Source organism: Thermoplasmata archaeon, from assembly GCA_036395115.1.
Classification (GTDB): Archaea; Thermoplasmatota; Thermoplasmata; order RBG-16-68-12; family RBG-16-68-12; genus RBG-16-68-12.
Genome location: DASWDU010000049.1, coordinates 57,672 through 115,342 on the forward strand (window position 1 = coordinate 57,672; position 57,671 = coordinate 115,342).

The window sequence follows — 57,671 nt, forward strand, 5'->3', positions numbered from 1 at the left end:
GGAGAAAGCCCCCCGTCGAGCGAGGTCTCGGCCACTCCGGTCACAATCCCATCCGCGCCGCAGAACTTGGGGGCGAATCCCGGCGACGTCCGGGTTGTGCTCGCATGGCAGGCACCGTCCTCCGACGGCGGCTCGCCGATCACGAACTACTCTGTGTACCGAGGGACATCGTCAGGCGGGGAGACGCAGTTCAAGATCCTCGACGAGGTCCTTTCCTACACGGACACCGCAGTCACGAATGGCGCGACGTACTACTACCAGGTGAGCGCCTCGACCGCGATTGCAGAGGGGCCGAAGTCGGACGAAGTCGCCGCCACGCCGGCGGCGACGCCCTCGGCCCCCGCGGTCTTCCCGCCGACGGCGGGCGATGCGCAAGTCGCGCTCTCGTGGCTGGCTCCGTCCTCCGACGGCGGATCGCCGATTACCGGCTACAACCTCTACCGCGGCACCATCGCCGCCGCGGAGTCGCTTGTCGCGGACCTCGGCAACGTCCTCTCCTACACCGACGCCGGCCTCACGAACGGCGTCACGTATTATTATCAGGTGAGCGCGGTGAACGGGGCCGGGGAAGGCCAGCGGAGCTCAGAAGTTTCCACGATGCCGGCGCCGCCCCCGGATACCACAAAGCCCACGGTCGTGATCGTTTCGCCGACATCCGGAGCGACGGTGACGTCCGCCACCCTGACCGTCAACGGAACGGCTTCGGACAACGTCGCCGTCCAGAAGGTAGATCTCAGCATGGACGGAACGAACTGGGTCACCGCGACGGGCACGACCTCATGGTCCGCGACGGTGACGCTCCAAGAAGGCTCGAACACGATCTACGTTCGGGTGACGGACACCTCGGGCAACACGCAGACCAAGACGATTACCGTGATTTTGCAGACCCCGGTCTCGGTCGCCGGCCTGCCGCCGGTCGTCCTCATCGGCGTGGCCGTCGCGATCGTGATCGGTGTGGTCGCGGCGGCCGAGGTTGCGCTCACACTCTCGAGGCGGAGAGCGGGCCGGAAGGGACGACCGTAGCACATCGGAATCCGGATCGCGCCTCGGGTCGCTCGATGGTCCGGCGCGACCTCTCGGGTGAAGGGGAACGAACGCGGAGTCTGCGCCTCCGATTCGCAACGCAGTCGAGCGAGAGAACGTTTAAGTCGCGTCACCATCTTCCGCGGCCCCGCGGGCCCGTAGCTTAGCCCGGTTGGAGCGCCCGGCTGATAACCGGGAGGTCGCCAGTCCAAATCTGGCCGGGCCCACTTCTGGCGCGGTTCGCTCCGCCGCGTCGGCGCCTGACGGTGTCACGGCCGGAGGACCCGGGCGACGATCCGGAGGACTTCCTCGGCCGCGAACGGCTTCAACAGGAGCGTCACCCCGCGACGCCGTGTGGGGTCGATTTGCTCGTAGACGTACGGAAAGGCCGTGATCAAGATTGCGGGGAGCGCCGGTCGCGTTCGTCGGGCGGCTTCGATTAGCTCCACGCCGCTGGCACCGGGCATCTGGAAGTCCGTCAGGAGCAGGTCGACCTCGTCGGCCTCGATGCGCTCCAACGCCTCCTCCGCGCTCGCCGCCGTGAAGGTTCGGTAGTCGTCCATCGAAAGCAGCTCCGCCAGGTTCTCGCGGATGCCTTCGTCGTCGTCGACGACGAGGACGGACGGCCTTCGGCCTTGTGGCTCGGACCCCCTCACACAATCACCCGACGCCTCGAGACCCGCTCGGGTATTATGCGGTCGGTCAATTCCGCTCGACAAGCTTCGGGGCCCGCCGGCCTAAGGGGGGTCCGGCGACACATCGACCCGCGCGGGCTCGCGCGGTGGTGGCTCTCGTCCCTCGGCATCTTCGGGGCGGGGCGCCTCTGCGGACGACACGGCCTCGAGATTCCGCGGGAGCAGGACCGTGAACGCCGAGCCTCTTCCTTCCTCCGACGTGACGACGATATCTCCGCCGTGAGCGACGACGAAGTTCTTGCTCAGCGCGAGGCCGAGGCCCGTGCCTTCCCCCTTCTTCTTCGTCGTAAAGAACGGTTCGAAGATGCGCTTCTGTACGTCCGGGGGCATGCCCGTCCCGGTGTCGGAGACGACGACGGCGAGGAAGTCCCTCTGCTCCTCCGTTCGCACCCGCACGGCGCCTTTCGACGTCGCCTCGTACGCGTTCTTCAGGAGGTTGACCAGGACCTCCTGCATGCGGATCGGATCGGCCCGGCAGGGGATCGGTCGATCCCCGAGTTCGACGCGCGTGGCGACATCGGCCTTGCAGTAGACCTCGGCTTGCTCCACGGACGCGCGGACAATCTCGGCCAAGTCGACGTCCGCGACGTTCAGCGTGCCCGGCTTCCCGAATTTTAGGAGTTCCGCGGTGATGCTTGCGGCAATTTTCCCTTGCGCCGTGATCTTTCCAAGGCGTGTCTGAATCTCGGGGTCGTCCGTCCGGCGCTTGATGCTCGCCGTGAGGAGCGAAATGTTCGTGAGCGGCGTGTTGATTTCGTGGGCGACGAACGAGGCGATTCGTCCCATCGAACCCCAGCGCTCGCTCTCGAGGAGTCGCCGTCGCAGTGCGGCCTCCTCCGTCACATCCCTCGCGATCGTCGCGGCTCCGACGAGTCGGCCGGCCGAATCTCGGATTGGAGAGATGGTGAGGGCGACCGAGATCCTCCGCCCGTCCTTTCGGATCCGGGTCGTTTCGAAACGAGGAATCGCCTCTCCCCTCTGGATTTTCTCCATGATTCGCCGGAGTTCGTCCCGAGCTTCGTCCGCCGCGAGGAGCGCAATTGGCTGGCCGAGTGCCTCGTCGGCCGTGTAGCCGTAGATGCGCTCGGCCCCACGGTTCCAGCTTGTGATTCGTCCCTCGAGCGTCTTCCCGATGATCGCGTCTTGCGAACTCTCGACGATGGCTGCGAGCCGCCCCATCGCTTCCTGTTCTCCCCTCCTTTCCGTGACGTCGCGCAAGACGCCGGTGAACAAGCGCCGGTCGGCCGTCCTGTATTCCCCCAACGACACTTCGATCGGGATCTCTCGTCCGTTCTTGTGGAGGCCGAAGAACTCGATGCTCTGCCACGGGACATGCTTCTCGCCCGTCTCGTTGTACCGACGGAACGACCGGAGATGGAGGGGCCGGAACCGTTCGGGCATGAGCATCGTGAGCTCCTGGCCAAGGAGCTCGTCCTGGGAATAGCCGAAAATCCTCGCGGCCGACTCGTTCACGAACTGGATTCGACTTTTCTCGTCGATCGTCACGATGCCGTCCGCCATCGTTGCCGCGACCGTCCGGAAGCCGCTCTCGCTCGCGCGGGCGGCCTCGACGGCCTCCGCTCGCCCGAGCGTCGCTCGGCTCAGGCTCCGGGCGTATAAGGCGATCGCGACGACCGCGCCGGCGATCGGAGCGAGAAACAGCAAGCCGAGCCCGAGCGGCGCGGGCGAGAAGCCTCGAACCTGCGCGATGGCGATTGCGACCGCGATGATCACGGCGAGGGCGGACAAGCCCCCGACGAGGATCCACAGCCCGATTGTTCGCGCTGAAACCTTCGCGAGCCATCTTGGGCGGCGCCCTGGTTGCTTCCTGCCCAGCGGAGTCGATCCCGTCGGATCCGCTTCGCCGGTGGCCGTCATGGCTCCCTGTCCCTCTTGGCGGGAGCGGTCGACACTGGCCGGTGGCAGTGGGGATCGAGAACCCGGCACGCGAGCATGGAGGGCCGGGCCGCCAACGGAGTTCTCGCGGCATAAAGCTTTAGAACCTTCGTCCGGATTTTCACTTTCGGCGACCTCCCCCCGTCGCAACCATGGCTACGACAGCCGCGGGGTTGGTCACACACCTCCGGTGGAAGACCACCTTGCGGACGAGAGGCTTATCAGCGATGCTCGGCTCCATGGCCAAGTTATGCCACCCGCCGAGGATCCGGTCGGGAGCGACACCGAAAGCCGCGACCTCCCGGGCGCGACCGAGGCCAGGGGCGATTCGATTCGCGAGCGCCGAACCCTTCGGTTCGTGCTCTTGAGCTTCGTCGCGGTCGGGCTCGTCGTCGCCGCGGCATTTTACGTCGACTCGCTCTTGCCGTCTCGGCCCCTTCCGACGGACAAGCTCGTCTTTTCCGACGTGTCCCTCGTCGACGGCAACGCGTCCTTCCTCGTGCAGGGCGAATCGGGCGGACCGTATTCGTACGGCGGATTCGAGACGACGCTTGTCGTCAACGACTTTCCGGGTCCGTCCATCGGGCTCGGGCCGCCCCAGTCGATAGCACGCTTCTCGATCGGACCGAACTTCTATCGGATCACATGGCTGGATCCCGACGCCGACGGCGCCCCGGGCGTCGGCGATTCGTTCCTCGTTTCCGGCGACGGAGCCCCGCTGCCCTCGCTCAGCGCATACGAATTCGACTTGCGGTGGCAGGGAACGTGGACTGCGAAGGCGTTCTGGACGACGGACTAGATCGCCGAGGACTTCCGATACGAATATCGGTATTCCCGTCCGACTATTTTCCGTCACAACACTTATCTAGATTTCATCGGTCCCCGACGCGGCGCTCGGAGAGTCGATCAAATGGGCTACGTGCGCGGACTTCGTTGTCGAGAGTGCGGCGCGGAGTATCCTCCGGCGCAGCTCACGGTCTGCGACGCCTGCTTCGGCCCGCTCGAAGTCGCGTACGAGTTCGACGCGGTGCGCGAGGCGTTCCGTCGCGAGGCGCTGGCCGCCCGGTCCCGCGACCTCTGGCGGTATCGGGAGCTCCTGCCCGTCTTCGACGAAACCGCGAAGGTCGACCTCCAGGTTGGCTTCACGCCGCTCCGGCGCGCCGAGAACCTCGGGAAGGCCCTCGACCTCCGAGACGTGTGGGTCAAGGACGACACGGTCAATCCGACGTATTCGTTCAAAGACCGGCCGGTCGCCGTGGCGGTCGCGAAGGCTCGGGAATGGAACCTCCCCGCCGTCGGCTGCGCATCGACCGGCAACCTCGCCGCGGCCACGGCCGCCGCCGCGGCGAAGGCGCGCCTCCCTTGCTACGTCTTCGCCCCCGCCTCCCTCGAGCCGGGGAAGCTGCTCGTGCCGCGAATCTATGGGGCCACGGTCGTCGCGGTCGACGGGACGTACGACGAGGCGAACCGCGTCGCGTTGCTCGCCGCGGATCGTCGCGGTTGGGGGTTCGTGAACATCAACCTGCGACCGTACTACGCGGAAGGTTCCAAGACGCTCTTGCTCGAGACGTGGGAGCAGCTCGGGTTCGACTTGCCCGGCGTGATCATCGTGCCCCTCGGATCCGGCCTGCTCCTCACCTCGGTCGACAAGGGAATACGAGAACTCCGCGAGCTCGACGAGGTCTCCGGGGATGCGACGCGGCTCGTGGGGACGCAGGCCTCGGGCTGCGCCCCGATCGTCCGGGGCTTCGAGGCGCCCGACGGACGACCGCGTCCCGTCAAGAGGCCCGAGACGATCGCAGAGTCCCTGGCCATCGGCGATCCCGCGTCCGGCTACGAAGCGATTCAGGCTATGCGCACGACGCGCGGCTTCGCGGACGCTCCGAACGACGCGGAGATCCTCGGGGGACAGGGGCTCCTCGCCCGGACGGAGGGCGTGTTCACGGAACCGGCGGGCGGCACCACCGTCGCGACCCTGAAACGGGCGCGCGAGGACGGCCGGATCGATCGCGACGAGCGCGTCGTGCTGCTCGTGACGGGAAACGGGCTGAAGGCGCCCGGTGTCTGGCGGGAGACGTTCCCGCCGCTGACGCCCGTCCCGCCGACGCCCGCGGCGGTCGATGCGTTCCTCGGAGGGATCGGCCATGGTTAGGCTCGTCCTCGCCTCTCCCATCGCCGTCGCGACGCAAGGCGAGCGGGAGATCGACCTGGAATTCGAGGGGACGCTCGCCCAGCTCTTCGAGATCGTCACGGGCAGGTACGGTCGGCAATTCCACCAACGGATATTCGACGGGGACGGTCGGCTCAAGCGGTTCGTGAACGTCTACGTGAACGGCGAGGATGCTCGGTACATCAAGGGTCTCGAGACGCCGATCCCACGCGACGCGACCGTCGACTTGCTCCCCGCCATCGCCGGCGGATGAGGCGGTCCATGGCGTCGGGCTGGGTGCACGCCCGCGCGCCGGCCACGATCGCGAACGTCGGTCCGGGGTTCGACGTGTTCAGCCTGGCGGTGCGGGGGCTGTCCGACGACGTCGCGATCCGGCCCGCGAACGAAGATTCGCTGGCGGTGACGGGTCTCGGCGCCGGATCGATCCCGACGGAATTCGCCCACAACACGGCGGGGATTGTGATCGAGGCCCTCCGCCAGCGCACCCATGTGAGGCAGCCTCTCGCGGTCCGCGTGCAGAAAGGAATCCCGCCCGGGCGGGGGCTCGGGAGCTCTGCGGCCTCGTGCGCCGCGGCGGCGCTGGCTTTCCTGAAGGCGTTCCCTCGTTCGAGGTCCCTCGGGGTCCAGGGCTTCATCCAGGCCGCCGTCGAGGGCGAAGCGTCCGTCGCGGGCCGCCACTACGACAACGTCGCCGGGGCGCTCCTCGGCGGGTTCGTCGCGATCGCCTCGACCGAGCCCCTCGTTCTGGCCCGCGAATCCGTGAGCCCGCGGATCGCCATCGCGATCGCGATCCCCGACGTCGTGCTCAAGACCGCGGACATGCGGCGGCTCCTCCCCGAGACCGTCCCGCTGCGGGATGCCGTCGGAAACATCGGGCGGGCCGCCACGTTGGCGTTAGCGCTCTCGCGGGGCGACGCGGCCCTCGCGGGTCGCTGCCTGGAGGACCGCCTCGTTGAGCCCGCCCGGTCCGCAGCGATCCCGGGCTTCGAAGATGCACGGGCGGCAGCCTTGGCGGCCGGCGCCGCGGGATTCGCGATGAGCGGATCCGGTTCGACGGTGTTCGCGCTGGCCTCCACCCGCGTCGCGGCGTGGACCGCGGCGGAAAGGATGTGCAAGGCGTTCGAATCTGGCGGGCATCGGGCCGACCCGCTCGCGACCACGGTGGACAATTCTACGCCGCTCGCCGCGGTCGCGCCGAAGGCCCTCTCGCGCTTCTCGATCGCTCCTCCCCCGAGGGACACGAGCCTGGGCCGGTAACGTGAGCGGTTCGCGCGGCGAGGATTCCCCCTCCCGCAACTGGCGACGTTCGTCGACGGGACTCGTTCGTCGGCTGACGACGAATTTCGACGATCGCCGTGCACGGTATCGGCAAATGTTAAATAGCCTCCGTCCGGTGCGCGCCGGACTCCGGGCGATGGCGGGGCCGATGAGCGGCCCACGGCCTTCGCCGCCGGGGGAACGCCCATGCGGGGATCGCGCGTCGCGCTGGAAATCCTGAAGGAGCACGGCGTCGAGGTCGTGTTCGGCCATCCGGGCGGGGCGGTCCTCCCGTTGTACGACGACCTGTACGACGCCGGCGTGCGGCACATCCTGACGCGCCATGAACAGAATGCGGCGCACATGGCCGACGGGTACGCTCGCGTCCTCCGGCGGCCGGGCGTCGCGATCGCGACCTCGGGTCCCGGCGCGACGAACCTCATCACGGGCATCGCGACCGCCTACATGGACTCCTCTCCGGTCCTCGCGATCACCGGCCAGGTCGCGACGACGGTCATGGGCAACGATGCGTTCCAGGAGGTCGACGCGTTCGGCATGATGATGCCCATCGTGAAGCACAACTGGCGGGTCGAGTCGGCGGACGACATCCCGCGGGTGTTCCGCGACGCGTTCTACCTCGCGACCCACGGCCGGACGGCCCCGGTGCACATCGACCTGCCGCTCGACGTGCAGCGCGCGGAGGTCGACGACGCGAAGGTCCAGGAGAAGTACACCCCGCGGAAGACCACAAGGCAGGATCTCTCGCGGCTCGTGGACGCGGTCCGGTTCCTCGAGGAGGCGGACGCGCCGGTCATCCTGGTCGGCGGCGGCGCCCGCTGGTCTCAGGCCGGCGCCGACATCCTGCGGCTCGCGGAGATGATACAGGCGCCCGTCGTCACGACGCTCATGGGGAAGGGCGCGGTGCCCGAGGACCACCCGCTCGTCCTCGGCCCCGTCGGGATGCACGGCAAGATGGTCGCCACATATGTGTTGAACAACTGCGACACGATCCTCGCTCTCGGCACCCGCTTCTCCGACCGGTCGACGGGCAAGCTGTCGGAATTCGGTAAGCAGCAGCGGATCGTCCATGTGGACATCGATCCGTCCGAGGTCGGGAAAAACGTGCCGCATGTCGTCGGCTTGGTCGGTGACGTCGGCGTGGCCGTCCACGCCTTGATCGCGGGACTCGAGAACCGCGCGCTCCGGAAGCGGACCGTCTGGATGGACCGGGTGCGCGGCCTCAAGCGGGAGTGCAACTGCGACTTCAACCACAGCGGCTCCCCGATTCTGCCGCAGAAGATTATCTGGGAGCTCAACCGCACGCTCCCGGACGACGCGATCGTCACGACAGAGGTCGGACGACACCAGATGTGGGCGGAGCACTTCTTCGAGGTCCGTCGGAAGCGGATGTTCATCACCTCCGGGGGCCTCGGGACGATGGGCTTCGGCTTCCCCGCCGCGCTCGGCGCCAAGGTCGCGATGCCGGACCGCTTCGTCATGGACATCGCGGGCGACGGTTCGTTCCAGATGACGATGAAAGAGCTCGCGACCGCGCGGGAGAACCGCATCAACGTGGGCGTGATCCTCTTCAACGATCACTACCTCGGGATGGTCCAACAGTGGCAGCGCATGTTCTACGGGGAGCGATACTCGGCGGTGTACCTCGGGGAGTTACCCGACTTCACGAAGATCGCGGACGCCTATGGCTGCGGCTCCGTTCGCGTGGAACGGCAGGGGGAGCTTGCCGAGGCGATCTTGCGTTCGCAAGCCGCAGAGACGCCGTTCCTGATCGACGTAGCGATCGACGCGGACGAGGACATGCTCCCGATCATGCCGCCCGGCACGTCGGCGAAGGAGGTCATCCTCGGGCCTCGATGCATCTGGAAGGGAGGTGCGACGGTTGCAGATCCTGTCCCTGCTCGTCCATGACGACTGGGGCGTCATGCAGCGCATCGCCGGCGTCTTCACGCGGAAGCGGATCTCGCTCGACACGATCTTGGCGGGCAAGTGCGAGCGGCCCGGATGTGCGCGCGTCCTGCTGGCGTCAGAGCACCCGCAGCTCCGTCGGATGGTCGAGCACCTGCGGCGCGTGCACGACGTGATCGAGGTCGAGTACATCGAGGACAATGCGGACGCGTTCGCGCTCGTCCGCTCGACGGTCCGTCGCACCGCGATCGCGGGGAAGGCGGGCGAGGTGGAGGCGGCGCTGGCCCACGTGGACGGCGCTGCGTACGTCAAGGCGTACGGGGCTCTCTGAAGGTGAGGACATGGCGAACCTATACTACGAGAAGGATGCGGACGTCCACACGCTGGACGGCCGCGCGGTGGCGGTGGTCGGCTACGGGATCCAGGGGCGGGCGCAGGCGCTGAACCTGCACGACAGCGGGGCCGATGTCGTGGTCGGCGTCCGGCCCGACGGAGACTCGTGGACCATGGCGAAGAAAGACGGACTCGAAGTCCTCCCGATTGCCGACGCCGTCGCGGCGTCCGACGTCGTCATGATGCTCATCCCCGACGAAGTCCAACCCGAGGTGTACGCGAAGGACATCGCGCCGGCGCTACGGAAGGATGCGGCGCTCGACTTCGCGCACGGGTTCAACATCCGCTACGGCACGATCGTGCCGCCGAAACACGTCGACGTCATCATGGTCGCGCCGAAAGCGCCGGGCGCGGCCGTCCGCGAGAACTTCGTGCGCGGATTCGGCGTGCCCGCGTTGATGGCGATCCACCAGGACGCCACGGGGGACGCGCGAAAGATCGCGCTCGCGATTGCGAAGGGCCTTGGCTCGACGAAGGTCGGCGTGATCGAGACGACCTTCACGGAGGAGACGGAGACCGACTTGTTCGGGGAGCAGGTCGACCTCTGTGGCGGCGTGTCGGAACTCATCAAGACGTCGTTCGATGTCCTCGTGGACGCGGGCTACCAGCCCGAGCTCGCCTACTTCGAGGTCCTGCACGAGCTCAAGATGATCGTCGACTTGATCCAGGCGGGCGGGATCGAGCATATGTGGGCCGGCGTGTCGAACACGGCGGAGTTCGGAGGGCGTACGCGCGGCCCGAGGGTGATCGACCCGCACGTCCGCAAGAACATGCAAGGCCTCCTCAAGGACGTCAAGTCGGGCGCGTTCGCGAGGGATTGGATCGACGAGTACCGGAAGGGAATGCCGACCCTCACGAAGGCGCGCAAGGAGGCGCCGGACTCGACGCTCGAACGGGTCGGCCGCGACGTGCGCCGCATGTTCCGCTGATGTCGGCGTGCCCGTCGATATCCATATCCGCCGATGGACCATCGCGAGGACGGGGGATCGAGCGTGGTCGATCCGAAGCGACTGAAGCATCGCAGCTGGGAGGTCACGGAGGGTCCGGAGCGGGCGCCGGCGCGCGCGATGATGCGGGGCATGGGCCTCACCGATGCGGATCTCGCGCGGCCCCTCGTCGGCGTCTCGAACACGTGGAACGAGGCGACCCCGTGCCAGCTGAATCTCGACCGGGTCGCACGGCGCGTGAAGGCCGGCGTCCGCGAGGCCGGCGGAACGCCGCGCGAGTTCATGACGATCACGGTGTCGGATGGGATCGCGATGGGCCACGAGGGCATGCGAGCGTCCCTCGTGAGTCGCGAGGTCATCGCGGACTCGATCGAGCTGATGATGCACGCGCACCGCTACGACGCCCTCGTCGCGTGCGCCGCATGCGACAAATCGATCCCCGGTTCGATCATGGCGATGGCCCGGCTGAACGTGCCGTCGATCTTCACATACGGCGGCCCGATGCTCCCGGGGAAATTCGAGGGCCGCGACGTCACGATCCAAGACGTCTTTGAGGCGGTCGGCGCCTTTGCCGCCGGGACGATGTCCGCCGCTCAGCTGGCCGAACTCGAACGGACGGCGTGTCCGGGTGCGGGCACGTGCGCGGGGCTCTTCACCGCGAACACGATGGCGTCGTGCGCGGAGGCGCTCGGCGTCGCATTGTCCGGGGATGCGGCGATCCCCCAGGTGGATCCGGAACGGGAGGCGCACTCCGAGGAAGTCGGCCACGCTGTCATGAAGACGTTGGAACTGGGCATCAAGCCGCGGGACTGCCTGACGTATGAGGCGTTCGAAAACGCGATCACGCTCGACGCCGCGATGGGGGGATCGACGAACGCGGTCCTGCATCTACTCGCGATCGCCCACGAGGCCCACGTGTCCCTCGAACTCGATGCGTTCGACCGCATCGCCCGGAAAACGCCGCACCTCGTCAGCATGAAGCCCGGGGGTGCATACGTGATGGCGGACCTCCACCGGGCCGGGGGGGTTCCCGGCGTGTTGCGACGCCTCCTCGAGGGAGGTCGCCTGCATCCCGACGCGCTCACGGTGACCGGGGCGACGATGGCGCAGCGGTTGCGCAGCGCTCCCATGGAGATCCCGGGCGACATCGTGCGACCTATCGTGGATCCGATCAGCTCGACCGGGACGATCGCGATTCTTCGCGGCAATCTCGCAACCGAGGGGGCCGTCGTCAAGACCGCGATGGTCCGGCGCCTGTCGCATCGGGGTCCGGCGAGAGTGTTCGACGGCGAGCAAGCCGCGTTTGAGGCCGCGCAGCAGCGGGCGATTCAGCCCGGGGATGTCGTCGTAATCCGGTACGAAGGGCCGAAGGGCGGGCCCGGGATGCGGGAGATGCTCGCGATCACCGCGGCCCTCGTCGGTCAGGGACTCGGCGACGAGGTGGCCCTCGTCACGGACGGCCGTTTCTCCGGGGCGACGCGCGGCTTGATGGTGGGCCACGTCTCACCCGAAGCCTGGGATGGCGGATTGCTCGCCGGGGTGCGCGACGGAGATTCGATCGAAGTCGACGTCCCGAAGCGAACGTTGCGCCTGGACCTAGTGGACGACGAGGCCCGGCGGAGGCTCACGGGATGGACGCGCCCGGCACCTCGATACGTCTCGGGAGCCCTTGCGAAGTATGCGAGGCTCGTCGGATCGGCATCGCAAGGCGCCCTGTGCGGGTAGCCGCATCAGCCCGGAAACAAACCTGTTGAAGTTTCTTACCTCGCGGACCACCGCTAGCCGTGCGCCCGTGCCGTCTCCTCGGCGAGCTCCGCGGCGCGCCTCGACGCGGCGACGATGCCGTCGCTGATCGCCTGCGGAACCCCTCGACTTTCCATGACGGACCACCCGGCCATCGTCGTCCCGTTCGGGGTCGCGACCATCTCGTAGAGCTTCATCGGCTCGAGGCCGTCGATCAACAGGAGTTCCGCAGTCCCTTTCATCGTCTGCAGCGCGAGCTTCGTCGCGACGTCCCGAGGCAATCCGGACCGGACGCCGCCGTCGATCATGGAATGGGCGAGGGCCGCGATGAAGCCCGGTCCGCTCCCGCTGAGCCCCGTGACCGCATCGAGCATCGGCTCGTCCACGATCGTCACGCGGCCGAGGGACCCGAACATCTCCTCGACGACGAGCGCGTCGCGATCCGTCGCGGTCTTGCCGAGCGCGAAGGCCGAGGCGCCTTCGCCGACGGCGCACGCCAGATTCGGCATGATCCGGACGACGCGGCCCCGGCCCTTCAGGACTCGCTCGACGAACGCCGTGCGGACGCCCGCCGCGAGCGTGACGACGAGGCCGTCCTCCTTCACATGGCCGGCGATCGAGTCGACGAGCGCCGGCATGTCCTTCGGCTTCGCCGCAAGGACGAGGACATCGGATCGACCGGCGAGCGCCGACGTCGTTTCGACGTAGCCAACGCCGTACTTCCCCGCGATCTCCTTCGCGCGAGGCGGGATGGCGTCGCTCACCAGGACCCGCGACGGCGGCACGACGCGGCCCGTGACGAGGCCTCGGACGAGCGCTTCGCCCATCTTGCCCACGCCTGCGATCCCGATCACTCGGTCTCCGTCCGTCGTGTGCTGACCCCCTGGATGATCCCGTCTTCGTACGTCCTCAGGAGATATAATCTCTGCAGCAGGGGCACGACGGGCCCGAGGCACCCGCCAGGCGCGCGTTCAGCGTCCCCACGACGGGAGCACCTTCGATGGTCGTACCATAAACGCCTTATCCGGAAATCGTCCCCGTGTAGGTAGAGGTGACGGATCTGGTATCCATTGGGGTCGCCGCTGCGATCGGAGCCGCCGTCGGGGCCGCGGCCCTCGGGGCCGCGTCCGCGGCGACGCACGGGGACATCCCCGGGCTCGCGATCGCGCTCCAGCACATTCCGCCGATGACACACGGCTACGAGGTCGTGACGGCCGTGAAGAACGCGCTGGCGGGTGGAGCCGCGGGTGGCGGGATCGGTGCGGCCGTAGCCGCCGTCGCCAAGGGCGGGCACGGCGCGGCCGGTGCCTCTCCGTAGCCGCGGACCGCCACTTCTTCTCTTTTTTTCTCCCGCCCATCTGAAACGTTATTAACCGTGAGGTTTCATCCGCGCCGTCCGTGACGAACGTCGAGGTGCCCCACGGCGACCTGATCGACTTGCTCGGGAAGCAACTCAGCCTCGAGGAGTGCGTCGACCGCATCACGTTCATGGGCGCGGGGCCCGAGGGCGTCGAGGGCGACGTGATGACCTTCGACATCTTCCCGAACCGGCCCGACCTGTACTCCGTCGAAGGGATCGCGCGCGCCCTCCGCGGATACCTCGGGATCGAACCGGGCTTGCCGGCGTACTCCCTCGCTTCGTCCGAAATCGATTTCGTCGTGGACCCGAGCGTCGCGGATGTCCGGCCGTATGCGGTCGGCGGCATCGTGCGAGGGCTCGAGATGGACGACGCGCTCCTCCGCTCCCTCGTCGACCTCCAGGAGAAGCTCCATCTGACGGTCGGGCGCCGCCGCAAGAAGGTCGCGATCGGGATCCACGACGTCGACCGGGTGACGCCGCCGTTCGCCTACCGGGCCGTCGCCCCGGAGAGCGTGCGCTTCACCCCGCTCGGGCTCGCCGAGGAGATGGACCTCGCCGACATCCTGACGAGGCATGAGAAGGGCCGCGAATACGCGCATCTCGTCTCCTCGAAGCCGCGGTTCCCGCTCATCACGGACGCGCACGGCGAGGTCCTGAGCTTCCCGCCGGTGATCAACGGCATCCGGACGCAGCTCACGTCGGAGACGCGGAACCTGTTCATCGACGTCACCGGCACGGACCTCGACGCGGCCCAAGGCTGCCTCACGATCGTCGCGACGTCCCTCGCGGAACGAGGCGGTCGGATCGAGACCGTCCGCACGCGGTACGCCGACCGAACGATCGAGACGCCGAACCTGTCGCCGACCGACCATGCGGTCCACCTCGATCGGGCGAACGCCCTCCTCGGTCTGCCCCTCCGGCCGGAGCAGGCGGCGGACCTGCTGGCCCGCATGCGCCACGACGCACGGCCGGACGGCGAGACGATCCGGGTGCGGTCGCCGGCGTACCGTCTCGACCTCCTGCACGAAGACGACCTCACGGAGGACCTCGCGATTGCGTGGGGCTACGACCGGTACCCGCGCGGCCTGCCGCGGCGACAGACGATCGGGGTGTCGCTCGTGTCGAACGATCTATCGGAGGCGCTCCGCGAACTGCTGATCGGGTACGGCTACCAGGAAGTGATGTCCCTGACCGTGGCCTCTGCGCGAGACTCGTTCACGACCCCGCTCCGAGCGATCATTGCGAATCCGTTCTCCGAGGATTTCACGACGCTGCGCTCGTCGCTCCTCCCCGCGCTGCTGAACATCTTCCGCTTGAACAAGCACCGGGAACTCCCGCAGCGGATCTTCGAGATCGCGGACGTCGTCCTCGAGGCGCGCAATGTGCGGCGTTTCGCGGCCGCCGCGATGCACCACAAAGCCTCCTTCACGGAAGCGAAGTCGCTCGTGCTCAGCTTGATGCGCGACGTGGGCCGCGAGGCCGACGTGGAGGCGGTGGAGGACGACAACTTCATCCCCGGACGAGCGGCCGTCGTGCGGTCGGAGGGACGCGATCTCGGTCGATTCGGCGAGATCCATCCGCGGATCCTCGACGCGTACGCACTCGTGCAACCGGTCATCGCGATGGAACTCGATGCGGAGCCATTGCTTCCCTCCCGATGATCGGACGGGAGAAGGTATTTCTTGCTTCGGACGATGCGATGCCGCTGAGGTAGCGAAGCCCGGTCGAACGCGCCAGACTTGAGATCTGGTGGGCCGCAAGGCCCTCGGGAGTTCGAATCTCCCCCTCAGCGTCCTTCCCGAGCACCGAATCCAAGCAATGACCAGTTCTGTACGAGATATCTTGAGTCGGAACACCGCTCGCATGAGACGAATCGGGCGTGATTAGGAATGAATCGCCGGGCATTCGATGATGCGGCATGACTCCAAGGATCCTCATGGCCCTCGGATAAGAGTGCCTGGGTCCGCAATTAAGGTCTACGCAACGGATCGCGCGCTCGTTTCCGTCGGGACCTTCGCGCGAGCTACGGACCGCAGCCGGTTTCCCGTGGACAACAGCCAGAGCGAGATGACGGGAATGGCGGCCCGCTGGCTGATTCCCGGCCATCCCGCGTTGGCGAACACGGGGAAGAGTGCCAGGATGATGACGGCCGCGAATCCAAGCGCCAAGGACGCGCGGTAATTCGACCTCCATGCCGGGTTCGTGCGGAAACCCCTGAATTGACAAAGATGGCAGCGAAGAACGCGACGAACGAAATCGAACCGACCACAAGGTGAATCGCGCCCGTGGTCGTTGAAGGACTTCCTTCGAGGTCCGGCGGGAAGATGCCAGTCAGAAACCCACCGACGGCAGCGACCCCCAGTAGAACGGATCCGGCGCTCTTCGCTCGTGACGGGCCCATTCCATCCCGGATTCCGAGGGCCAACGCAAAGGACACCAGCCCGAGGGCGAACCAAGCCGCCGTCATGAGGTATCCGTACGGTCCGACGGCGTAGTCACTCAAGAGGCGCGTTGTAGGATTGTAATCCGGGCGGAGGAAGTGCAAGGCGGTGACGGCGAGGACGAAGAACACCGTCCCGACGATGCTTACCCAAGCAAGGCCTTCGAGTCGCCTCGCCAACCGCTCCCCGATGAGCATATGGCCCCCCGAACTCGACATCGATCCGTCCCCCGTTTGTCAGCGGTTCCTGACGCCGCGACATGAGCGGTACGGCCGACAAACCTTTTGCCAATCCGAGACCGGCTCGGGAGGCTGCCGCACAGGTCTCGGGATGGAAATCTCGCCCTTCAGGCCCGTCAATGCCATTCTGAACCCAAATGGAGCTTGAGTCCCCGCTTGTAGAGGACGAGTGGCCAACCGATTGTCTTAGATGCCCGTCCTTTTCGATTCGGCTCGATAGGACGAATCTCCGAGGCGGCGCTCGACCGGTGCGGGAGCAACAATCTCTGAAGCCACAGATGGGGAAAGACATCACCGGGTTACAGAAGGTTCCGGCAGATGCCACAACGGAGCCTCGAGGGCACGAGCTTGGGTGCGATCGAATGTCACGATCCGCAATTCTAGCACGTGGTCTCACATGCTCTCGCTCGGGCAGACGATGCGACGCCAGCAGCCCTTGTCGGTTTAGCGGTTCGGGATCTGCACGACCTGAATCACGAAGTTGACGCCGGGCGCGCTGAACCCGAAGATTTGCGCGAGGTCGTAGTGGCCCGCGACCGCGGGGAAGCCGGTGTCAAAGGGATCCGCCGGCGTTACCGGGTCTCCCGTATTCGGGTTCGTGAGCGGGATCGTCACGGGAGGCCCTCCCGTGTGCCCCGTGAAGGTCATCGTTCCGCCCGTCACGAAGAAGTCGGGCATCCCGGTGAACCCATCGGCAATGAACCAGCCCTCAATCTCGATCTGGAATGCGTCAGCGCCCCCACCGCCGAACGGACCGACCAAATGGCCGCAACCGGCCAACGTCGCGTCGCCGGTATTGTCGTTGTCGAATTCGACCCAACCCCAGAATCCCCCGAGCTGGTCACACAGACTTGGATTGTTGCAATTCTGTGATACCCCGAGCTGCCACACGGCCGTGTTGCCGTATGCCCGCGCTGGCGTGGCAATCACGATCAGCGCCATCGGAATCAGCAATGACGCTACGGCCCACACAATCAGCCTTCCACGTTTCATCTCCTCGACCAACCTGGACGGAACGCCCGTCCCCGTCCCCGTCCCGCGGGGTATGGCCTTGCCGACCATTATGATTTCGGTTAGCCCAAGAGAAGACGGTGACTGCAATTCGCGAACGCAGATCAGTCTTCTAAAGAACGATAACGTCGTGGACCCGAATCAGCATTCGGTGGTCCGGTAGTCCGCTACATCCCCCTCAGCGTCCTTCCCGAGTGTTGATTGACCTAGTGAAGGGAATTCTTCCACGCCGTTGGGACGCGGGCTGGGTATACGACTTCCTTCGCCCCGAGAAACCCCGCGAACGCCTCGATCGTCTTGCCGATTTTCGAGGAGACATCCTTGTCGCCGGGAGCGCCGCGCTCCGCGTGGACCGACTTGACCAAGAGCTTCTCGTTCTGCTTGTCCAGGAGCAGATCAACTCTGCCGATGAGCCGGTCCCCCCACAGGATCGGGTGCACGAAGGTCCCGAATTTCCTTTTGTTCGGCGGAAGGAAGTTTTCGTGGATGTAGTGGAAGCCAAACAGTCGATCCGTCCGGCCCGTGCTGTTGATGAGAGTGTCGAAAGGAGCCAACAGGGTCATCCTCGGCTGCCACCCGTCCGAACGCATCGATTCGAGGAGTGGGACGTCTTGATCATGGACGTATCTCTCATCTCTGCCACCGAGGTCGGCGACGTGAACCCGGTGGATGACAGATGCTTCTTGCAGCTGCGCGAGGGTCTTCTTCAAGTTCAGGTATCGGCCGCGTGGAAAGTACAGGTGGATCTCGCGGGGTGTCGCGGTCCCGAGGGCACGGATGGCCCTTTGGGCCGCCTCACGCTCGAATTCTTCCTCGGTCAGGGCTTGCCGCTTCACCTGAGGCGGCAGGAATTCTTCGGAGAGGCCCCAGATGTTCTGGTATCCCCGGTGGCCGACGATCATCACATCTCCGCTCATCAGGAGATGGAAGAGCATGGCCGAGACGTCGCTTCCGGAAGACCATCCGTTGGTACTTCTCTTCGTCCGGACGTAGTCCCTGAATTCGCTGAGTTCAAGCGGTCCCCTCTTGAGGTCACTCAATATTCGCCTCCGCAGTTCGACGTGCGCGGCCAAGAAAGCCCGCGCTCTCTTCTTCTGTCCTCCCCAAGAATCGGAGAGGGACTCCGGATACCTTTTCATCATCGAAGCGTAGATTGGATAGTCCTCCGTGAGCACGATGGATGCGATAGGAGTCCAGTGCAAGAAGAGCTCCTTCGTCTCCCACAGCAATCCATCGAGGTCCGACAGCCGGAAATTCCCGATGCGGCTCCAAAAGGAGATGACATGGGACGGTGCGACGGCGTCGATGGGGTCCCACTGAACGTAGCAAAGGTCGCGCACCACGGACAGGATGTGCTCCCTCGTCGGTCTTTGCGGCACGTTGCCCGCGAGGTGCTGCTTCATGACCGCCAGACGCCTCGCCGATTCCAAGGATGTCTCGATGGCCTTTTCGCTCAACGAGGCCTGGCCAGCCTGTGTCGCGGCTATTAAGCTTGCTGCACCGCCAGTGTCAGTCGCCGCGGAACGGCAATCGTGAAGTAGGTCCGGTCAGTAGCCTGTCTCCAACCAACCGACGGCAGCGCTCCGGACCGGCGAGGGCTAAGTCTCGCATCCGATCCCATCCGCGTCGCCGTCGAAGTGATGGGGGTCTGGAGGCAGCACCCGGAAGTTCCGGTAGGGGATGTCCGCACAATCCAGATCGGGCGGCGGGGGAGGGATGCACAGGTCCGGGTACGACGGATCGCACGTCCCAGAAGGAGGAGAGGCGCATCCCGTCCACTCGGCGCCGCCGAACTCACTCGCGGCACAATACAGGTAGTAGGGAAGCGCGTGGCCCGATGCGATCATCGCGGCGTTCGCGTTTGTGCCGCCGCAGGAGACGACCGCGAGAATTCGTCCGTAGCGGTCGCCGCCGATCTGGAAATCGTCTTCATCGACGAGGGCGCGGGTTCCGAGGCATAGGGCGTCGAGGTAGTCTCGAGCTTCGGGGCCGCCTGACTCGTTCAGTTCCGGCGCGTCGACGAGTACGAGCCGGATTCGGAGACCGCCTTCCACGTCGAGGGTGTCTCCATCGATGACTCGCGTCACGTTGCGCTCGACGCAGAGTCCGGCCGTCCTCGGGCACGGCGAGGCCTCGGGCGGTGGAGGAGGCGGAGCGGTTGGTGGCTCGTTGACGGCCGATGAAGGCGAAGTCGGCATGTGAGTCGCCGCGAACGCGGCGGCGATCACGGCGGCCCCGATTGCAATCGAGACGAGGACCGAGTACCGACGGCGGCGAGACACCGGTCGGAGGATGGACCAAAGGCTACTTGAAGCCTCTTTGAATCCGGCGGTCGCCTCATTCGGAACGCGGTTGGCAGACCGGGGGTCATGGCGAAGGCGGTGCGGATGGCGGTGTCGACCCTCGACGTTTCAGCCGAAAGGCAAGGAAGGCGAGAAATGCCGCCGCAGCGAATACGATCACCACGGCCGCAATCCCTCCGGGACCGTACGGCCCCGATGGACTGAAGAACGAGGTGTCAACCCGGAACGAGACCGGAGCGGAAGTTGCGGAGTTCCCCGCCCGGTCGAAGACCGTCAGCGTCACGGTGTGGGTTCCGTCCGCCAGGCCCGTAACCACGTAGGAGGTCGCGGTGCCGCTGAGGCTCCGGGCCGGTCCGCCATCCACGCGGATCTCGACCCGGTCCACGCCGGAGGTCGCATCTTCCGTTGAAAACATCACCGTGACTTGGGAAGACGTGATCACGCTCCCCGAGAGGGGCAGGTCGACCTTGAGGCCCGGCCCTGTCGTGTCCACCGTCACGTTAACGGTCGCAACCCCCGTGTTGCCCGCTTGGTCGACGGCGGTCACGTGGATCGCGTGGCTGCCGTCGGAGACTCCGGTGATATTGTAGCGAGTGGCCGTCCCCGGCAAACTGACGGGAGATCCGCTATCGAGGCCGACCTGAATCTCCGTGAGTCCCGCGCCGGCATCCGAGACAACCCAAGTGACCGCGACCCTGGCGGACGCGATGAAGGCGCCCTCCAGGGGCGCGGTGATTTGGAGCGAGGGCGGGTTTGCTCCCGCGCTGTTTCCAGAGGATGCGAGCAACACTGCAACGCCGACAAGGAGTGAGAACCACAACGCACGAGCATCGAGTCCTCGATCCGTAACGGGCATCGGATTCCGGTCGGCGGCAAGTAGTAAGGAGGCAGATAAATCCGTCGGCCGAGTCCGGGAAGGTTTCACCGCGCTTCGGTGTTCATGAAGAGCGTCGTCGCGGACTCGACCCCTACACAGAGGGCGTGCCGCCCTCGCTATTCTGTGTTCGTCCGAACGGCGCTCCCGCCGGAATCCGAAGGAAAGATCTCGACCGTCTTGATGTTCACCATTTCCAGGAGGCCGTAGCGGCTCAGCTCCCGTCCGATGCCGCTATGCTTCACGCCCCCGAACGGCATCCGCGGGTCCGACTTCACGGTGCCGTTCACGAAGACCATCCCCGACTCGATCCGGCTGGCGAGTTCGTCGGCCCGGGCGAGGTTGCGCGTCCAGACGCTCGCGCCGAGGCCGAACTCGGAGTCGTTCGCCTCGCGGATCGCGGCGTCGAGGTCCGGCACGACCACGACGGGCGCGACGGGACCGAACGTCTCCTCCCGCAAGACGCGCATTTCATCGGTGACGTCCGTCAGGAGCGTCGGCTCGAAATACCATCCGTCTCGCGCTATCCGCTTTCCGCCGACCTCGATCGTTGCGCCCTTCCGGACCGCATCCCGGACCTGGGCTTCGATTTCGTCCCGCTGCGTCCGGCTGGACAGCGGCCCGACATCCGTCGAAGGATCGAGCGGATCCCCTACCCGAAGCTTCCGCATGTTCTCCGCGAACTTCGCGACGAACTCCTCTGCGACGGAATCAACGACGAAGAAGCGCTTCGCGGCGATGCAGGACTGCCCGGTATTGATGAAGCGCCCCGCGACCGCGCCCTTCGCGGCGGCGTCGAGGTCCGCGTCTTCCGCGACGATGAACGGGTCCGAGCCGCCGAGCTCGAGGATCGCCTTCTTGAGGTCGTTCGCGGCCTCGCGGGCGACGGCGACTCCCGTGCCGACGGAACCGGTCAGGCTGACGACGGATACGGGCGAGCGGATCAAGGCGGTCGCGGTCGTCCGGTCTCCCACGACGATTTGGAAGACGCCGTCCGGCAGGCCGGCCTCTCGAAACGCCGCCTCGAGGTTCAGCCCGGACTGCGGGGACGCACTGGCGGGCTTGACGACCGTCGTGTTGCCGGCGATCAGGGCGGGGACCGCGAAGCGGACGATCTGCCACATCGGAAAGTTCCATGGCATGATCGAACCGAGCACGCCCCGCGGGTGGAACGCGATGTACGATCGCGCGGCCTCCGTCTTCACGGTCTCCGGCCGCAGGAACGCGGGACCGTTCTGCGCGAAGTAGTCGGCGGCCCACGCGCACTTGTCGACCTCCGCGATTGCGTCGCGGATGATCTTCCCCATCTCGAGGGTCATCGTCCGCGCGTACTCGTCCTTGTGCTTCCGCAGGATTTCCGCGAGGTGCGACAGGTAGGCGCCGCGTTCTTCCGGGGCGAGTCGGGACCATGATTGGAACGAATCGCGCGCCTTCTTCACCTTCGCGAGGACCTCCGCCGGCGTCGCGATCGCGTGCGTGGCGAGCGGCTTGCCCGTGGCGGGGTTGATCACTTGGAAGGTCCGGCGCTTTGCGGGCGCGCGGCCGCGGGTTCCTCGTTTTGACGCGGGCATTGGCGGATCCTCGGGTCACCCTACGGCTGCGCCGCAAAATAGCCTTTGTGGACGGCGCCACGACGATGGCGGTTGATGCGAGGCCGTCTCCCGAAGGAAGTTTAATAACGAATCTTGCAATGAAAGCGGCGCGTGCGTGGGTGGCCCAGCTTGGTCAAAGGCGCAGCGTTGAGGTCGCTGTCCCGAAGGGGTTCGCAGGTTCAAATCCTGCCCCACGCATCTTTCAGCTGACTCGGAACCGAGATGCTCTCGGAGCTCCCTCCGCCGCGGAGCCGCACCCCGCGCCATCGAGTTTCGTTCACAGGGCCGCGACGTCGAGGCGGTGAACGAGTCCGCCCGCGACCTGGAATCGCCAGACGGTCTGCATGTCCCACTGATCCGAGTGGAATCTGCCGAACACGTCCAAACCATCGCGCCCTTCCCGCTCGGGATCGAGGCGGCCACGGGACCGGAACAGTTCCCGATCCGCCCATGAACGCAGGTGCTGCGACTCGCCGTCGTCGGTCAGCGTCGCCGAGGTCGCGAAGGCCGCGAAGAATGCGTTGCGGTCGCTGTCTCGGATGGCTACGACCACTGCCCGCACCACGGGATTCGTCAGTTCCTCCGCCCTCATCTGCTTCCCCTGGCCCCCGGGGCCCTCACCCGACGAGCCAGCCTCGCGCGTCCGCCATGAGGATCGCGAGCGTCACGACGGTGGACTCGAACTCGCCGGAGCGCGCGCGGGCGAGCGCCTGCGTGACGCTCATCCGCTCGACCGCGACAATCTCGTCGGGATCCGGACGGCGGTCCGTCGGACGGCAGTCTTTCGCGAAGAAGATGTGCAACGTCCCTTCGAGGTAGGCGGTCAGGTTGTTCCCCGCGTACATTTCGAGGAAGCGTTTCGCCTCGAAGCCCGTCTCCTCGAGGAGTTCGCGCCGGGCGCACGCCTCCGGGCTCTCGCCGTCTTTCGCGCTGCCGCCAGGCAGCGAGAACGCGATCCGCCCGAGGCCGTGACGGTACTCGCGCGTGAGGATGATCTGGTGATTCGCGACGGGCAACACGGCGGCGGAGGTGCCGAAGTGAAGCCGCACCCACCGCTTCCGGTTCCCGCTCGGCAACTCGACTTCGTCTTCGGAGATCGGCGGCCATGCGTCCCGCAGACGTTTCGTGCCGACGACCCGCGGCGCGGCCCCCAATCCGGTCCCTCGGGCGGGACTAGGCGCGTCGGATACTTAGTCGCGTCGATGATCCGCCGCCCTCGGGTCCAATGAGCACAACTCTTAATACGAGCGACCCGGGTACGCGCGCAGCAATGCCCCTCAAGTTCTGGAAGAAGGAGAAACCCGAAAAGGGGAAGGACGAAGAGGAAGCGGAGGAGGAGAAACCGACAGAGGCGCCGAAAGCGAAGGTCGCGCCGCCGGAACAGAAAGCCCCGAAACCAGAACCCGAGGCAAAGCCGGCAAAGCCGGCGAAGCCGGCCGAACCGCTAGCGGCGAAGCCGCCCGACCTCGCCGCCGTCACCGGGGAGGTGCACGCCGCGCTCGTCGAATTCGGCCTGACCGTCCCCGCGACGAAGGCGGTCTTCGAAAAACGGATCGGCATGTATCCGGGCGGCGCGGCGGCGTTCCTTGCGGACTACCGTTCCGCGCCGTACCGCGCCGTCACGCGGATCCTGGCGGACTGGCTCGGGTTCCGCGTGCCGGAGGAGTTCGAGCCGGCGGCGCTGCTCGGGGAGGTGAATCCCCGGCTGAGTTCGTTCAAGCTGACGGCCGAGATGAAGGACATCACCTGGCTGGATAGGGAGCTCGGCCTCCGAAAGGGGAAGCTCGTCCTCGGCGACCAAGAGCGCGTCGTGCGGTTCAAGAACCCGAGGGACTTCGTGAAAGGCGTGAATGACCTGATCGCGCCGAAGCGGATCGCGTTCCTCGAACTCGAAACGTGGGCAGACGACTACGCCTTCCTGATCGTCCGCGAGCCGCGCTGGGCGAAACTGGCGGCAACGGAACTCGTCGTCGTCAAGGCGGACCAGACCTCGCGGGGCGGCGAATGCGGGGAGTGCGGCGCGCCGGTCGGGAAGTACTGGAGCGACTGCCTGAAATGCGGGGCCGTTTTCGGCTAGGATTTCTTCTCGGCCTTCTTCGGCTCTTCTTTCGTATCCGTCGTCTCGATCTTCAGGGCGTCCGGACCGCCGGGCTGCGAGCGGAGGATCGGCATCGGGTCGTACATCTTCTCGGGCCACTCCCGCCGCTCGACGCGCATCCCGCAATGCGGGCAGTTCTTCGCGTCGAGGTGTTCCTCGTTCCGGGTGAAAAGGACCTTGCCATCGCAGTATGGACAGTGGAGCGTGCGGGGCTTCCGCATGATCCGCTTCGCGAAGACGGAGATCCGGCCGTCGCGGAGCTCGGGGGGCATCATCCGCGTACCAAGACGCACCTCGATATCAACGTTCCGACGCCCGGCGCCCTCGGGCCGATGTGCCGTGCGCGGCCGGAGCGATGGGGGCGCAACATCCAAGTGGAACCGTCGCATCCTTCGATCCGCATGCAGGACCTGCCTCTCCAGACCCTCCACGACGTCGCGGGGGCGATCCTTCGGCCGGAGGGCGAGTGGAACGTCCCCTCCGGGTACGTGAGCCTGGACGAGGAGGTGCGTGCCGTCCGGACCCGCGCCGGCGTGATCGACGTGAGCGACCGCGCGAAGATCGAGCTCACCGGCTCCGAGCGCGTGCTGTTCCTGGACGGGCTCGTGACCGCGGACATCAAGGTCCTCACGCCCGGTGCCTCCGCGTACGCGCTCCTGCTGAACGAGAAGAGCCGCGTCCTGGGCGACGTCCGCGTGTACGCGTTCCCGGAGTCCCTGGTCCTCGATATCGAGGCGGCGCAGAAGCCTACGATCCTCGGGATCCTCGAGAAGGCCCGCGTGAGCGACGACGTCGAGTTCCGCGACCTCGGGCCGACGGGACACCTCGTCGTCCACGGCCCCCGCGCGGACGACGTGGTCGTACGCGCGCTCGGGGCGGATGTTCGCGCCCTTTCCCTCGATATCTACGCGAGCGTGCGGGTCGACAAGCGACACGTCGGGCACGTCGCGCGGATCCGGCCGACGGGAGAGCGGGGCTTCGCGATCTGGTCGCCCGGCGCGACCCTCGCGGATGCATGGGCGGCGCTCGTCCGTCGCGGCGCGACGCCGATCGGCCGCGAGGCGTACGAGGTCCTGCGGATCGAGGCGGGCGTGCCGCGGTTCGGCGCCGACATGTCGGGGGAGACGCTCGCCCTCGAGGTCGCCCCGGAATCGGCACTGAGCTTCACGAAAGGCTGCTACGTCGGGCAGGAGACCGTCGCCCGCAGCACGTACGTCGGCCAGGTCCGCCGCAAGTTGCTCGGCCTCCGAATCGATGCGGACACGCCGCCGGTCCGCGGTGATCCCGTCTTGAGGGGGGACCAGACGGTCGGCGGGGTGACGAGCGCCGCGTGGTCCCCGACCCTCGGGTGGGGGGTCGCCCTCGCGCTCGTGCGGGTCGATGCGGTGTCGCCGACGGAGACGCTGTTCGTCGACCGCGGCGGCTGGTCGCTCCGCGCGAAACTCCATCCGCTGCCGTTCGTCCGTCCGGGCGCGTGAGCCGGACGTATGGGGCGGCCTCTTCGGATCGTCGACATGCCTTGCCGCAATTGATGCGTTGACGCGCGGAGATGAGGATGCGACTGGAATGTCTGGTCGAAGACGCGTCGTCCGGCCGGACCGACCGCACGTTTCCGTTATCCTTATCTTCTGTCATTGCAATGCCCGGCGCACCTGGGGCCGGCGGATTTTGCGTTCGCGCAATTCGCCGGGAGGGAGTCCGTACCGTTGACGGGGAAGGGGTTTACGTGAGTTCTCAGTCGCCTACAGAAGCGAATTCCGTGTCTCGCCGCATGTGGAGTCGCATCGTCGCAATCTCGTTGGTGCTCGTGATGGTCTTCTCGGCGTTCCTAATCCTGGGGACGCCGGCGACGGCCGCACGGCCGTCGATCATGCCGCGTGCGCTTCCGGACTATATGAAGTACGTCACGATCAATAATTTCCAATTCGATCCGCTCGCACAGACCCCGTCGATTCCCGCATCCCTTCGGTACGACACGGTCCCCCGGGACCAACAGTTCTACTACATCGTTCAATTCAACGGACCCGTCACGCCCGCGATGAAGTCGATGCTCGCGGCGACCGGCGTGACGATCTTGCAGTACCTCGCCTACAACGCGTTCGTCGTCCGCGCCGATGGACCCGCGATCGATCGCGCGGCCGCCCTCCCCGTCGTTCGGTGGAGCGGCGTCTTCCAGCCCGCATACAAGCTGAGTCCCCGCCTCTCCGATGAATACGCCCTGATCACGGAGCGCGCGATGGAGCGCGACCGCAGCGGCGACTCCCTGAACGGCGGCGCCACGACGACCCTCGGAGCCGGCGGCATGCCCGCGAAGAGCGTCAGCTCCTCCGGCGGCGCCGCGACGGCCGCTTCCGGTTTCTCCCCGAAGTTCGACACGTCCGCATCCGGATCGACGATGGGGCCGCAGACCTCGTTCGGCGGCGCCGCCGCGCCGTCGTCGGGCGCCGGATCGCGCATCTCCCTCGAGGTCACCGCCTTCGAGACGTCCCGCGTGCCGGAGATCGCGCGCGCGGCCTCCGTCCTGGGCGGCACGCAGATCACGTACTCCTGGGGCAACTCCGGCGGCGTCCGCGTCGAGGTCGACAAGGGCGCGCTTCCCTTGCTCGCGCGCGTGCCCGGCGTGTTGTACGTCGACCGGTTCGTCCAGCCATACGTCTTCAACGACCTTGCACGCTGGGTCGTGCAGAGCGGCGACACGGACACGTTCGCCACGCCGATCCACGACCACGGAATCCATGGGACCGGTCAGACGGTCACGTTGGGCGACACCGGGATCGACTACAAGCACCCCGATTTCTGGGATCCGGGTAACACGACGCCGGGTCCGAGTGCACGCAAGCTGACCGATTACTATCCCGCGTGCAGCGACAACTGCGACGACACGGACAACGGCATTAACCACGGAACGCACACCTCGGGGAGCGTCGCGGGCGACGACGGCACATGGCACGTCTACAACGGGGACGCGACCGGCTCGAACGGCACGGCGGGACCGCACGACGGCCAAGCCTTCGACGCCTGGATTCAGATGACGGACATGTCCAACGACGGCAATTTCGTGTATTTCGATTCCATCACAAACGTCTGGCAGCGTGCGGTCGATCGCGACTCGTGGATTCACTCCAACAGCTGGGGTTCCGTGGACTTCCAAGCCGAGTATATCCAGGAAGCCGCGGACACGGACAACTTCATCTGGAACAACCAGGACTTCCTCGTCGTCTTCGCGGCGGCTAATGCGGGACAGGGAGGCCTCCGGTCGATGAACCTCTTCGGGACCGCGAAGAACATCATCACCGCAGGCGCGACGGTCAACGGGCTCGGCCTCGAGAACATGGCGGACTTCAGCAGCCGCGGACCGACCCAGGACGGGCGCATCAAGCCCGACATCACCGCGCCCGGTGTCTCGGTGTGGTCCGCCCAGGGATTGGATCCCGGGGGGGACGGCACACAGTACTGGCAGCTGAGCGGCACGAGCATGGCGACGCCGACGATCGCCGGTAGCATGGCGCTCGTCCGCCAATACTACATGGATGGCTGGTACCCGACCGGAGCGCCGGTCCCGGGGGACGGCTTCACGCCTACCGCCGCGCTCATCAAGGCGACGGCGATCAACAGCGCGCGCGAGATGACCGGCACCGGGGCGTACGGGTTTGGCGAATCCTATTATCCGAACGACAACCAGGGCTTCGGCCGGCTCACCCTCGATGATGCCCTCGCGTTCCAGGGGGACGCGCGCGGCCTCGTCCTGGACGACAACCGCAACGGTCTCAACACGGGCGACGTCACGAACTACAGCCTCGCGATCGGGGATGCGTCCCAGTCGGTCGAGATCACCCTCGTGTGGTCGGACTATCCAGGAACCGCGGGCTGCAATCCGTGCCTCGTGAACGACTTGGACCTGACCGTCCACGCCCCCGACGGCACGCTGTACGCGGGCAACCAGTACGTTGGCATGAACCCCGGCGAGTCCAAGCCGAACCCGACCCGTTCCGATCACCGGAACAACGTCGAGTCGGTCCTCGTAATCACGGGCGTCCAGGAGGGCGTCTGGACGGTCACGGTCACGGCGAACGATGTGCCGAACGGGCCGCAGCCCTACGCCATCGTGATGACCGGCGGAATCGCCACGCAGCGCGGGATCATCCAGATGGACCACAACAGCTACCAGTCCTCGGCGACCGTGAACATCAAGGTCGTCGACACGGGCCTGAACACGGACCCGAACAACCCGGACACCGTCGATGTGAACATGAGCTCGAGCACGGAGACGACTCCTGAGCTCGTGACGCTCACGGAGACCGGCAACGCGACCTCCGTGTTCGACGGCTCGATCCCACTGGACAACAGCGTGACTCCGGCACCCGGCGACGGTCTCCTGCAAGTCCAGGACGGCGACACGATCACCGCGTTGTACTACGACAACGACGATGGATCGGGCGGGCGCGGTCCAGTGACGGCCACGGCCCTCGTCGACGACACGCCACCGGTCATCTCGGGCATCGCCGCGATCAATCTACGCTTCAACCGCGCGACCATCGTCTGGACGACGGACGAGCGGTCCGATTCGGTCGTGTGGTGGGGCGACACAAGTCCGCCCGGGAACCAAGCCTCCTCGTCGCGCATGGTGACGGGCCACTCGATCACGCTATCGGGTCTCACCGCGAACAAGACGTACTACTACGCCGTGCAATCGACGGATGAGGCGGGGAACGTCGCGCTCGACAACAACAACTCGCAGTACTACACCTTCGTCACACCCGAGAAACCGCCGACTGCGCCGCCGAGCGTCGAATGGCCGACGTTCCACAACAACGTCCCGAGGCAAGGGCGGTCGCCGAGCAACTTCCAGCCGCCCATCGACCTCATCTGGGCAGACGGCCCGTACCTCCTGCAGCTCTGGAACGGCCCGGTCCTCTCGGACGGCATCCTGTTCTCCGCACCTCTCGATGGCACTCTGCGGGCGCGCGATCCATTCACGGGCGAGATACTGTGGAGCCGCCATCTGGGCGACCAGTACTACTACACGGGCACGATGGTCGGCCACGACGGCGTGCTGTACGCAACGTTCTACGGCTCCTCCGGCGGATACGTGTACGCGCTCAACGAGTACACGGGCGACACGATCTGGGTCGTCGGCTCGGAGAGCGGGCTCGACTTCAACGCGCGGATCATGATGGGCTACTCGGATGGCCTCGTCTTCGGGAGCGCCTGGGGCGGCCAGATCTACGCGCTGAACGCCACGGACGGCTCCGTCGTGTGGGCGTACCAGACCGGCGACCTGCCCTTTGGCGGGCCCTCGGTCAACGCGGGCGTCGTCTACATGGCCTCGATCGGAGGCACCGTCTTCGCCGTCGACGAGTTCAGCGGTTCCCTCGTCTGGTCTGCAACGCTCGATGACACGACCACCTCGTCGCCGCTCTATGCGAACGGCCTGATCTACGAGGGGACGTACTCGGGCACGATGTACGCCCTCGACGCGTTCACCGGCGAGATTGTCTGGTCGACCGGCGGATTCAACCTGATCGACGTGTCGACGCCCGCGTATGATGGCGTTGCAATCTACTTCGGCGACTACAACGATGAGTACGTCTCCCTCGACGCCTCCGACGGGACGCTCCTCTGGAGGACCGGCGTCGGCGGAGCGGTGGGCACGTCACCCGCCCTCGCGAACGGCTTCCTGTACGGGACCTGCTGGTTTTACTGCCCGCTCTACACGTTCGACACGCTCGACGGGTCGATCGTGGACTCGGACCCCCTCACGTCGAGCTTCGGCGCGACGTCGTTCCCCGCCGTCTCGGATGGCTGGGTCTGGGTCGAGGACTACGCAGGGAACATCCATGGGTTCTTCGGGCAGCTGCCGATCGGGCTCACGGTGTCCCCGGCCCGCGCGTCGCAGGACGCGGTGCCGGATTCGAAGGTCGACTACAACCTGACCGTCAAGAACATCGGCATCTCCGGTCCCGACACGTTCGACGCCACCAAGACGCTCGGCGTCCACGGCTGGACGGTCGATCTGCTGAAGGCGGACAGGACGCCGCTCACCGACACGGACAGCGACGGCATCCCGGACACGGGCCCACTGAACCCCGGCAAGAACACGACGGTCATCGTCGAAGTGACGGTCCCCGCCGCGGTCAATCCGGGCGACGCCGACACGGCGGTCGTGCGGTTCACGTCGAGCAACGACCTGACGCGACACAAGGAGTCCCAGCTCACGACGACCGTGCCGCCACCCGGCGTCTCGGTCGGGCCACGCGGCTACTTCACCCCGAATCCGGGCGCGACGGTCAACGCGACGATGAACGTTCGGAACACCGGCGGGTTCGCGGACACGATCGACGTGACCGCGGTCTCGGACCAGAGTTGGACGATCCATCTCTACAAGGCGGACGGCGTCACGCCGCTGGCCGATACGGATGGCGACGGGATCCCGGACGTCGGGCTCGTGCCCGGCCTCCGGAGCGCCTCGATCGTGGTGAGTGTCAACGTCCCCGGGGACGCCCCCGAAGACACGGTCCAGCGGACCGCGGTGAAGGGCACATCCTCCCTGAACACTTCCGCATCCGGCACCGGCCTGGTCGTGATCGAGATCGTCGCGCCGCCGAACGAGGCGTGGCCGACGTTCCACAACAACCAGAAGCGCGCCGGGCTGTCGCCGAGCACCCATGCGCCTCCGATGAAGGAATTGTGGCGAACCGGGGGGCATCAGCTCCAGTTGTGGACAGGACCCGTTGTCGCGGACAACATCGTGTACAGCACGACCCTCGACGGATACCTCAGGGCATACGATCCGTTCACGGGCGATGTCATCTGGGAGCAAGCGTTCGGCGACTCGTTCTACTACACCGGCACGGTGACGGTTGACCAGCGAAGTCCCAGCGACCCGAACGATAATGTCGTCTACGCGACGTTCTACGGCACGAACGGAGGCGTCATCGGGTCGTGCCCCCCCAACCCGCCCTTCTACGGATCGTGTGGCTACGTCTTCGCCATCGATGCCACGGACGGATCCATCCTCTGGAAGGTGGGCCCGGACGAGACCGGCTTGAACTTTAACGCGCGGGTCGTGATGGCCTACGCGCACGGCCGCGTGGTCGGTGCGACGTGGAACGACTTCAACAACGGACAGGTGTACGCCCTTGATTCGTTGAGTGGCCAGTTGCTGTGGCTCTTCAACGCGACCGGGTTGCCCTTCGGAGGTGCCGCCATCAGCGGCGGAAACGTGTACATCGGGACGATTTCGGGCTGGCTCTACGCGCTCGACGAACAGTCGGGAAGCGTCGTGTGGTCCGCTCAGCTCGACAACACGATCACGTCCGTTCCGCTCGTCGCGCAGGGCATCATCTTCGTCGGCACCTATTCTGGGACGATGTACGCCATCGATGGGAACACGGGCAGCGTGATCTGGTCCACGGGCGGCTTCTCGCTGATTGACTCTTCGACGCCGGCGACCGACGGATCGGCAATCTACTTCGGGGACTTTATGTCGGAGTATGTCTCCCTGGACATGGCAACGGGTGCGGTCCTCTGGCGGACGTCCATCGCAGGGCCTGTGGCAAGCTCCCCGGCTCTCGCGAACGGGTACCTCTACGGAACTGCCTGGGACGGCAAGTTCCGGACCTTGAACGCATCCACGGGCGACATCGTCGACACAGATCCCCTGGTCGCCTTCGCGTCGACGTCCTCGCCTGCGGTTCAGCGAGGCTGGGTCTGGCTCGAGGACTACAACGGCGCTGTCTACGCCTTTGGCGGTAAGGGGGCCGGTGAAGTCCGGACAGTCCTCGTGACGCCCGCCGTGGCGGATGTCGAGGTCGGCAAAGCCCTCCTCTTCAAGACGCACGCGCTCGACGCGTTCGACAATCCAATCCGGGTGAAGGACGCGGACTGGCTCGCGCGGGCGGGGCTCGGCTCGGTCGTCAAAGTCAACGGCGACACCGCTCTCTATGTCGCGGACATCATCGCGGGCACCGAGACGTTGGAGGCGTCAACGACGGACGAAGACGGTGTGGTGCATGTGGGCACCGCGACCGTGAACGTGCGGCCCGGGCCGCTCGATCGCATTGAGGTCGCCATGCTCGTCGGCGGAATCCCCTTCGACGGCGATGTCAGCATCCCGGCGGGCTCTCAGCGAACCTTCGTAGCGGACGCGACGGACCGGTTCGGCAACCCGATCGCAGGTGCGACGCTCACTTGGAGTGTGGAGAACGGCGTCGGTCAGATCACCTCCAACGGGGTGTTCACCGCGTCGACGACGGTGGGAGTCGGCTTCGTGACCGCTGCCTCGAGCAGTAAGTCGGGCCACCAGACGGTCACCATCGTCCCGGCGGCCCCGGCTACGGTGGACATCGAGACGTCCAGCAGTGTGTCGGTCGACTCCCAGACGGTGGTCGTCGCAACGGTGCGGGACGTGTACCGCAACGCAAACCTCGAGGGCGTTGTGAAGTGGACGAAGACAGGCACGGGCCCAGCGCCTTTGTTGCTCACGCCGGACGGCCGCACCATCCTGTACCACGCCCCCATCACGACGACCCCAGCGTCCGTGCAGCTCACCGCCGGGATTGACGTGGACGGCGATGGAGTCGTGGATATCTCGCAGGCAATCACCCTGACGATTGTCGCGGGCCCGCCGGTGGGAATCTCCATCGACGCGCCGGCGACGACCGTGGCCGTGGGAGGGACCCTGGACTTCGGCGCAGTCGTGACGGACCAGTTCGGCAACGCGGTGACGGGAGCGACGGTCGCCTGGGAGACCACGGCGGGATCGATCAACCAGCAGGGCGTCTTCACCGCGCCACAGAATCCGGGATTGGTCGTCATCACCGCGAGCACCGCGGGCCGGGAGAGCTTCGTCGTGATCGACGTCACGTCGGGTGGGTTCGAGCAGTTCTCCCGGCAGGCGACCTCGGCGACTTCGTTGGTCTTCCTACTGGCAACGATCGTCGCGGTCACGGCGAGCGTGTTCCTGTTCGTCCGCTACCGCGAGTCGAAGCGCGAGCTCGAGGAATTGCGGCGCGGCCGCGGCGGAACCGACGGCGAACTCTGAGCGCGAACGGAGGGCTTCGGCCCTCCCCCTTCCTTGTTTTCCCGATCGGCCAGCGGACGCCAGGCTCATATACCGGGGGGCCGAATCGCGACCCGCATGTGCCGGATGATGGGGGTCGTCAGCCGGGGGCCCGTGTACTACGACCTGTTCGAGGAGTTCGCGGACCTCGCGACGGAAGGCATGGGCCCCCTCGGTGCGCCGGACGATCGCGGGCACAAGGACGGCTGGGGCCTCGCATGCTTCCGGAACGGCGCGCTCGCGCTCCACGTGCGGGACGCGGGATCCGCCGCGGACGCCTCGAAGTACTACGGGACCGCGTGGAAGATCGCGAAGCTGAACATCGAGCGCGCGCCGGGGCAGTCGTTGATCGTGCTGGGCCACCTGCGCCGGGCGAGCGCCGGAGGCCTCCAAGAGCCGAAGTTCGCCCATCCGTTCGTCGAGGAGCGCGACGGAGTCACGTGGGCGTTCCAGCACAACGGCTCCCTCAAGGAACACCCCTCGAACCCGGAAACGATCGACTCCCAGGTCGTCTTCCAACTGCTCCTACAGAATCTCGAAGGACAGGGGCATGACGCGGTCGCGAAAGCGACCGCGGCGACGCGCGCGGCCGCAATCGAGAGCTATGGAGGGTTTACCGCGCTGAATTTCATGTTATCCGATGGCCACTCGCTTCATCTCTACCGCGACTTCCAGGAGAAGGGCCACTATTACACCCTCTACTTGGACAGCTTCGGTGAGCTGATTGTCGCGGCCTCCGAACCGATCTTCGCGATGAAAGAGGAGCCGGTGCCGCGGGGAATCTTGAGCACGGTGACCCCCGACCTGGAGATTCAGAGGACGGAGATGGCGTGACCGAAGCGCGCGGGATCGCAGGAAACCGCGATGGGAGGACGATGTCCCGTCGTTGGGTCCCCATCCTGAAGGCCGCGAAGGGGGCCCGAACTTCGCCTCATGATGGCTCGTCGCCGCGGCAGGTCCCGGGGGCGAACCGCGGGTAGAGAGACCGCGGAGACGCCCTCCACCGTCGTGGGGAGCGGCCCTTGCGATGGGATGGCCATTCGCAGGTTGCGGCGTCGATCCCGTCCACTTGCCCCTTAAGGGCCCTGAAAATGCGAAGGGTGGTGCGCGGGCGTGACGGAAAGTCTTAAGGTCCGTGCCCGATACCTCGCGGGATGCCTTCGGGCCTTGTGGAGGGTGCCGTCATCGGGCTGGCCATCCTCTTTTACGCGCTGACCTTCTACAACGTCGTGCTCATCTTCCTCGGGCTCCGACTGACGAGGGACCGCGGGAAGCCGTTCGACAAGGGAACTCTCCGCAACCCGGTCGACCTGCCGCGGGTGTCCATCGTGATCCCCGCGAGGGATGAGGAGCCGGTCATCGAGGGGGCGATCCGGTGTGCCGAACGCCTCGACTACCCGAAGGACCTCGTCGAGATCCTGGTCGTAGAAGACGGCTCCGTGGACTCGACCCCGACGATCGGGAAGCGCTTAGCCGCAGCCCTGCCCAACGTCGTGTGCATTTCCGGCGGCGTCTCGACAGGCAAGCCCGCCGCCCTGAACCGGGCGATCGCGAAGGCGACGGGGGACGTCGTCGCGATCTTCGATTCCGACACCCGCTACGAGCCCGACTTGCTGCTGCGCGTCGCGAAGTACCTGTACGACCATCCGGAGACCGACGTGGTCCAGGCGTTTCCCCAGGTGATGAACGCGGACACGAATGTGATCACGCGGATCAACTTCTACGAAACGCGGTTCTGGTTTCAGGGCCTGCAGGCCGCGAAGGAGCGCCATCGACTCTTCATGCACCTGGCCGGCACGGGGATGTTCCTCCGCCGGGAGACGCTCGACGCCCTCGGGCCCTGGGACGAGGGTTGCTTGACCGAGGATCTCGAGTATTCGTTGCGGATCGCGGAATCCGGGAAGAAAGTGGGCATGGTGGACGCCGACGTCTGGATCCAGCCCACGTATCGGGCGAGCCATCTCGTACGGCAGCGGCGACGCTGGTGGGGCGGCGCCCTCCAAGTATTCGGGAAGGCGCTCCGGAAGCGGTTCGCCGTCGGCACGACCTGGCGACAGAAGCTCGACTCCTTCGTATACGTCGTGTCCCCGATTGTCTTCCTCGTAAGTTCCGGGATGCTCGTCGCGTCGCTCATCTCGTTCGCCCTCTCGGGAGGCCTCTTCGAGACGTTCACGGCGTGGTTCTACGGGTTCCTGGCCTCCAACCTCCTCCTGATCCCGCTGGTCGTCGGGGAGGCGATCGTCTCGAAACGAAAGGAGCTGCTGTGGCTCGTCCCGGGCCTATACTGGTATTGGATCCTCCAGGTCGTCTCGCTCGTCTCGGTGACGTTCGACCTAGCCTTCCGACGGAAGACGATCGAATGGCGCCGGACGCCGAAGATCCAGGTCGACTGACCGCGCCTAAGGTCTTATCCGCGCCTCGGTCATTCCGCGGAGCGGTTCCCCGATGCGGTCCGGCCGCGGCGTGTTCACGCATCCGTGGATCGCGGCCCTGGCCGCCTTCTCGGTTCCGGCGCTGCTGCGGTCCGTCCCCGAGGTCCTCGCGGGGTCCATGCCCGTGGGCTTCGACACGATCTCGTTGTACATCCCGTTTCAAGTGAGCTGCGCGCGGGAAGGCCTGACGACGTGCCTTGGCCGGGTCGTCGATTCGCGGAGCGGCCCCTTGCTTTTCGCCGTCCTGGCGCTCACCTCGGCAGTCGGCTCGCCCCCGCTCGTCGTGGGGAAGCTCCTCGGGCCGGTCGTGTCCGGGGTCTTCGGCCTGTCCCTGCTCGGGTTCGCCCGGAGGCGACTCCGTTGGTCCCCGGCCGGGGGGATCGCCCTCGCCGTGCTCGCGTTCCTGACGTTGCCGGTGTTGCGCCTCGCGTGGGACCTGTTCCGGAACGTGCTCGGCCTGGCCTTTCTCATGATTTCCCTCGCCCTCGCCGAGGAAAAGGCAACCGTGCGATCCGAGGGGGCGTCCCTCGCGTGCCTCGCCCTCGCCGCCCTCTCGCACGAGCTCGTCGCGTTCCTGATCGCGGCGAGCCTCGCCGTGGAGATTGTCGTCAAGCCCTTGCAGGTCCGCGCTTCGCTCGCCTCCTTCGTGCCGCGCGCCGCGATCGCCGCCTCGGCGGTCCTGTACTATCTCAGCGTGGGCGCGGAGGTCCACGGCATCTTGGTCGCCTCCCAAGCGCAGGACCCGAACGCGTCTCTCTGGGCAGACTACCTGACCCCGGGCGGCCTCTACTCGTACCCCGACTACGTGACGTTGACCGCCCACGTCGCCGTGACGGCCGGGGTGTTGCTCGCCGTCTTCGTCTTCCCCGTCTGGAAGAGGGGGGTCGTGGCCCCGAAGCTCCTGCCGTTGGGGGCGTCCCTGGGGCTCGTCTCGATCTCTCCCCTCCTGATCCCCACGTTCGCGGTCCCTCTGTGGCATCGTTGGTTGCTGATGGCCGCCGTCCCGCTCCTTCCCTCGCTCGCGGCCTTCGTCACCTCACAGACGTGGCGCCATCGCGCGGCGTCCATCGGCGTCCTGTGCGCGATCGTGCTCCCCTTCCTCGTCCTGCCGGCGAACGTGGCGGCGCCGTATCTCAGCACGCCTCTGACGACGCGGTACATCCCGAGTTCGATGGTGCAGAATTCGATTCCGATCTCGGATTGCGAAGATGTGCTCGCAGCCCTCGGCTGGCTCCGAGCGAGCCCGCTCAATGGCTCCCTGTTCGTCGTGCACGCCGCCTTCGCGGGATGGGCTTACCTGGTGCTCGACCGTACGACGATTCGCGCGGTGTGGACCGTCGACGAGTTCCAATCGATCCGTGCCCGCGAAGGCCCCGCGATCGCGACGATCTGGTGGGCCCGTCCGGACGGATGGTATCCGGACTTCGCGCCGCCGTCGGACTTGCATGTCGCTTGGCAGCAGGGGAACATCGCGATTTATTCGGCGTGAGCGTCCTCCGATGAAGGTCTTCGTGGTGAGCGGGAAGAACCCCCGGCTGGATCCGGGAGGGTACGCGGCGTATGCGCGCGTCCTGGGGGAATGCCTCGCCGAGCTGGGCCACGATGTCCACTTCGTGTGCTTCGGTCCACGGGACGGGCGGATGGACGCGCGGGCCGGTCCGATCCACGTCGTGGGGTCGAGACTTCTCCCGCGCAGGACCGAATTCTACCCGGCATGGAGCGCCTTGTTCGCCCGGACGATCCTGCGGATGATCCCGACCACGGGGACGCCCGTCGCCGTTCACGGCATCGGGCCTTGGTGTCTCGCCGGGACGATCGCGAGAGAACGTAGCCGGGCGGTCAAGGTCGTCGCGAGCTACTTCACGACGCTCCGGGACGAGGCGCGTGGACTCTCGAAGGGCGTCGCGATCTCCGATTACGGAATCGGCCCGAAAGTGCGCCACCTCATCGGATACCTTGGAGTGCTCGCGACCCTCGATCCGATCGAACGGTACGCCGTCGGGGGGACGGAGCTCGTGCTCGTCCATTACGAGTACACCCGTCGGCTCCTCATCGAGGGCATGGGGATCGACCCTTCGCGAATCGTCAAGATTCCGTACGCCGCAGGCCCTGAGCCCAAGAGGGGGGAATCCGTCCGCCGGGCCGACGGGCCGGAGCGGTTCGAAATCCTGAGCGTCGGGCGACAGGAGCCTCGGAAAGGCATCAACGTCTTGCTCCGCGCCCTCCGCATCCTCCGCGATCGCGGCGTTCGGTTCCACGCGACGATCATCGGCTCCGGATCCCTGCTCGAGGCTCATCGTGCGCTCGCACGACGTCTCGCGCTCTCCGATGTCGTCGCCTTCCCGGGGTTCGTCCCCGATCTCGCACCGTACCTTGGGGCCGCCGATGTGTTCGTCCTCCCGTCCCTTCAGGAAGGCAGCGGGTCCATCTCCCTCTTGGAGGCGATGAGTGCGGGCCTCCCGCCGGTCGTCTCCGCGTGTGACGGCTTGCCTGAGGATGTCCAAGATGGCGTCAATGGACTGCTCGCCGCTCCCGCGAATCCGCAGCACGTGGCGGATGCCCTGGAGTCCCTCTTCCGAGACACGACCCTGCGGTTTCGCCTCGGGAGCGCGGCGAGGGAGTCGTACCGCGCTCGATTCCAGTCGACCGCGATGAGCGAGGCCCTCCGACATCAGTACGACGGTCTGTTCCCCCGATCCTTCGGGGATCGGTGAATGAACGTGTCCGCCTTTCGAGAACGGCTGCAGTACCCGGAAAGATGGGATGCCAGTCGCGCGCCGAAGGCCTCGCGGATCGTAGCGCTGATCGAACGGCGACGGGGCCGGCTCGGGGCGGACAGGACCCTGGAAATCGGATGCTCGACGTGCGGGATGACGCAGGTGTTCCGCAGTCACTTCGGCCGAGTCACCGCGATCGACGTGGACGTGACCGCCCTCATGACATGCGGCCCTGCGTTCGAACGGGTCCTCGCGTCCGCCACCGCGTTGCCGTTCCGACATGAGGCCTTCGATGTCCTCATCGCCAACCACACGCTCGAGTTCGTGCGCGGCGTCCCGAAAGCCCTCCGGGAAATGGAGCGGGTCCTCCGGGCCGACGGACTCGTCTATCTCGCCGCCGTGAACCGTCTCAAGTTCGTCCTCGCGCGGCTCCTCCCGGGAAGGCTGAAGCGGGCATTCTACGACCTCTTCCATTCCGGCGAGTCGCACATCGGTCATCCGCTCGCCTACTGGGAATGGCGCGAACGCCTCCGCAGATTCGAGGTCACGGACGGGACCCTCGATGTGCTGGCCTACCCCGACTCGTCCGACCCGCCGGCCGCGATCCGGATCGCCCGGAGGATTCCGCCGGCGATCCTCCGCGTCCTCGCCCCCTTGTTTCCGAGCTGGGTTTTCTACCTTCGGAAAGCGCCCCCGACTTCGTGAGGCGATCTCCGTCGGCGAGGGCTATCGGTACGCGCCCAAGGGATGGGCGGTGATCCATTGGACCTCGGAAGCGGTCACGTCTCCGACGACGAACGCCGCGCCGGTGACGAATACGTTGGATGCCGTCTGGTTGAACCAGAAGGTGATGGCGTTCCATCGACTCAGGGGGCGTATGTACGCCTCGAGGTAGGGCAGGCGAACCTGGGCGACGGCCAAGTTCCCGGTCCCGTTCCCCTGGAAGCTGCCTGCCCGGATGTAGACCCCGGTCGCAACCCAGAGGACCTTGACGTCCACGGTCCCGGTGAAGTTGTCCCGATAGAAGAGGAACAGGGAGCCGTTCCCGTCGAGCCGGCCGAACGCTTCCTGCGTGCGGACGGGATCGATCCACACCTCCATGCGCCCCGCCCGGCCCGGGCGGAGGCCGACCCCGAGGCCGTTGACGAGAAGCCATCGATCCGCCCGATCGACCGAGACGGCGCTCGTGGCGTAGACATCGTCGAAGTCCCCGAATCGGTTCGCGTACAATTGCCGAGGCAAGTTCGCAGGGAAGGTCGCGTTGGACACCACCTGATAAATGGTGATCAGCGGGTTCTGGTACACCTTCAGGAAAAGGGGAGAGTAGTCGACGTAGTCGAGGAGCCCGTGGCGAGGAATCCACTCGTACAGGCTTCGATCGATCTGCAATTGGCTGATCCAGACGTGGGTGATGCCGTAGAACTCCAAGATCGCCTTCGCTTCCTCCGGGTCCCAGGACGAATAGATGAGAGGCAGGTCGTGTCCTCCCAGCTCATTCAAGGAGATGGCCCGTCGATGCGAATAATACGCGACTTCCGGCCATCGATCGCCCAAGATGAGGGCGGAGTCGTTCGTGTTCTTTTCCAGCCATCCCCCGGCCTCCATGACGAACTCCATCCTCCCCCAGAAGGTCCCGCCCGTCGTCGACTGATTCGCGACGAGGGCGATCTCTCGGTTCGCCTCCATATTCGCCGCGGTCGGCACGATGACGATCGCCAGGACGACCGTCAGGGTCACGACCCGGCGGGATTCCAAGGCGCGGATTCGCCTGACCCGGCTCTGACGGGCGCCCTTGGCAGCCAACTCGACGATCCGAAGGGCGCCGACGCCCGCAGGCAATGCCGAGAAGACTGCGACGGTGACGAGATAGCGCCAAGGGAGAGACAGGTACCAAAGCAGGAATGCGTACAACGATTGGTTGGAGAACAACAGGATCGCCAGCGTCCTCCTCGTTCGGTCGAGCGCGATCGCAACATATCCCACGGCGGTCGCGACCGCAATGACGTAGAGGAACGGTGCCGGCGCCGTGTAGAACTGAAGGTATACCACGAAGCCGACAGCCTGTTCGGGAGGGACGGAGAAGACGACACGGATGGAATTGAGCACCTCCATGGAGCTCGGGTCGACCGTCCACTTCGGCTTCAGGAGCACCTGGGTGATTGGGTAGCCGGGCGGATAGTCGATTGTGCCCGCGGTCTGGATTTCGAGAATGATCCATGGCGAGGCGATGAGTAGCCCGCCCAGGACGGTCGCGAGCACCGCCCGGAATGGGAAGGTCCATTCGGTGCGTTTCGGGCCGCGCGACCGCCCGAGGAACGCCGCCAACAACGGGGCGGACAGCAACAACGCGAGGATCGCAACGTACGCTTGTTGCTTCGTGGAGAGGAGGAGTGCGAGCCCGGCGATCGCCCCGACGAGGTCCCGTCGTCTCCGCTTCTCAATGTAGTAATGGAACTCGAAGAACGTGACAAGGGTGAACAGTGCAACGGCGGACTCCATGAGAGTCTCGACCGTAACGATGAAAAGGTGCCGTTCGCCGATGAGGACGATCGCGGCGAGGGTCGCGACCTTGACCCCGTAGAGTCGTTTGGCAAAGAAGAACATGCAGACGACGGCGAGGCTCCCCAGCAACGGGGAAATTGCTTTCAGGCCGGCCTCACCGCCGAGGACATAGCCGCCCGCGAGCAGGACGAAGAAGAACTGAGGGTATGATATCGGCCACCCTTTTCCGGGATCCGTCACGTAGTACGGAATCTGATCGGCCAGCCGTCCCGTCGCGACGATGTGTTGGGCGAGGAGCGCGTGCGCAGCCGAGTCGCCCTCCAGAGCGATCGATAGGGCCAACGGCAGGCGGAAGGAGAGGTCCGCGATGAACAGGAGGAGGACCGGCCAGTTCTGCTCCGCAATCAGGGCGTGTCGAACGCCCCGTGATGCGGCCGCGAGTCCGGTTCGCAGGCGCACGAAGGTCGCGTCTACGAGGGTTTCCATCCGATTCTCCGCGGTGCCGGTGCCGTGTGAGACCGCGGCATCAATTGAACACGCTATATTTGTTTTCCGCGATTCGGCGGCCGAGGTTCGGACCTTGTCTATGGATACGTTCAGAAGGTGACGGGGCCTACGCCTCGCGAGCTCAGGAGCATGGATCCTGGGCCTGGAAGGATCGCATGACCGTCGCTGGGGCGCTCGAACGGGTCCGTCGAATCGGGGCGGATCGGTTCGTGGCCTCGACCGGGGTCGTCTTGGTTGCAACGCTCTCTTCCGGCGGCCTCGCATATGCGTTCCAGGTCCTCGTCGGAAGGTCCCTCGGACCGGAATCGTTCGGAGAGTTCGCTGCGCTCGCCGGCCTCCTCGCGTTTCTTCTATACCTCACGAGCGCCGTCGCTACCATCGAGGCTCGACTCGTTCGTGAAGTGGCTTCGTCCCCGTCGCAGGTCGGCTTTCTGCTCAACGCCTTCTATCGCAGGATGGCGATCGTAGGGGCCGTCTCCGCTGCGGTCACTCTCTTGCTCTCCGGTTACGTCGCCGAGCTCCTCCACTTGCGCAGCGTGGCTCTCGTTTGGCTCCTCTCGGTCGGGGTCCTGGGCTCGTTCCTCCTCGCCGTTGGACAGGGTGGCCTCCAAGGCTTGGAGAAATTCCGCCTGCTCTCCGCGACTTTCCTCCTAAATTCCGGGCTCCGGCTGGCGGTGGGTGTGGGGTTGGTCCTGCTGGGTCACACGATCTGGGGGGCGGTGGGCGCGATCGTCCTCGGGATCTTGTGCGCGTCCATCTTCGGGGCGTTCCATCTGAGGGCATATCTGGCCGCGCGGGAGCGGACCGCGCTCCCGGTTCGATCCCCGGATCTTTTCGCGCGGGCCGCAATTCTCGCAACCCTGTTCTCCAGCATTCCAACGAACGTGGACGCGATGGCGGTGCAACACGCATTGCCCGGGTTGGAGGCCGGCATCTTCTCGGCGACCGCGGTCCTCGGGCGGATCACGTATTTCGTCCCCTCGGCGGTCGTCCTGGTGTTCTTTCCGATGGCGGTCTCGCAATCGGCCCGACCGGTTCCACCCTCGGCTCTCGTTCTGAAAGCCCTGACCATCGCAATCTCGGCCTCGGGGACGATCGCCCTGGTCCTGATCGCCTTCGCGCACCCCGTGGTCGTGCTTTTCTTCGGTGAATCCTACATGGAGGCCACCGCGATCCTCCCGCTCTACTTGTCGTCGATGATTGCGTTCTCCGCATCCATGGTCCTCATGTACTACCATCTCGCCAACCGCAATGCGGGGCCGATCTATGCCGCGACGGCCGCCGTCTGCGCCGGTCTCGTCCCGTTGTGGGCATTGCCGGTCTCCCTGACCCAGGCCGTGCAGATCCTCTTGCTCTCCCATGTCGCGTCGCTCGCCGTGCTCTCCGCGACCACCGTGGCATGGGTCGTCGGGCACGGTCCGAGACGAGCCGCGACGGTCCGCGGGCCTGGGGGAGCGCGGATCGGGAGGCCGCAGGCACCCGTCCCTCCCGAGGAGTATACCGGCGAGTATTTCCGGATGCATTCGGAACGATATGACCGAAAGGACATGTGGGCGAGGAACCGGATCGAGGACATCGTGGAGTCCGTGGTCCCGCAGCCCGGCGAGCGAATCTTGGACGTCGGCTGCGGCATCGGGATTGCCACGATGGAGTGCGCCCGTCGAGGGGGCATCCTCTTCGCGGTCGACTATGCGGTCCCCGGGCTCCGGCTGCTGAAAGAACGTGTGGACCACGACGGCGGGGCCTTGCGGGTGTACCCCATCCGAGGACTCGTCGACCGCCTTCCGATGAAAGCCGCCAGCGTCGAGAAGATCGTGCTCGCGGATGTCGCCGAGCACATCTTCATGGACGAATTCGAGCAATTTATACGGGAAAGCCGGCGGATCCTGCGACCCGGTGGCCAGCTTTTCGTCTACACACCGAACGCCGAGAGCCTGTACTTCCGCATCCCGGAGAGAATCCGGGACCTGATCAAGATCTACTCGGCGTGGCTCTCGGTAACCCGAGCGGACGGAAGCGTCCGGTCGAGGATTACGCTCGCCCGGCGTCTGATCGAACACGACTCGAAGTACGAGCGGCTTCACGTCGAGTACAAGATGCCGGGTGCCATCTGCGATGCGTTGACCGACGGCGGCTTTGTCATTCGCGATATCCGGTTCTCACGTCCGCGGGTGAACCGCTTTGCGCAGCGATCTCGCCTCGAGCGGAAAGTGTCCAAGCACGTCGTCGTCACGGCCGTTCGAGACCGGGGTCCGTCGGAGAAGGGCCCGCACGAACCGTAGGGTCGCCGGCAAGGGTCCAGGCGACGGGTCGGTTTGCCTCCCGGTCGAGGACGGCCTTCCGCAGTCGATACAGGATCTGTGCCTGGGTCCTGCGATCCGTCCGGTGGGACTCCGCCAGCACGCCCGTCAGGGCGGCCTGGGCGCTGAGCACGAGCAGCGCGATCAGCGCGGCTTCGCCGAACAGCGAGGCGGTGTCCGGGCGGTTCGGGCTCGGCCCGAACAGGAAGAGCCAAGCGCCGAGGGGGACGGCGAGGGCGAGGAAAAATAGGCTCACGGTCCCGAACAGCCGCAAGGGGCGATACGCGGCGTATCCCCGAAAGAGGGCCGCGGACGCGTTCCGGAAGTACGTCCAGAGGGTCGGGATGAGACGGGAACTCCCGTTCCTTCGGCGGAAGCTGACCGGCACGTTCTGGAGCCTCAGGTTGTGTGCCGCAACCTGGAAGAGCATCTCGTGGGTGAAGGTGTACGACTCCTGGAGATTCATCCGCAAACCGGCGTCCCGGCTCAAGGCCCGGAAGCCCGTTTGGCCATCGACGATCGGTAGGCGGGTCGCCTTGCGGATCGCCCGCGTGGCGATCTTGTTCCCCAGCCGCTTGAGGTACGGGACATGATCGAGGTGCTCCACGCTGCGGTCCCCCAAGACCACATCCGCGCGGCCCTCCACGACCGGCTCGACGAGCCTCGGGATTTCCGCGGCGTCGTATTGATCGTCGGCGTCGATGTTCACGATGACATCGGCCCCCCAGGCGAGCGCGAACTCGAGGCCATCGCGGAACGCGACCCCCAGGCCGACGTTCTCGCCGTGGTGGAGGACGTGGTCGGCCCCGGCGTTCATCGCCGCGAGGTCCGTGCTGTCGTCCGACCCATCGTCGATGACGAGCACCTTCACGACATCGATGCCGGGGATCCGGCGCGGGACCTTTCGGACGACGTCTCCGATCGTCGCCGCCTCCCGGAACGCGGGGATCATGACGACCAGCGTGCGGATGGATTCGAATCCCGGTCGGGGGGTCTCGAGGATTTCACGGACGAGCGCCAACGAAGGTCCGACTTCGCCGATGGGATTGGCGGGCGCCGGAGCCCGTTGACGCCACAGTCTCCGCGCGCGGCCGTTCCGAAGAGCCATGGTCGCCTACCGCCGGCCGGGACCGTTCGCGGCCCTCATCGGTACATCACCGTCTCGTCCACGAAGTCTTCCCAGACCCACCGCCGTCCGTGCGCCCGGAACCACTCGATCGTGAGGCGGAGGCCCTCTTCGAACCCGACCCGGGGCTCCCACCCCGTGAGCTTCCGCAGCCGGGCGTTGTCGCAGCAAAACACGTTGATATCGTACCGGCGGAGGCGCTTCTTGTCGACGACGATCTTGGCGTCCCTCTTGTCCATGAGACGCCCGACGATCCGAGCGACCTCCTCGACGGAGTACGCGATCCCCGATCCGACGTTGACGGCGCTCCCGTTCGGTGCGTCGGAGGCCATGAGCGCCATCAGGCCCCGCGCGGTGTCGTCGACGTACGTGAAGTCCCGCTTCGCCCGGACGTTCCCCAATCGGACGACGTCGGACCGGTCGAGCTGGGCGATGATCTCCGGGACGACGTAGGGCTCCGTCTCCCGCGGCCCGTACGCGTTGAAGATTCGCGCGATGACGACCGGGATGCCGTGTTCCAGGTGCAACGAGAAACAGAGGCGGTCCGCCGCGAGCTTCGAGACCGCGTACGTGTTCAGCGGGTGGAGGGGATGGTCCTCGTCGATCCGCGGCGCCTGGGCCTCGCCGTACACCTCCGTCGAGGAGACGTACAGCACGCGCTTCATCTTCGTCCGCTTGGCGAGCAGGAGGACGTTCATCGTGCCTTCGACGTTGATCCGGAAGAACCGCTTCGGCACGTCGTACGCCGTCGGCACGTACGTGTCCCCGACGCAATGGAACAGGTACTCGACGTTCGCGTCCGTCGCGGCATCCAAGAGCTTCCATTCATCGAGGACGTCGCCGGGGACGACCGTGATCCGGCCGGTCAGCTCATCGATGTTCGCGCGGCTGCCGTGGAGGAAGTTGTCGTAGACCGTGACGTTCGCGCCCGCTTCGAGGAGCTCTCGGACGAGGGAGGAGCCGACGAACCCCGCTCCGCCCGTGACCATGACGCGGCGGCCCCGATACCCCGCGAAGCCCAAGCGCGACCGGTCCTCCTTCAGCGGCAATTCTCGCCTCCCCTTTAGCACTTCGCTCGGCCCGCTTCGGGGCGGTCCATCGGTTCCTCGGGCGTCGCCGCGACGGTTCGAGGGTCGTCCGACGCCGCCCGCGCCGCCGGGAGCGCGAGGACATCGGCCAGCCTGGGTCATCGGCCCCCATCCCGCAGGGCCTGCCGCATCGCCTCGGCGGCGGTGGCGGCCATCGCCTCCGTGATCCCGTTCCCCGAGGGCAGGCTCAGGCCCCGCCGGGCGAGGTCGTCCGTGACCGGGAAGCGGCCGCGGGCGCCCCGTCCCGCCCGGAGGAACGGCTGCCGGTGGAGCGGCCAGAAGCTCACGCGCGACTCGACCCCGGACGCCGCGAGGCGGCGGGCGATCCGCGCCCTCCGGGCCGCCCCGCCCGGGACGAGGACGGTGTACATCCAGTAGACGTTCCGCGCCCACGAGGCCTCCGCGGGGAGCGTCAGCCCGTCGATGCCGTCCAGGCGATCCGCGTAGATGCGTGCGCACGCCCGGCGGTGCTCGACGAAGGCGTCGATCCGGCGGAGCTGCGCGAGCCCGATAGCCGCCTGGACGTTCGTCATGCGGTAGTTGTACGCGACTTCGGCGTGTTGATAGTCCCGGTTCGGATGGGCAAAGGCGAGGTCCCGGAGCCGGCGGGCGCGATCCGCCAGCGCCTTCGACCGGGTAACGACCATCCCGCCTTCCCCGGTCGTCAGGATCTTGTTCGAATAGAAGCTGAAGCAGCCCGCCGTGCCGATGCTCCCGACCGGCGTCCCGCGGTACAGCGCCCCGTGGGCCTCCGCCGCGTCCTCGACGACCGCGAGCCCTCGCTCCCGCGCGAGCCGCCGGAGCGGGTCCATGTCCGCGGGGTGGCCGTACAGGTGCACGGGCATGATGGCCTTCGTGCGACGCGTGATCTTCCGCTCGACGTCCGCCGGGTCGAGGGTCCATGTGATCGGGTCGACGTCCGCGAAGACGGGGGTCGCGCCGCCGTACAGGACCGCGTTCGCGCAGGCGACGATCGTGAAGTCCGGGACGATGACCTCGTCCCCCGGCTTGATCCGGAGGGCCGCGAAGGCGAGATGCAGCGCCGTCGTGCCGCTCGTCGTCGCGACCCCCTCGCGCCCCCGGACGTATCGGGCGAAGGCGCTCTCGAACTCCGTCAGGAAGGGCCCTCGGGAGGAGATCCACCCGCTCTCGATCGCTTCCGTTACGAGTTTGAGTTCCTCGGGACCTACCGAAGGCGCGGACATCGGCACCGGTCCGCCTCGAGCGACATCCTTCATCGGGGTTCGCCTTCCCGGTGCCGCGCTAGCTCATCGTCTTCGGTTCCGCCCTCGGGTCTTCGGGGGGATCCGAGGCTGGGGCCTCAATTCGTCCCAAGACCTGCGCGGCCTGCGGTGAAAGCGCGGTAACGTTGGTCTCGATTGGTGGGGGGCCCGAAGGGCGCCCGATTCCCAGGGCGACGCCTCCGTTGGGCGCCCGATGCAGCACCGGATGGATGTCGACCCAGACGCCGGGCGGCGTCGCGATGAACGTCAGGACCCCGGAATCGTGTCTGGAGGCCCGGGAAGGCATCAGTGCGGGTTTCTGACCTCGGCCCGCAACCCCTCCCACTTGAGCACTTCCTGATGCAGCCGGACAGGGACTCCCGCCCAGCTAGCCTATGGCCGATTGGATGAAAAGTACTTAAGTTTTCTCGGAGCAGATTAGGAGACGGTCAATGTGGCGCCTCCGGATTGCAGAGGCGGAATGTTCCGCTCCCTGAGGAGACCGAACCACCGCTCGATCTGGCGAGGCCTGACCAAAAACGGAGGGCTTCGGCCTCCATCCTCCCCTATTTTGTTCACAGATGCTCAGTCAGTGAGACGCTCCACTCGGCCGGATGGTTGCGCCCGTCCGCCGCATTTGAGGCATGCGCTGCAGGCGGTGTACGATGGCTTGGTTCGACGCGCTCGGCCGCTCACCGGATCTGCCTCCTGAGGCGTCGAATGAGCGTTGGCACGGGACCTAGCGCCTCGTGCGCTTCCAAGAGCGGGCGCTCACGGTTCACGCGAGCGACGCCAGTCGGTGGCGATGAGTCCGAGATGTCATAGCTGGCTCTATCGCTGCAGGTGAGCCTCAGCGGATTTGTTCGTCACGACATGTTGCAACCGGAGCTGATCTAGAGTCGTCGTCTCTGTCGCTGGCCGAGGAAACGCACGATTGAGAAGAACCAGCCGGCCATTTCTCTGATGCCAAGCTTGCTGTTACCATTCGTGCGCTCGACGAATCTAATCGGGACTTCGCGTGCTTGGAAGCCCGCAGCAAGTGCCACCACGAGCGAGCGGACACCCCATGCATAACCGTCATCTTCAACATTAGCGACGATGAGTTTGGCACAATCGCGGTTGAAGACACGATAGAAGGTCGTGTGTTCGCGAAGGCCCGTGTGGAAGAGCAGCCGGCAGGCGCCATTACCTAGGATGCTGAGAAGGCGTCGCGTCGGCGGCCAGCCCACAATAGTCCCGCCCTCGGTATAGCGACTACCTTGGACCAAGTCCACATCGCGGGCTGAGTCGATGAGCGTCGGCAGCTCTTCCGGATCGTGCGACCAGTCGGCGTCCATGGTGACAATCCGATCGCATTCGGTGTGATCGAGGGCGAACCGGATTCCATCCCGCACGGCCGAGCCGATTCCGTACCGCGCACCCCGCTCGATTACGTGAATCCTCCCGAACCGCTGGCGGAGGGCCGAAATCGAGTCGAGGGTCCCATCCGAACTCCCGTCGTCCACGATGATGATCTCAGGCTCTTCCGGGAACAGGCTCTCGATTTTCAAGATCAGTTCGGAAGCATTTCCTCGCTCGTTGAGCGTTGGAATTACTATGCTCATCCGGAGGGTCCCGGGAGGCTGCTCGAGGATGTGGCTCTTCAGCGTCGCTCGCTCCTCTCCAGGAGCGCGGGCCGACTCGGAGGTCATCCCGTCCAGGCTCTCCGATTGCTCAAAATCCCCTGGTCGCACGTCTACTGGCCAATCACAGGGGTCGCTCGAGGACGATTCGGCGGAGACGTTGCCACTCTGAGCTTGGCGAGCGAGCCTGTCCCATGCAACGCATACTTGGTCCTCCACAACGACCAAGCCGTCCGCGCTAACGACTCAATCGTACCGACAACTCTCAACCCCGCCCAATCGCCAAATTGCAGCTACCGCAAGGAACCGATTTCCTTTAAGGATTCGCCCAGTTCGATGGATGGACTAGTCCTTGCTTCTCTCGCTCTCCGCTCACGTTCTGTAGGCCTTCGGTCTGCTCGAGACATTGGATACAAGCAGAAGCGGAACTAGGGCGGCGAAATCCACGAGAAGGACGATCGCGGGCGAGAGTTTGGGGATCACTCTCTGGCTACCCGACCATTGCATGACTACCTCGGCAATAGCGAATCGTCCCCCACCGTTTGAGATTGGATCGGTGTGTCCGAGGTCGACCGCAGAGATTGAACCAGCTGGCGGAAGCGTGAACATGACTCCCCCCGCTTCGACGCGCTGTTCTAAGGGCGAGAAGTCGATTGTTGCCTGATTCCATCCGACCCCGATGGATCCGAGGTCGACCGAACGGTTCGCAGCTTGATCGAAGAACGTGAGCGTTCCAGCGCCGCGTCCGGCGGGAATCACGCCAAACCAGGTGGAGTTCGCTCGCAGGATTACTAGACGCTCCGTCCCATACAGAGTTTCAAGTCGGAACGTGAGCCGAATCGAGATTCGATCCCCCGCGAGATCATTCTCGATGTAGGCCGTCCCATTCGGCCCTGCCGTGTCGAAGAGGATTCCCGACGTTCCGTTCGGATGAAGGGAATATTGGCCGCTTCCGTGGAACACCCATCGGAAGGAGAGAATATCGGCGCGGAACTGATCCGTCAGTACGAAGCTTCCATCTGGGAGCACGTCGAACAGGGCAAAATCGGTCGGATTAACGGGACGGATGTGGGACGATTGGTACGCGGCGAATGTCGCGAACAATGCGACGAAGGTCACAGACAGGACCATCGTGACCAGCCGCCGTCGCGATTGACTCATGACGTGTTGGGGGTCCGTGACCTCAGCCCTCGTCGGAGGGGAGTCGTTGGCGCCGCGAGACCAAACTGGTCGTATGCAGAGGAGTGCAACGAAGAAGGAGACTGCAACCGTGGCCGCTGTGAGAAACGGGGCCAGCTCTGGGGGAAGAGATTCATGAGCACGGGTTCCTGGAACTCCTGAAATCAGAGTCCAGTAGGAAAGACCGCTCGCCCCCGAAAATGCGTCCGGATACCACCCGTTGTAGATGAGAGCGTATGCGAACGCTGGCACCCAGAGCCCTAGTGCGATCCGCTGTTGGGCGCCCCGATTGTGGCGAAGTGCGTGCAAGGTGACGAAGGGGAGCGCCCACAGGAAGTAGTTCGGGCTCCATCGAACCGCCAAGAGATACGAAAGCAGGATTACGAACCCGTGAGCGGCGGTCAGATCGAGTTTCCCGTTCCGGACGAGTGTATATGTCCATGCGAGACCCAAGACTAATCCACCGGCCGCGACGAAGGCTAGGGACGAGTCGAGAGGGCCGGTGAACCAGCTGACTTCCCGCCATGCAGTGAACTGCGGGTCAAGCTGGCCACGATTGGACCCGCTAATCCCCCCGGAGAAGCCGAAAACGACCCCGAGATAGGATCGGGCATCGTAGAGAAGAAACGGTGCTGAGGTTAGGGCGGGAGCCAGTGCCGCGGCTCCGAGGACCTTGAGCTTCTTTGGGATCCCATGGACCAACGCGAGGGCCATAGGGAGGAAGACGGATGGGTAGACTTTGGTCGCGATTCCGAGGCCGAGCGTGAAGGAACCCAGGATCACGTCCCGGTCCGTCTTCCGTAAGAGAAAGTGAAGCGCGAGCACGGTGAAAAAGACGGCAATTGGATCGTTCTCCCCCCAGATTGCCGTCACGAGGATTGTGAACGGGTTGAAGAGATACGCGATGGCCGCGGTTCTGGCAAGCCGTTCCGAGCCGCCTAACTGCCGCATGATTCGGAGGAGGAGGATCGAAATTCCAGCATCTGCGGCGACGGCGGGAATTCGAAGCCAGATTCCGAAGAGAATCGGAGCTGAGCCGGAGCCCTCGTAAGCTGTGAGTGCGAACAAGAAATACTCAGCGGGGTACGGCCAAGGACCGAGCTGGGCGAATCGAGGGTCGGACGCAAATAAACTGAATGGATCTTTGCCGGTGAGTAGGACCTTCGTGCCGAGGTGAGCCGCCCAGAAGTTGTATGGGTCGCTGAACCAGGGAATCAAGACAAGTCGTATGCCGATTCCGACGACCAACGCGAGACCGAGCGACGGTTCCCAAAGGATCTTCTGCCATCGCTGGAGCCACTCAAGAATTGAGTTCGCCACCCGGTCAGCTCCTACCCCTGTGAGATAATTCGCAGACGATGCCGTAGGCTTGAAAGTGGTTCGAATCCTCGGGGGCCCATACGCTCCAGGATCTCAGAATCGGGTACCTTGCGAGCGGATTGGACTTCGGCTCGCCGGCCCAGCGTCTCCCGAAGTCGCCAGACGTTCCAGGCGACCGCGCGCCAGGGAGCCCAAAACAATGCGGCACTCCTCTCACGAACTGCCAATCCAAGGGACTTTGCAACTGTAAATAGGAGGAACTGAGGAAGTCCGCGCGCCAGCGAAGATGGCTGATAGTTCTTCAGCATCGCCCTGAGATAATTTCGGTGGACCCAGTAGACCCTCGTGGGATTCATTCTTCCGATGCTGGCGGAGAACTCGTGGACGACTTTCGCTCTTGGTGCAAGCAATGATTTGTAGCCCAGGAGGCGGAGTCTCCATCCGAGATCGAAGTCCTCGCAATACATGAAGAAGGCCTCGTCAAATCCGTGGACTTCTAGGAACGGCTGTCTTCGGAGCAGCATCGCGCCGCCGCTGCCAGAAAAGGGCTCGAAGCCCTCCGGGAAATTGTCGGTGTCGGGATCCCCGAACCCGATGTCTACCGTTCCGGTCCACCAGTATGCCATCCCCCCAAGCGAGTTCAGGATCTTGGGATCATCTCGAAACACGAGCTTGCATGCCGCAACCGCGCATTTGGGGTCTGACTGGACTGCGTCAACGAGCTCTTCAATCCAGGTACGGCTCGCCACCTCTGCGTCTTGGTTCAAGAGTACGACAAACTCCTCGGGGACCTTCGCGATGATCCGATTGTACGCTGCGCTGAAACCGAGATTCGTAGGCATGCGGATTACCTCGACCAATGGGAATTTTGAGCGAATGAGCTCCGGGGTTCCATCCACGCTCGCGTTGTCAGCGACGATTACGCGAAGGGAGGGGTAAGAGGACGACAGAACGCTCATCAGACACGCCTCGATATACTGAACGCCGTTGTAGCTCAGGACGATCACCGCAACCGGCGGGCGGTCAGTCTGAGGCACTGCGATCTCCTACCACCGAGCGGAGGGGGTGCTCCGTCCGTCGCAACGCATGTCGGACTTCTAAGCTTTCGAACACCATCGCTCCGATAATTGCTCGGTCCGGGACGCGTCGGTTTGTCTGGATCTGCCTTCGCTTCGTCAGAGTGTCCGGGAGCATTCGGAGGTTCCAGTGCCAAGCCGACAAGACGGCAACCAGCAAGCGTCGATTGACGAGAGCGAGCCCAAATGCTTTCGCGAGTTTGACTGCAAGGAGGAACGGCGCGATCCAAACGAGCGTCGTCAGACGGTAGTTCTTGATGAGCGCACGGATTTCGTTCCGTTCGAGAAAGTATACCATCCGGTTGAATTTCAGCGCTGATCCGCGCCATTTATGGTGGACGACAACACGCTCGTCCAGCGCGATATCGTAACCGAGCAGTCGTACGCGCCAGCTCCAGTCCAGATCATCGGCATACATGAACATCCGCTCGTCGAAACCACCGGCTTGCTCCCATACGTCGCGACGCGTTGCAAACACGGTCCCGACGGCATAGAATGGACGCGGGTAAGCATCCCCTCGAAACTCTTTCTGACCGGCTCCAATCGCGCGGTTCTGTCCAAATCCCAGGAAGTCGAGGAGCCCACCTGCTGAGTTGATTTTTTCGGGATGATCCAGGTACAACGCGATTCCTCCGGCGCAGCCCGTTTTCGCGTTGGAGAGGTTGGATTCCAGCAACTCAAGCCACTTCGGCGGAACGACGACATCGTCGTTCAAAAAAACGAGAAGACTTCCGGTCGCCTCGGTTGCGCCCAAATTCCAACCTCCCGCGGACCCGAGGTTACGACCTGACTTGACGAATCGTACTGCTGGGAACTCTGGCCCGACAGTCTTTGTGCAGGAGTCAAGGGAGGCGTTGTCGACGACGATGATTTCCGCCTCGCAGGCATCTGAGAGCAAGACGCTCCTCAGACACTTCCGGAGTTGTTCTGCGCCGTTGTAATGGACGATCACGACGGACGTATCGTGCGCAGACGGACTATCCCGTACTCGAAGTTCCATGATGCCAGATCCTAGTGCAGCACGAGCCCCGTGGCGGCCACAGTACGCCCGCGTACCTCAGCAGGAGACGGTCCCATTTGCGCGCACCACACACCACGTGACCCAGGTTGATTCGGGGCAAGCCTAATAAATCCCGACGTCTCCGAGTCATGGCATATCCTAATGCGCCGAAGGCCCCCATCGCCGAGCGACGTGGCGTCGAAGTCGATCCAAGGGCTCACAGAACTTGTCGTCGCACTCGAAGGAAGAGTCGAACGGGTCCTCTCTCGGAATCGGTATTTTGGAGTGCTTGTCCTTCTCCTGACCGTCGTATTCTTTGCGCGCTTCGCATCGATTGCCCTGTCCGTCCCAACAGTCGGTCCGGACTATGGTCACTATCTGATTGCGGCGAACTGGTATGCAGGCGCGGACCGGAGTGGCGAGGGGCCCTTCGACCCTCCGTTCGTGCCGATGCTCGTGCTTGCGTTGGCCCCTTTGGTCGGAAGGATCCCCGCGCTCCAGATCCTAGGGGCGGCGGCACTGGTCTCGCTCTTCCCGGCGGCGGTCTACTTCATGAGCAAGTTCGTGCCACGTTGGGCCGCCCTGCTCGGCTCAGCCGTTTTCGTTCAATGGCAGACGTTCGTGGAGTTCATCACCTTCGGCGGCGTCACGAACCTGTTCGGCATCGCGTTCAGCCTCGTCTTGTTTCGCCTACTCTATGAGACGCTGGATGAACCAGTCCGAGGCTGGCGTCCGCGGCGCAAGGATGTCGTGGCCTCTGCCGTCCTTTTCCTTATCGTCTCGACGCACCACTTCACCGCTCTTCTCGTCGGCGCCACGCTCCTCGTCTGGATTTCGTTCCACCTCCTGCTGCGGACGAGAGATCGCCATGCGAGCGGATGGACGGCGATTCGGGTTGTGGCGCTCGGTGCCCTGCCGAGTCTCCTTTACGTCCCGTACCTCCTTTCCCTCGTAGCAGCGGATATCGGCGGGGGATTCGGGCAGCCGACCCCACTCGGGACCCTTTCGTTTGCGATCGTGTATCCGTGGCGCGTCACCACTGAGGTCTGGATTGCGTTCCTGATCCTCGCGCTCTTGGCCGTCACGCGGTTCGGACCGTCCTCTCCTCTTTTGCCCGTCGTCAGTGCGCTCTCGCTGACTCCTCTTGTCCTCGAAATGACCATTCTCGCATCGCATCCGGTGCGGACCCTATTCTTCTTGGAGTTTCCACTGGTGTTCCTCGCGCTCGTCTGGTCCGTCCGGGGAGCACCAGCGAAGTCGTTCGGGCTCCGTTCCGGAACCCCTCATGCACTCGGCGAGGCGATCTGTGTCGGAGTGTTCGTGGTCGCCCTCCTCGTGCTCCCAAGTTCGGGCGCTGCTCTGCAGATTGAAGGAATGAGCTACTCGCATCAGTTCATGACCGTCCAGACGCTCCAAGCGTTCGACTGGATCGCGAGGAACACCCCTCCGACCTCCGTCTTCGCGGTCGATGCAATTGAATCACCGGCTTTCAACGATCGATGGATGGGCATGGCCACCGGGTGGTGGCTCGAGGGCTACGCGGACCGCAAGGCAATCTACGAGGCAAATCCACCTCTACTTTCGTCCCTTCCAAAATGGGAGGATGCCCGGGACGCAAACCGCCTCTTCGCCGGGGACACCATCTTCGAAGACGGGCTCCTTCGGGTCGCAGACGGGTTCCCATTCGACGATGGGGCGGCCCCGAAGGTTTACACGGGGTATTTTCAAGACTATCGCGAGTTTGTCGGCTTCGCAGTGCCACGGCTTGTCAACACGAGCACAGGACAGGCCTTCACGTTGGTCCTTGGAGCCGATCCGAATTTCGGCCGAGGGTTGGAGGGCGGCGTCGGCTGGGTCACGGGTAACTACTCCGGCCCGGGATTCACAGGTTCTCGTTCGACCCTGTATAGCCATCAAAACGAGACGGTGACGCTCGAACTCACGTTGAGCTTCAATCCGAACGCGGCGTGGAACGCCGTGGAGATGACGATCAGACTCCCGTCGTGGACCCTTGTGGACTTGGGTTCTATGGGCCAAGGCGTCATCGGCTGTCGCGTGCCGGACATGTTTGGCTACCAGACGCAGGTCGGACGAATCACGTTCGCAACCACGAACCTGAGTGTCTCGTCCCAAGTCTCACAACTTGGGACCCCGGGCGAGGGCGGAATCGGCCTCCGCTGGAATTCCGAAGGCTCATTCATGAAGCTCGATGCGACCGTGGCGCTGACGCAGCTCTCGTCCTTGGGGACCGCGCCTCACCCTCCGTTCATGCGGACCTCCACGCAGATCCTCGCAGACCATTCGATTGGTTTTCTCTTCATCACAGCGCAATCTGCCTCGAACATCCAGAGGTTCGATCGCCAGGCTGTACGATTCTCGCGGGTGTTCACGAACTCCGCCGCGGTCGTCTTTCGCGTAGGCTGATTCGTGATGCGGTAAACACCGTCAGCTCCAATCGGTCACCATGCAGCTCGAGGTCGCCAGCACAGTAACCGCGTAACCGGGCTCATAGGTGGAAATGCCCCGACAATCCCGTAAAGTCATTCATCGCGTCTCTCGAGTTCTGCCAGGAACAGGTACCCCCACTCGTTGAATGGAGCCTTGTCGGCAAGACGGTCCTCGAGCAACCCTGCGATTCGTGAGATAGGTCCTACGCGATCATACTCAACGGCTAGGTTCCAGGGTGGCAGTAGGATTTGTAACCCTTCGAGGCGACGCAGTGCGAACCCCCCGTTGAAAAACCGAAGAAAAGCGCGAGGGGAGTAAAACCGCGTCGGGATCACGTAGTTTCGCTGGGACGGGTGGCAAGTGATCGGCACAGGGACATCATGTCCTAGTCGACGGAACGCTTTCCTGGGCCTGAGGACTAGCGGATAGAATAGTATCTCGAAGAGCGAAGCTTGGTTGACCACTGAGCAAATGAACTTCCCCCCAGGCCGCAACAAACGTGCCATCTGTTGAGCGATGACTGGGAGTCGTGGTTCGAAATTGAGAACACCTCCGTGAGAATATGCACCGTCGAACGATCCTTCGCCAAACTCCTGAACGAGAGTTCCGACATCATGGGCAGGCATTCTCCTACATGCCAGGTTCCTCAGTCCTGCGTCGTAAGCTCGTTTCTGTAGTAGATCTACCATCCTTTGAGAGATATCTGTTGCGAGCACTTCGACGCCGAAGGCCGCCAAGGCCAACGCTTCAATTCCCGTGCCCGATCCTATTTCCAGGACACGGAAACCTGGTCTAAAAGCGCTCAGCAAAGCGGACTGCATTCGCTTGCGAAGTCGGTTGTTTATCGAGTTCTCTAGTTCCACATCGTCATAGATGTCGGAAATCAGGTCGTAACCGTGCGCGACAAGGCTGTAGTATTCTGAAGTGGGGCCGAATGAAGGCAGCCTCATTCTCAGTCGCCGTCAAGGATGGGTGGCCATCCTCCGTCTGTGGTTGCGTTCTCGGGGTGACATTCAAAATGGGCTCCGATCGAAGTATGCTGGATAGACGGGCCGCACCTGCGCCAGACGTGTGCCCCTGGGCGATCGGCCATTTTTAGAGTCCTCTGGCACCATACATCGCGGTGATTAGGTCCATGGTCTCCCCGATGTCGTAGCCCGCCTTTGCAACAATCCGATCGCGGGTCATGATTCTCCGGTAACCGACGAGTGGTCGCGAGAGAAAGAAGAGGTGGGAATATTTCCTGGTGGTCAGTGCGACGAGTAGTCCATTCTTCTCAATGAGAATTTTTACGGGGTAACGTTCCGATATTACCTTCCCAGCTCGACCTTGGGTCATCCGCAAGTTGCCTCCAGACATTCGTCAGTTGAGTCTATCCGATGTCGCGATTTTCAACTCCTGGTGCCATCAATCTTGGAATACCTCGTAAGGGTACTTGACTCGTTGCAAGAACTCGAGGCGCTCCACCGCGTCCTTGTTGCGCGACTTCAGCCGATGGGCAAACTCGTATGCGCATCTCGTTGCCGCCCGGCTCAATCGGTCCACAATCGAGAGAAACCGCGGATGCACTGAGACTCGCAAGATGAATCGCCCGACTAGGCTGGGTTCGGGCCGGTCGTTCCCCGCGAAGAGTTTTTGGCTGAGTTGCGGGAAGTGTTGAAAAATCCACTCATTTTTCGTGAGCATTTTAGCGAAAAATTCGTCACCTACGAGAGGATTACAATGGAGAAGTTCGAAGGCAAGCCCCTGGTCCTGCCGCGCGAAAGGGGTTGCTTCCGAGTGACTCCAGATGACGTTTATGCAGATCAGCTTTCGGAATCCTCGGGACCGCCACCTCAAGAGGGCAGCCTTGAGGCCGATGGCAAGGGCGACTCCGTAGACAAGGTACTTCGTGCCGTCACGGGTGAAGAGGTCGAAGTCAACGTCATCCCCATTTGTGTAGCCTCCCGAAGCGGCAGATCCCGAGAGAGCGACGCAGTCCACGACCGGACAAGCCCGGATTAGGTCATGCGCGAATTCCTTCGCGACAGACAATGCTTCGCCATTTTGGAGGTGGTGACTCGCAACCCTCGACCTTGATTTGGCGACCAGTCGCTGATTTC

Annotated in this window: 42 protein-coding genes and 3 tRNA genes (2 of these 45 cut by a window edge); 24 read left to right on the forward strand and 21 right to left on the reverse strand. The window is 64.9% G+C overall.

Going from position 1 to position 57,671, the window contains the following annotated elements; all coding sequences use genetic code 11:
• Window positions 1-1,023: the 3' portion of a fibronectin type III domain-containing protein gene (locus VF992_11965; protein HEX9341867.1), read on the forward strand. It extends 1,704 nt beyond the left edge of the window; only the last 1,023 of its 2,727 coding nucleotides appear in the window; the start codon falls outside the window, past its left edge; the stop codon is at window positions 1,021-1,023.
• Window positions 1,024-1,175: 152 nt separating this feature from the next.
• Window positions 1,176-1,250 (forward strand) — tRNA-Ile (locus VF992_11970).
• 42 nt (window positions 1,251-1,292) lie between these two features.
• Here VF992_11970 and VF992_11975 read toward each other — a convergent pair.
• Together VF992_11975 and VF992_11980 are read right to left on the reverse strand one after the other, a co-directional pair.
• The gene (locus VF992_11975; protein HEX9341868.1) at window positions 1,293-1,679 is read right to left on the reverse strand and encodes a response regulator; all 387 of its coding nucleotides are present in this window, start codon (window positions 1,677-1,679) and stop codon (window positions 1,293-1,295) included.
• Between the two features lie 81 nt (window positions 1,680-1,760).
• Complete coding sequence (locus tag VF992_11980) at window positions 1,761-3,467, reverse strand: PAS domain S-box protein (protein ID HEX9341869.1); 1,707 nt, start codon at window positions 3,465-3,467, stop codon at window positions 1,761-1,763.
• A gap of 397 nt (window positions 3,468-3,864) precedes the next feature.
• Here VF992_11980 and VF992_11985 point away from each other — a divergent pair, with 397 nt between their 5' ends.
• From VF992_11985 to ilvD, 8 genes are all read left to right on the forward strand, one after another.
• Complete coding sequence (locus VF992_11985) at window positions 3,865-4,413, forward strand: hypothetical protein (GenBank protein HEX9341870.1); 549 nt, start codon at window positions 3,865-3,867, stop codon at window positions 4,411-4,413.
• A 111-nt stretch (window positions 4,414-4,524) separates the two neighbouring features.
• The gene (locus tag VF992_11990; GenBank protein HEX9341871.1) at window positions 4,525-5,766 is read left to right on the forward strand and encodes a threonine synthase; all 1,242 of its coding nucleotides are present in this window, start codon (window positions 4,525-4,527) and stop codon (window positions 5,764-5,766) included.
• On the forward strand, window positions 5,759-6,037 hold the full coding sequence (locus VF992_11995; protein ID HEX9341872.1) for a MoaD/ThiS family protein: 279 nt from the start codon (window positions 5,759-5,761) through the stop codon (window positions 6,035-6,037). The genes VF992_11990 and VF992_11995 overlap by 8 nt, the downstream gene beginning before the upstream one ends.
• An 8-nt stretch (window positions 6,038-6,045) precedes the next feature.
• Complete coding sequence (locus VF992_12000; GenBank protein ID HEX9341873.1) at window positions 6,046-7,041, forward strand: homoserine kinase; 996 nt, start codon at window positions 6,046-6,048, stop codon at window positions 7,039-7,041.
• Between the two features lie 207 nt (window positions 7,042-7,248).
• Window positions 7,249-8,970, forward strand: coding sequence for a biosynthetic-type acetolactate synthase large subunit (ilvB, locus tag VF992_12005; protein ID HEX9341874.1), 1,722 nt, complete (start codon window positions 7,249-7,251; stop codon window positions 8,968-8,970).
• Entirely contained in the window at window positions 8,942-9,298 is a 357-nt protein-coding gene (locus VF992_12010) for a hypothetical protein (GenBank protein ID HEX9341875.1), read from the forward strand. Before ilvB ends, VF992_12010 begins: the two co-directional genes overlap by 29 nt.
• A gap of 10 nt (window positions 9,299-9,308) precedes the next feature.
• On the forward strand, window positions 9,309-10,289 hold the full coding sequence (ilvC, locus tag VF992_12015; protein ID HEX9341876.1) for a ketol-acid reductoisomerase: 981 nt from the start codon (window positions 9,309-9,311) through the stop codon (window positions 10,287-10,289).
• Window positions 10,290-10,352: 63 nt separating this feature from the next.
• Window positions 10,353-12,032: a dihydroxy-acid dehydratase gene (gene ilvD / locus VF992_12020; protein ID HEX9341877.1), complete on the forward strand. Its 1,680-nt coding sequence runs from the start codon at window positions 10,353-10,355 to the stop codon at window positions 12,030-12,032.
• A gap of 53 nt (window positions 12,033-12,085) precedes the next feature.
• On the opposite strand, the gene proC is transcribed toward ilvD, so the two are convergent.
• Window positions 12,086-12,904: a pyrroline-5-carboxylate reductase gene (gene proC, locus VF992_12025; GenBank protein ID HEX9341878.1), complete on the reverse strand. Its 819-nt coding sequence runs from the start codon at window positions 12,902-12,904 to the stop codon at window positions 12,086-12,088.
• 197 nt (window positions 12,905-13,101) lie between these two features.
• On the opposite strand from proC, the gene VF992_12030 reads away from it, so the two are divergent.
• From VF992_12030 to VF992_12040, 3 genes are all read left to right on the forward strand, one after another.
• Complete coding sequence (locus VF992_12030) at window positions 13,102-13,368, forward strand: hypothetical protein (GenBank protein ID HEX9341879.1); 267 nt, start codon at window positions 13,102-13,104, stop codon at window positions 13,366-13,368.
• A gap of 80 nt (window positions 13,369-13,448) precedes the next feature.
• Complete coding sequence (gene pheT / locus VF992_12035) at window positions 13,449-15,071, forward strand: phenylalanine--tRNA ligase subunit beta (GenBank protein HEX9341880.1); 1,623 nt, start codon at window positions 13,449-13,451, stop codon at window positions 15,069-15,071.
• Between the two features lie 43 nt (window positions 15,072-15,114).
• Window positions 15,115-15,202, forward strand: a tRNA-Ser gene (locus VF992_12040).
• A gap of 184 nt (window positions 15,203-15,386) precedes the next feature.
• On the opposite strand, the gene VF992_12045 is transcribed toward VF992_12040, so the two are convergent.
• The 6 genes from VF992_12045 to VF992_12070 form a co-directional block, all read right to left on the reverse strand.
• Window positions 15,387-15,578 carry a hypothetical protein gene (locus VF992_12045; GenBank protein ID HEX9341881.1) on the reverse strand — a complete coding sequence of 64 codons (192 nt, stop codon included), beginning with the start codon at window positions 15,576-15,578 and terminating at the stop codon, window positions 15,387-15,389.
• 956 nt (window positions 15,579-16,534) lie between these two features.
• Window positions 16,535-17,083 (reverse strand): hypothetical protein, encoded by a 549-nt coding sequence (locus VF992_12050; protein HEX9341882.1) that lies wholly within the window; start codon window positions 17,081-17,083, stop codon window positions 16,535-16,537.
• A gap of 224 nt (window positions 17,084-17,307) precedes the next feature.
• Window positions 17,308-18,558, reverse strand: a complete 1,251-nt coding sequence (locus VF992_12055; GenBank protein ID HEX9341883.1) for a crosslink repair DNA glycosylase YcaQ family protein — start codon at window positions 18,556-18,558, stop codon at window positions 17,308-17,310.
• Window positions 18,559-18,699: 141 nt separating this feature from the next.
• Entirely contained in the window at window positions 18,700-19,383 is a 684-nt protein-coding gene (locus VF992_12060; GenBank protein HEX9341884.1) for a thermonuclease family protein, read from the reverse strand.
• A gap of 85 nt (window positions 19,384-19,468) precedes the next feature.
• Entirely contained in the window at window positions 19,469-20,260 is a 792-nt protein-coding gene (locus VF992_12065) for an Ig-like domain-containing protein (GenBank protein ID HEX9341885.1), read from the reverse strand.
• A gap of 137 nt (window positions 20,261-20,397) precedes the next feature.
• Window positions 20,398-21,849: an NAD-dependent succinate-semialdehyde dehydrogenase gene (locus tag VF992_12070; GenBank protein HEX9341886.1), complete on the reverse strand. Its 1,452-nt coding sequence runs from the start codon at window positions 21,847-21,849 to the stop codon at window positions 20,398-20,400.
• A gap of 134 nt (window positions 21,850-21,983) precedes the next feature.
• Here VF992_12070 and VF992_12075 point away from each other — a divergent pair.
• Window positions 21,984-22,068 (forward strand) — tRNA-Leu (locus tag VF992_12075).
• A gap of 79 nt (window positions 22,069-22,147) precedes the next feature.
• Here the strand turns inward: VF992_12075 and VF992_12080 are convergent.
• Window positions 22,148-22,462 carry a nuclear transport factor 2 family protein gene (locus VF992_12080; GenBank protein ID HEX9341887.1) on the reverse strand — a complete coding sequence of 105 codons (315 nt, stop codon included), beginning with the start codon at window positions 22,460-22,462 and terminating at the stop codon, window positions 22,148-22,150.
• Between the two features lie 25 nt (window positions 22,463-22,487).
• Window positions 22,488-23,024, reverse strand: a complete 537-nt coding sequence (locus tag VF992_12085) for an NUDIX hydrolase (GenBank protein ID HEX9341888.1) — start codon at window positions 23,022-23,024, stop codon at window positions 22,488-22,490.
• Between the two features lie 116 nt (window positions 23,025-23,140).
• Between VF992_12085 and VF992_12090 the strand changes: the two genes are divergently transcribed.
• Entirely contained in the window at window positions 23,141-23,947 is an 807-nt protein-coding gene (locus VF992_12090; GenBank protein HEX9341889.1) for a hypothetical protein, read from the forward strand.
• On the opposite strand, the gene VF992_12095 is transcribed toward VF992_12090, so the two are convergent.
• On the reverse strand, window positions 23,944-24,243 hold the full coding sequence (locus tag VF992_12095) for a hypothetical protein (GenBank protein HEX9341890.1): 300 nt from the start codon (window positions 24,241-24,243) through the stop codon (window positions 23,944-23,946). The two genes, VF992_12090 and VF992_12095, sit on opposite strands and share 4 nt — an antisense overlap.
• Before the next feature lie 126 nt (window positions 24,244-24,369).
• Between VF992_12095 and VF992_12100 the strand changes: the two genes are divergently transcribed.
• The 7 genes from VF992_12100 to VF992_12130 all read left to right on the forward strand — a co-directional run bounded on the left by VF992_12100 (window position 24,370) and on the right by VF992_12130 (window position 38,883).
• Window positions 24,370-25,446: an aminomethyltransferase family protein gene (locus VF992_12100; GenBank protein HEX9341891.1), complete on the forward strand. Its 1,077-nt coding sequence runs from the start codon at window positions 24,370-24,372 to the stop codon at window positions 25,444-25,446.
• 293 nt (window positions 25,447-25,739) lie between these two features.
• Window positions 25,740-33,011, forward strand: coding sequence for a PQQ-binding-like beta-propeller repeat protein (locus VF992_12105; GenBank protein ID HEX9341892.1), 7,272 nt, complete (start codon window positions 25,740-25,742; stop codon window positions 33,009-33,011).
• A gap of 96 nt (window positions 33,012-33,107) precedes the next feature.
• Entirely contained in the window at window positions 33,108-33,863 is a 756-nt protein-coding gene (locus tag VF992_12110) for a class II glutamine amidotransferase (protein HEX9341893.1), read from the forward strand.
• Window positions 33,864-34,183: 320 nt separating this feature from the next.
• The gene (locus tag VF992_12115; protein ID HEX9341894.1) at window positions 34,184-35,422 is read left to right on the forward strand and encodes a glycosyltransferase; all 1,239 of its coding nucleotides are present in this window, start codon (window positions 34,184-34,186) and stop codon (window positions 35,420-35,422) included.
• A gap of 52 nt (window positions 35,423-35,474) precedes the next feature.
• On the forward strand, window positions 35,475-36,950 hold the full coding sequence (locus tag VF992_12120) for a hypothetical protein (GenBank protein ID HEX9341895.1): 1,476 nt from the start codon (window positions 35,475-35,477) through the stop codon (window positions 36,948-36,950).
• A gap of 10 nt (window positions 36,951-36,960) precedes the next feature.
• Window positions 36,961-38,175 (forward strand): glycosyltransferase family 4 protein, encoded by a 1,215-nt coding sequence (locus VF992_12125; GenBank protein HEX9341896.1) that lies wholly within the window; start codon window positions 36,961-36,963, stop codon window positions 38,173-38,175.
• Between the two features lie 6 nt (window positions 38,176-38,181).
• Complete coding sequence (locus VF992_12130) at window positions 38,182-38,883, forward strand: class I SAM-dependent methyltransferase (protein ID HEX9341897.1); 702 nt, start codon at window positions 38,182-38,184, stop codon at window positions 38,881-38,883.
• A gap of 21 nt (window positions 38,884-38,904) precedes the next feature.
• On the opposite strand, the gene VF992_12135 is transcribed toward VF992_12130, so the two are convergent.
• Window positions 38,905-41,166, reverse strand: coding sequence for a glycosyltransferase family 39 protein (locus VF992_12135; protein HEX9341898.1), 2,262 nt, complete (start codon window positions 41,164-41,166; stop codon window positions 38,905-38,907).
• Window positions 41,167-41,342: 176 nt separating this feature from the next.
• On the opposite strand from VF992_12135, the gene VF992_12140 reads away from it, so the two are divergent.
• A complete protein-coding gene (locus VF992_12140) occupies window positions 41,343-43,469 on the forward strand; it encodes a methyltransferase domain-containing protein (protein ID HEX9341899.1) in 2,127 nt (708 codons plus the stop codon).
• On the opposite strand, the gene VF992_12145 is transcribed toward VF992_12140, so the two are convergent.
• The 7 genes from VF992_12145 to VF992_12175 all read right to left on the reverse strand — a co-directional run bounded on the left by VF992_12145 (window position 43,417) and on the right by VF992_12175 (window position 53,121).
• Window positions 43,417-44,508: a glycosyltransferase family 2 protein gene (locus VF992_12145; GenBank protein ID HEX9341900.1), complete on the reverse strand. Its 1,092-nt coding sequence runs from the start codon at window positions 44,506-44,508 to the stop codon at window positions 43,417-43,419. The genes VF992_12140 and VF992_12145 overlap by 53 nt on opposite strands.
• A gap of 122 nt (window positions 44,509-44,630) precedes the next feature.
• Window positions 44,631-45,662, reverse strand: coding sequence for a GDP-mannose 4,6-dehydratase (locus tag VF992_12150; protein ID HEX9341901.1), 1,032 nt, complete (start codon window positions 45,660-45,662; stop codon window positions 44,631-44,633).
• Between the two features lie 137 nt (window positions 45,663-45,799).
• Window positions 45,800-46,906, reverse strand: a complete 1,107-nt coding sequence (locus tag VF992_12155; protein HEX9341902.1) for a DegT/DnrJ/EryC1/StrS family aminotransferase — start codon at window positions 46,904-46,906, stop codon at window positions 45,800-45,802.
• Between the two features lie 911 nt (window positions 46,907-47,817).
• The gene (locus tag VF992_12160) at window positions 47,818-48,615 is read right to left on the reverse strand and encodes a polyprenol monophosphomannose synthase (GenBank protein HEX9341903.1); all 798 of its coding nucleotides are present in this window, start codon (window positions 48,613-48,615) and stop codon (window positions 47,818-47,820) included.
• Window positions 48,616-48,918: 303 nt separating this feature from the next.
• Window positions 48,919-51,045 (reverse strand): hypothetical protein, encoded by a 2,127-nt coding sequence (locus tag VF992_12165; protein ID HEX9341904.1) that lies wholly within the window; start codon window positions 51,043-51,045, stop codon window positions 48,919-48,921.
• Window positions 51,046-51,056: 11 nt separating this feature from the next.
• The gene (locus tag VF992_12170) at window positions 51,057-52,082 is read right to left on the reverse strand and encodes a glycosyltransferase family 2 protein (protein ID HEX9341905.1); all 1,026 of its coding nucleotides are present in this window, start codon (window positions 52,080-52,082) and stop codon (window positions 51,057-51,059) included.
• Complete coding sequence (locus VF992_12175; GenBank protein ID HEX9341906.1) at window positions 52,069-53,121, reverse strand: glycosyltransferase family 2 protein; 1,053 nt, start codon at window positions 53,119-53,121, stop codon at window positions 52,069-52,071. The genes VF992_12170 and VF992_12175 overlap by 14 nt, the downstream gene beginning before the upstream one ends.
• Before the next feature lie 192 nt (window positions 53,122-53,313).
• Between VF992_12175 and VF992_12180 the strand changes: the two genes are divergently transcribed.
• Window positions 53,314-55,545 carry a hypothetical protein gene (locus VF992_12180; protein ID HEX9341907.1) on the forward strand — a complete coding sequence of 744 codons (2,232 nt, stop codon included), beginning with the start codon at window positions 53,314-53,316 and terminating at the stop codon, window positions 55,543-55,545.
• A 1,431-nt stretch (window positions 55,546-56,976) separates the two neighbouring features.
• On the opposite strand, the gene VF992_12185 is transcribed toward VF992_12180, so the two are convergent.
• Window positions 56,977-57,671 carry the 3' portion of a hypothetical protein gene (locus tag VF992_12185; protein ID HEX9341908.1) on the reverse strand. Its footprint extends 235 nt past the window's final position, so 695 of the gene's 930 nt are visible here — the last part of the coding sequence; its start codon lies beyond the right edge, outside the window; the stop codon is at window positions 56,977-56,979.

Coding starts and splice junctions, on each gene's coding strand:
- VF992_12110 (HEX9341893.1), top strand. CDS start 33,108: ATGTGCCGGATGATGGGGGTCGTCAGCCGGGGGCCCGTGTACTACGAC.
- VF992_12135 (HEX9341898.1), bottom strand. CDS start 41,166: ATGGAAACCCTCGTAGACGCGACCTTCGTGCGCCTGCGAACCGGACTC.
- VF992_11990 (HEX9341871.1), top strand. CDS start 4,525: ATGGGCTACGTGCGCGGACTTCGTTGTCGAGAGTGCGGCGCGGAGTAT.
- VF992_12080 (HEX9341887.1), bottom strand. CDS start 22,462: ATGAGGGCGGAGGAACTGACGAATCCCGTGGTGCGGGCAGTGGTCGTA.
- VF992_12115 (HEX9341894.1), top strand. CDS start 34,184: ATGCCTTCGGGCCTTGTGGAGGGTGCCGTCATCGGGCTGGCCATCCTC.
- VF992_12000 (HEX9341873.1), top strand. CDS start 6,046: ATGGCGTCGGGCTGGGTGCACGCCCGCGCGCCGGCCACGATCGCGAAC.
- VF992_12100 (HEX9341891.1), top strand. CDS start 24,370: ATGCAGGACCTGCCTCTCCAGACCCTCCACGACGTCGCGGGGGCGATC.
- VF992_12140 (HEX9341899.1), top strand. CDS start 41,343: ATGACCGTCGCTGGGGCGCTCGAACGGGTCCGTCGAATCGGGGCGGAT.
- VF992_12120 (HEX9341895.1), top strand. CDS start 35,475: ATGCGGTCCGGCCGCGGCGTGTTCACGCATCCGTGGATCGCGGCCCTG.
- VF992_12155 (HEX9341902.1), bottom strand. CDS start 46,906: ATGTCCGCGCCTTCGGTAGGTCCCGAGGAACTCAAACTCGTAACGGAA.
- ilvB (HEX9341874.1), top strand. CDS start 7,249: ATGCGGGGATCGCGCGTCGCGCTGGAAATCCTGAAGGAGCACGGCGTC.
- VF992_12070 (HEX9341886.1), bottom strand. CDS start 21,849: ATGCCCGCGTCAAAACGAGGAACCCGCGGCCGCGCGCCCGCAAAGCGC.
- ilvC (HEX9341876.1), top strand. CDS start 9,309: ATGGCGAACCTATACTACGAGAAGGATGCGGACGTCCACACGCTGGAC.
- VF992_11985 (HEX9341870.1), top strand. CDS start 3,865: ATGCCACCCGCCGAGGATCCGGTCGGGAGCGACACCGAAAGCCGCGAC.
- VF992_12175 (HEX9341906.1), bottom strand. CDS start 53,121: ATGGAACTTCGAGTACGGGATAGTCCGTCTGCGCACGATACGTCCGTC.
- VF992_12125 (HEX9341896.1), top strand. CDS start 36,961: ATGAAGGTCTTCGTGGTGAGCGGGAAGAACCCCCGGCTGGATCCGGGA.
- VF992_12090 (HEX9341889.1), top strand. CDS start 23,141: ATGCCCCTCAAGTTCTGGAAGAAGGAGAAACCCGAAAAGGGGAAGGAC.
- VF992_12050 (HEX9341882.1), bottom strand. CDS start 17,083: ATGAAACGTGGAAGGCTGATTGTGTGGGCCGTAGCGTCATTGCTGATT.
- VF992_12065 (HEX9341885.1), bottom strand. CDS start 20,260: ATGCCCGTTACGGATCGAGGACTCGATGCTCGTGCGTTGTGGTTCTCA.
- VF992_12095 (HEX9341890.1), bottom strand. CDS start 24,243: ATGATGCCCCCCGAGCTCCGCGACGGCCGGATCTCCGTCTTCGCGAAG.
- VF992_12105 (HEX9341892.1), top strand. CDS start 25,740: ATGTGGAGTCGCATCGTCGCAATCTCGTTGGTGCTCGTGATGGTCTTC.
- VF992_11995 (HEX9341872.1), top strand. CDS start 5,759: ATGGTTAGGCTCGTCCTCGCCTCTCCCATCGCCGTCGCGACGCAAGGC.
- VF992_12160 (HEX9341903.1), bottom strand. CDS start 48,615: ATGACCTCCGAGTCGGCCCGCGCTCCTGGAGAGGAGCGAGCGACGCTG.